A 57,671-nucleotide genomic window follows, 5' to 3' on the forward strand; every position below is an offset into this window, starting at 1 on the left:
TCCTCGTCCAGCTCTACTCCCTGCTCTCCCGCCGCTCCTGGGGCATGGGCGACCTCGCCGACCTCGGCGCACTCGCCGGCTGGGCCGGACGCACCCTCGGCGCCGGGTTCATCCAGGTCAACCCCCTGCACGCGGCCGTCCCCGGCCCGCCGACCGACCCCTCCCCCTACCGCCCCTCCTCCCGCCGCTTCCCCGACCCCGTCCACCTGCGCGTCGAGGACGTCCCCGAGTTCGCCCACGTCGAGGACAGCGACCGCGTCCGCGACCTGCTGGAGCGCGCCGGCCGGCTGCGCGGGGCGGTGCTCGACGAGGGCGCGCTGATCGACCGGGACGCCGTCTGGGAGGCCAAGCGGGAGGCGCTGGAACTGGCGCACCGCGTCCCGCTCGGCCCCGGCCGCGGCGCCGCCTACCGCGACTTCCTCACCGCACAGGGCCGGGCCCTGGAGGACCACGCCACCTGGTACGCGCTCGCCGAGGTCCACGGACCCGACTGGCACCGGTGGCCCGCCGCGCTGCGCGATCCGCGCTCACCCGAGACCGCCCGCGCCCGGCGTGAACTGGCGGACCGCGTCGACTTCCACTCCCGGCTCGTCTGGCTCACCGACGCCCAGCTCACCGACGCCCAGCGCGCCGCGCGCGACGCCGGGATGCCGGTCGGGATCGTGCACGACCTCGCCGTCGGCGTCCACCCCGGCGGCGCCGACGCCTGGGCGCAGCAGGAGTACTTCGCGGCCGGCATGTCCGCCGGCGCGCCCCCGGACGCCTTCAACGCGCGCGGCCAGGACTGGGGCCTGCCGCCCTGGCGCCCCGACCGCCTCGCCGACAGCGGATACGCCCCCTTCCGCGCCCTGCTCCGGGCCCTGTTCCGGTACGCCGGAGCCCTGCGCATCGACCACGTCATGGGCCTGTTCCGGCTCTGGTGGGTCCCCGAGGGCCACCCGCCCACCGAGGGCACCTACGTCCACTACGACGCCGAGGCCATGCTCGCCGTGCTCGTCCTGGAGGCCTCCCGCGCCGGGGCGGTCGTGATCGGCGAGGACCTGGGGACCGTCGAGCCCGGTGTGCGCGAGGCACTGCGCGAACGCGGCGTGTACGGCACCTCGGTGCTCTGGTTCGAACGGGACTGGGAGGGCGACCGCCGCCCGCTGCCGCCGGACCGCTGGCGCGCCGACTGCCTGGCCACCGCCACCACCCACGACCTGCCCCCCACCGCCGCCCGCCTCAGCGGCGAACACGTCGACCTGCGCGACCGCCTCGGCCTGCTCACCCGCCCCCTGGCCGAGGAGCGCGCGGAGGCCGCCGCCGACACCGCGGAGTGGCTGGACCTGCTGACCCAGCTCGGGCTGCTGGAGCGCCCCGGTGGCGGCACCTCGGGCGTCGACACTTCCGGTGACGGCACCTCGGGCGATGGCACTTCCGGTGACGGAACCTCCGGCGATGGCACTTCCGGTGACGGAACCTCCGGCGACGGCACTTCCGCGACCTTCGGCGACGGCACTGCCGAGGAGGAGGCCGCGATCCGGGCCGTGCACCGCTGTCTGCTGCGCACCCCCGCCCGCATGATCGGCGTCTGGCTCCCCGACGGCGTCGGCGACCGCCGCCCGCAGAACCTCCCCGGCACCTGGGACCAGTACCCGAACTGGCGCCTGCCGATCGCCGACGCGCGGGGCCGTCCGGTGACGCTGGAGGAACTGACGGCGTCACCGAGACTGCGGGCCCTGATGGACGTGTTCCGGGAGGACGCGTGACCGGGGCCGGGCTGCCGTGCCGCCGGGGGCGGTGGCGGCCCCTTGCGCACCCCGGGCGCGCGCGGCCCGACCGCGTTCGATAGTTTGGGGCACGTGGACAAGAAGAACGCCCTGCGCGCCGGCGCCCTGGCAGCCGGTACGACGCTGATGATGCTGCTCATGTCGTCCCCCGCGCTCGCGCTCACCCGCGACGACGGCGACGACCCCGGCACGGGCCTGAGCGTCGTCGAGACGCTGGGCCTCTACGTCGTGGCCCCGATCGCGCTGTTCGCGGTCATCGCCGCCCTGGTGATGGTCGGCGACAAGTCGCACAAGAAGAAGGACACGACCAGCTCCAACATCAGCACCCAGGCCGAAGCCAAGGCCTGATCCGGGGCGGGCCGCCCGCGAGCGGCCCCGCACACCTTCCCGAGGGCGCCGACCCCATCCGTCCGTACGCGCGAGCGCCGTACGTCACGGGGGCGGCGCCCTCGGTGTGTTCACCGGGCGGGCGTACGGCCGGTGTGTTCACCGGGCGGGCGCGCGGCCGTCCCGGGCGGCGCTCACCCCGGGTACGGCGCCGTCAGATAGCGCTGGACGGTCGGCGCCAGCCACGCCACGGCCTCCTCGGTGTCCAGCTCCACGGCCGGCGGGAACCGCAGGACGTAGCGCGTGAGCGCCAGCCCGAGCAACTGCGACGAGACCAGCGCGGCGCGCGCGGGGACCTGCTCGGGGTCGGGGCAGAAGCGACGGGCGAGCGGGAGGACCTGCTCCCGGAAGACGCCCTGCATCCGTTCGGCCCCGGCCTCGTTGGTCGCGCCGACCCGCAGCAGGGCCGTGAGCACGTCGTTCTCCTCCCACTGGGCGAGGAAGTGGGTCACGAGCGCCCGGCCGACGTCTTCCCGGGCCAGTGACGCCGGGTCCGGCAGCATCAGGTCGATGGCGACGGCCGCCGCGAACAGCCCCTCCTTGTTGCCGTAATAGCGCATGACCATCGACGGATCGATGCCGGCGTCCTTGGCGATGGCGCGGATGGTGGCGCGCTCGTAGCCGTCGGCGGCGAAGCGTTCGCGGGCGGCCTCGAGGATCGCCGCGCGGGTGGCCTCGGAGCGGCGCCGGGGGGCGGGGGGCTTGCTCGATGTCATGCCAACAACCGTAGGCCAACGTCCGTGGGCCAACAAGTGTTGAGTGCTTGGGCCAACAAGTGTTGACGTCGCGGACCGGGCGGTCCTACGGTGGTCCACAGGTGTTGGCAAACAGGTGTTGGCAAACAATCGTTGGCATCCAGGAGGCTCCCGATGAGCGGCACCGGCACCGACCCCACCCGCCCCACCTCCGGCTCCCCCCGCCCCACCCTCCCCGTGATCGTCGTCGGCTCCGGCCCCACCGGCCTGCTCCTCGCCGGTGACGTCGCCGCCGCCGGCGTCCCCGTCACCGTCGTCGAGAAGCGCCCCCACACGATCAGCAACCTCTCCCGCGCCTTCGGCGTGCACGCCCGCACCCTGGAACAGCTCGACGCCCGCGGCCTCGCCGACCGGCTGCTCGCCACCGGCAGCACCCTCACCGAACTGCGCCTCTTCCGCCGCCTCACCCTCGACCTGGGCACGCTCCCCTCCCGCTTCCCGTTCCTCCTCGTCACCCCGCAGTACGAGGTCGAGCGGATCCTGGAGGAGAGGGCGCGGGCGCTCGGCGTCGAGTTCCTCTTCGAGCACGAGCTCGTGGGACTGCGGCAGGACGACGGCGGCGTCGACCTCGACCTGCGCGGCCCCGACGGGACGGCCGTCACCCGCCGCGCGGCCTACGCCGTCGGCGCGGACGGCCACCGCAGCGCCGTACGCCGGGCCGTCGGCCTGCCCTTCCCCGGCGTCTCCGTCATCAAGTCCCTGTTCCTGGCGGACGTCCGGCTCGCCGAGCGGCCCGGGAGCGTGCTCACCGTCGACGGCACGGGGGACACCTTCGCGATGATCGCGTCCTTCGGCGACGGCTGGTACCGGGTCATGGGCTGGAACCGCCGCCACGAGGTCCCCGACGACGTCCCGCTCGACCTCGACGAGGTCAGGGAGGTCACCCGTGGCGCCCTCGGCACCGACTACGGCATGCACGACGCCCGCTGGCTCTCCCGCTTCCACAGCGACGAACGGCAGGCGCCGGCGTACCGGGCGGGCCGGGTCTTCCTCGCCGGCGACGCCGCCCACGTCCACTCACCGGCCGGCGGCCAGGGCATGAACACCGGTCTGCAGGACGCGGCCAACCTCGGCTGGAAGCTCGCGGCGGTCGTCGAGGGCCGGCTGCCCGAGGGCCTCCTGGACACCTACCAGACCGAGCGCCACCCGGTCGGCCGGGCCGTGGTGCGCAGCAGCGGCGGACTGGTCCGGCTGGCGCGGGCACGGCACCCGGCACTGCGCGCCGTGCGCGCCCTGGTCGCCGCCTTCCTCAACGCCTCCCGGCCCGCCCGCACCAAGGCCCTGGCCCAGATCTCCGGCATCGGTCACGCGTACCCGGCCCCGCGCGGCGCCCACCCCCTGACCGGCACCCGCGCCCCCGACGTGGCCCTGGCGGGCGGTCGCCTCCACGAGGCGCTGCGCGGCGGCCGTTTCGTCCTGATCACCCCGGAGCCGTACGACGCCGGCGGCATCCCCGGGGGCCGGCTCGGCGTGGAGCGCTGGGCGGCCGGGAACCGGCGTACGACCGTGCTGGTGCGCCCCGACGGATACGTGGCCTGGGCGGCGGACTCCGCCGGGCCCGCCGAGACCGCGAGCGCGCTCGCCACCCACGTCGGCTGAAGGGGCGCGTACCGACCGGCCCGCTACCTCTCGGTCGCGGAGAGCAATTCCCGCAGCAGGCCGGCCAGTCGCTCCGCCCGTTCCCCGTCCAGGGCGGACAGTGCCTCCGTCTGGACGGCGAGGCCCGCGCCGACCGCCTCGTCGGTCAGCCGCAGCCCCTCCTCGGTGAGCGTGACCTGGAGTCCGCGCCGGTCGTGCGGGTCGGGGGAGCGGCGCAGCAGCCCCGCCCGCTCCAGTTTGTCGAGGCGGCCCGTCATCCCGCCGGTGGTCAGCATCAGCGTGGCGGAGAGCTGGCGGGGGGAGAGCGTGTAGGGCTCACCGGACCGGCGGAGCGTCGCCAGGACGTCGAACTCCCCGCGCGAGACCCCGTACTTGGCGTACGCCTTCTCGATCCGGTCGCCCATCGCGCGCGCGAGCCGGTACACGCGCCCGAAGACCTCCATGGCGGTGGTGTCGAGGTCGGGCCGCACCCGGGCCCACTGCTCGATGATCGCGTCGACGGGGTCCTGACGCGGCTCCGGGGATGCACTCATGGGCAGGAGTATCCGCCTCCGTCCGGTCGGCCGCAAGAAAGTAGCTTGATGGAAAGTAGGCGACTGCTAAGCTACTTTCCATTGACCTACTGGAAAGGGGTGCGCATGGCCGCCCACCGCACCACCCTCGTCGCGGTCACCGCCCTCGCCCCCGTCTCCTGGGGCACCACCTACGCCGTCACCACCGAACTCCTCCCGCCCGACCGCCCCCTGTTCACCGGCCTGATGCGCGCCCTGCCCGCAGGACTCCTGCTCCTCGCGCTCGCCCGGGTGCTGCCGCGGGGCGCCTGGTGGTGGAAGGCGACGGCGCTCGGCGCCCTCAACATCGGCGCCTTCTTCCCCCTGCTGTTCCTCTCCGCCTACCGCCTGCCCGGCGGCCTGGCAGCGGTCGTCGGCTCCGTCGGCCCCCTGTTCGTCGTGGCCCTCTCGGCGCTCCTGCTGGGGCAGCGCCCGACGACCCGGACCGTGCTCACCGGGGCCGCGGCGGCCCTCGGCGTCAGCCTGGTGGTGCTGAAGGCGGCCGGCGCACTGGACCCGCTCGGCGTCCTCGCGGCCGTCGCCGCCACCGCCTCGATGTCCACCGGCACCGTGCTCACCAAGCGCTGGGGGCGCCCCGAGGGCATCGGCCCCCTCGCCCTCACCGCCTGGCAGCTCACGGCGGGCGGACTCCTCATCGCCCCCCTCGCCCTCCTTGTCGAGGGCGCCCCGCCCGCCCTCGACGCCCCCGCGGCCGGCGGCTACCTCTACCTCGCCCTGGCGAACACGGCGCTCGCGTACTGGCTCTGGTTCCGGGGCATCGGCCGCCTCACCGCCACCCAGGTCACCTTCCTCGGCCCCCTCTCCCCGCTCACGGCGGCGGTGGTCGGCTGGGCCGCCCTCGGCGAGACACTGACGCCACTGCAACTGGCCGGCATGACCCTGGCGTTCGGCGCGACGGTGGCGGGCCAGCTCACCGCCCGCCCCACCCCCACACGCACCGCCACCCCCACACCCGCCCCCACCCCTGTCCCGACACCCGCCCCGGCGCGCGGCCGTCCCGCCGCACCGTCCGCCCGGCGACCGCGCCCGTCCGACGCGCACGCAGGACACCGGCGCCCCTAGGGGCGCACGGTGCCGAGGGGACGCCACCGACCGCGCGCAGCGTTCGCGCCACCCGGGGCGAAAGTGGCGCGTTCGAACATTGCCGCCGCGTTCCACGGCGAGCAGCCTGGAGACCGCGTACGGGAGCGCTCCCATCGCGAGCCGCACGATGAGCACCGGATCAGCACCAGCCACCCCCCACCGTGCAAGCGCCCTCGTTCCTGGAGCCGACATGCCACGACCACGACGCCGCTGGACCGGACCCCTTCTGCTGGCCCTCCTGCTGACCGCCCTCGCCCCCTGGCCCGCGACGGCGGACACCGCGCCGGCCCGGGCGGAAACGAAGGCACACGCCGCGACCGTACCCCTGCCGTCCCTCAGCGCCACCACCACGCAGGTCGCCTCCGGCCTCAGACGGCCCACGGCCATCGTGGCCCCCGACGACGGCACCGACCGGCTGTTCATCACCGAGAAGCGCGGCACCGTACGCGTCTACCACCCGGACACCGGCCTGGCCTCCACCCCGCTGCTCGACATCACCGCGGCCGTGGACGAGTCCGGAAACGAACGCGGCCTCCTCGGCATCGCCCTCCCGCCCGACTTCGCCGCCACCCGAAACCTCTACCTGGCGTACACGGCCCTGCCCGACGGCGCGGTCACCCTCGCCCGCTACCGGCTCGACGACTCCCGCCTGGAAGTCCTCCTCTCCCAGGAGCACGCCCAGTACAGCAACCACAACGGCGGCCAGCTCGCGTTCGGCCCCGACGGCAACCTGTACTGGAGCATCGGCGATGGCGGCGGCTCCGGCGACCCCTTCAAGTCCGGCCAGCGGCTGGACACCCTGCTGGGCAAGATCGTGCGCATCGACGTACGCCGGACCTGCGGCACGCTGCCCTACTGCGTCCCCGCCGACAACCCCTTCGTGGACAGGGCCGGCGCCCGCGGGGAGATCTGGCTGTACGGGCTGCGCAACCCGTGGCGGTTCTCCTTCGACCGGGCCGACGGATCCCTGTGGATCGGAGACGTCGGCCAGGGCCGCTGGGAGGAGATCGACCACCTCGCCCCCGGCCGGGGCGGACTGAACCTCGGCTGGTCCTGCTACGAGGGCCTGGAGAAGTTCACGGGCGCCGACTGCCCGCCCGGCGAGACCTACACCAAGCCGGTCTTCACCTACTCCCCCTACACCGGCGGCTGTTCGGTCATCGGCGGCCACGTCTACCGGGGCCGGGCGCACGCCGACCTGGTCGGCGGGACGTACATCGCCACCGACTACTGCTCCTCGACCGTCTGGGCGCTGCGCCCCGACGGCGCGGGCGGCTACGAACAGGCCGAGATCGGCGAGATGCCCACTCAGGTGTCCTCGATCGGCACGACCGCCGACGGAGAGTTCTACGCCGTCAACGACCTGCCCGGCGGCCTGCACAAGATGTCCTTCGCCCAGAGGCAGCCCACCTGCCGGGTCGACCGCACGGTGACGGCCTGGGGCACCGGCATGACGGTCGACCTCACCGTCACCAACACCGGCAGCACCCCGGTGAACGGCTGGACCCTGCGGTTCCCGCTGGCCCTCGGCCAGACCGTCGTCTCCGACTGGAACACGGACCTGATCCAGTTGAGCAACGTGATCACGGCGACCAACGCCTCCCACAACGCCACCATCGCCCCCGGCGCCGCCATCACCCTCGGCTACCTCACCGACCACACCGGCGACACGTCCCCACCACCCCGCTTCACCCTCAACGGCGCCGCCTGCGCGATCGGCCGCTGACCCCCGCCCCACCCCACCGATGAGTTTCCCGGCGCCCCACAGTCCATCCTTGCGCAGGGCACACCGAAGCCACGAACGTGACCGAAGTACGCCCACGCCCACCAGGACCCGGACCCGACACACCGAGGAACTCCACGATGCGCACCCTGATCAGCACCGCTTTCATCTCCCTCGACGGCGTAGTGGAGGCCCCGGGCGGCGAGCCCGGCTACCGGAACGCCGGCTGGACCTTCGAGGACATCGAGTTCCTTCCCGAGGCCTTCGACATCAAGGGCCAGGAACAGAAGGAAGCCACCGCGATGCTGCTGGGCCGCGCCAGCTACCAGGCGTTCAGCCCCGTCTGGCCCGACATGGAGGACTTCGCGGACTACAGGGCGATGCCGAAGTACGTCGTCTCCACCACCCTCACCGAGGACGACCTGGTGTCGAACTGGGGCGAGACGACGATCCTGCGCTCCACCGACGACGTCGCCGCGCTGAAGGAGACCGAGGGCGGCCCGATCATCATCCACGGCAGCGCCTCGCTCAACCGGTCCCTGTCGGACGCCGGCCTGATCGACCGCTACCACCTCCTCGTCTTCCCGCTCCTCCTCGGCGCGGGCAAGCGGCTCTTCAGCACCACCGACAAGGACACCCAGAAACTGAAGCTCGTCGCCCACGAGGCCTACGCCAACGGCCTCCAGAAGAACATCTTCGACGTCGTGCGCTGACAGCACGGCGGCGCGAGAAACGGAGTCGGCGCGAATGACCGACCTCTCCCCCCACCGGTCCCCCTACTGGGAGATAACGACACTGGTGGTCGGAGAAGAAGTCCCGGACATCACCTACTCCGTCTTCGTCGGTGATGGAGACGACGCGGTGGCTAACGGGTACTACTTCGACCTTCAGCGTTTCCTTGAGGAGCAGCCGGACGAGCAGAACATGAGAAACGGCACGGACAGCTACTGCGTGGTGAACGAGAGCGGGGGCGTTCACTACGGTGGCCTGGAAGAGGTGTCCTTGTCGCCCGGTCTCCTGACCCTGCGTTTCGACGACGAGGCCATTGAGGCGCTGGGCCTGCCCTCCCGCGTCATTCCGTTGGGGGTCGCCGCAGAAGTCGACCTCGACGCGTTGCGGGCGGGCCTCCACCGCGTCCTCACCTACGGGAATCCTCGAAGACATCCGAGGCTGAATCTGGGATGAGCCGAGCCACTCCGTGACCGACTCGAACAGCTCGCACGGCCCATCGACACAACGCCCCGGGCCTTCCGAGAAACGCCAAGGGCGCCCGGTGTAACGACACCGGGCGCCCTTGGCGTATCGGACGTTACCGGGCGGCCCCCGCCGCCGCGTCCGCCGCCTGTGCGCGCAGGGCGCGTTCCACGCCCGCGCGGGACTCCGACACCAGGCGGCGCAGGGCCGCGTTCGGCTGGGCGGAGGTCAGCCAGGCGTCCGTCTTGTCCAGGGTCTCGCCGGAGACCTGGACCGTCGGGTAGAGGCCGACCGCGATCTGCTGGGCCATCTCGTGCGAACGGGACTCCCAGACGTCCGCCAGCACCTCGAAGTACCGGTCCGTGTACGGCGCCAGCAGCTCGCGCTGATCGGTCTGGACGAAGCCGGCGATGACCGCCTCCTGCACCGCGTTGGGCAGCTTGTCGGAGTCCACGACCGAGGACCACGCCTCCGCCTTGGCCTCCTCGGTCGGGCGGGCCGCCCGGGCCGTCGCGGCGTGGCGCTCACCGGCCGCCGTCTTGTCCCGCTCGTACTCGGCGGTGATCTCCGCCTCGTCGAACCGGCCCACCGCGGCCAGCCGCTGCACGAACGACCAGCGCAGCTCCGTGTCCACGGCCAGCCCCTCGACGGTTTGGGTACCGGCCAGCAGGGCCTCCAGCAGGTCCAGCTGCTCCGGCGTACGGGCCGTCGCCGCGAACGCCCGCGCCCAGGCCAGCTGGTGGTCACTGGCCGGCGCGGCGGACCGCAGGTGGGCCAGCGTGGCGTCGGTCCAGCGGGCCAGCAGGGTCTCGCGGGCGGCGGGGTCGGCGTACAGGTCGATCGCCAGCTTCACCTGCCGGTGCAGCGACTGCACGACACCGATGTCGGACTCCTTGCCGATGCCGGACAGGACCAGGGAGAGGTAGTCGCGGGCGGCGAGTTCCGCGTCCCGGGTCATGTCCCAGGCGGACGCCCAGCACAGGGCGCGCGGGAGGGACTCCGCGAAGTCGCCCAGGTGCTCGGTGACGACGGCGAGCGACTGCTCGTCCAGGCGGACCTTGGCGTACGACAGGTCGTCGTCGTTCAGCAGCACCACCGCCGGACGGCGCTTGCCGACCAGCTGCGGTACGGGCGTCAGCTCGCCGTCGACGTCCAGCTCGACGCGCTCACCGCGCACCAGCTTGCCGTCCGCGCCGAGGTCGTAGGCGCCGACCGCGATGCGGTGCGGGCGCAGCGTCGGCTCGCCCTTCGCGCCGGCCGGGAGCGCCGGGGCCTCCTGGCGGATGGCGAAGGAGGTGATCACACCGTCCGCGTCCGTCTCGATCTCCGGGCGCAGCACATTGATGCCGGCCGTCTCCAGCCACTGCTTCGACCAGGTCTTCAGATCGCGCCCGGAGGTCTCCTCCAGCGCGCCCAGCAGGTCCGACAGCCGCGTGTTGCCGTACGCGTGGCGCTTGAAGTACGCCTGCACGCCCCGGAAGAACTCGTCCTCACCGACGTACGCGACGAGCTGCTTCAGCACGGAGGCGCCCTTGGCGTACGTGATGCCGTCGAAGTTGACCAGCACGTCGTCCAGGTCGCGGATGTCCGCCATGATCGGGTGCGTGGAGGGCAGCTGGTCCTGGCGGTAGGCCCAGGTCTTCATGGAGTTCGCGAACGTCGTCCACGAGTGCGGCCAGCGCGAGCCGGGCGCGGCGGCCTGGCAGGCGATGGAGGTGTAGGTGGCGAACGACTCGTTCAGCCACAGGTCGTTCCACCACTCCATGGTGACCAGGTCGCCGAACCACATGTGGGCCAGCTCGTGCAGGATGGTCTCCGCGCGCACCTCGTACGCCGCGTCCGTCACCTTGGACCGGAAGACGTACTGGTCGCGGATGGTCACCGCGCCCGCGTTCTCCATCGCGCCCGCGTTGAACTCCGGCACGAACAGCTGGTCGTACTTCTCGAACGGGTACGCGTAGTCGAACTTCTCCTGGAACCACTCGAAGCCCTGCCGGGTCACGGCGAAGATCGCGTCCGCGTCGAGGTACTCGGCGAGCGAGGGGCGGCAGTAGATGCCGAGCGGGACGGACTGGCCGTCCTTCTCGTACACGCTGTGCACGGAGTGGTACGGGCCGACGATCAGCGCCGTGATGTACGACGAGATGCGCGGGGTCGGCTCGAAGACCCAGACGTTGTCCCGCGGCTCGGGCGTGGGCGAGTTGGAGATGACGGTCCAGCCCTCGGGCGCCTTCACGGTGAACTGGAAGGTCGCCTTCAGGTCGGGCTGCTCGAAGGACGCGAACACCCGGCGGGCGTCCGGCACCTCGAACTGGGTGTAGAGGTACGCCTGGTCGTCGACCGGGTCGACGAAACGGTGCAGGCCCTCACCCGTGTTGGTGTAGGCGCAGTCGGCCACCACCCGGAGGATGTTGCGGCCCTTCAGCAGGCCGGCGAGGGCGATGCGGGAGTCCGCGAAGACCTCGGCGGGGTCGAGGGTGTCCCCGTTGAGCGTCACCTCGTGCACGGCCGGGGCCACCAGGTCGATGAAGGACTCCGCGCCGTCACCGTCCTCCGCGACGTCGAAGCGCACCGTGGTCACGGACCGGTAGGTGCCGCCCTCCTGTGCTCCGGAGAGATCGAGTTCGATCTCGTACGAGTCAACGGTCAGCAGCTGTGCCCGCTGCTGCGCCTCTTCGCGAGTCAGGTTTGTGCCAGGCACGCGGTCATCTCCTCGTTATGTGTGGGTTGCGCCATCCTTCCACGGGAGGTCGGGATCGGGCGACGATGACGGCGAGCCATGGGGATACCCCTGTATCGGCACGTCCGGGGCAGGGTGGCCGAGGGAGGGGAGCCCGGACGCGACGTCCGGAACCCGCCGGTGGCCGGGGCCCGCGGGAGTGAGCCTGGGAGGCATGACGCACCACACCGCACGCCCCGTCCCCCCGACGGTGCTGAAGGAACTGCTGGACACCGACGACGCGGGCCGCCCCGCCGTCCCCCGTACGGACGACGAGGGCGGCGCCCCGCTCCGCTGCTGCCTGCGCCGCAGCGAGCCCGGCGAGCGGATCGCCCTCGTCTCCTACGCCCCGCTGCGCCGCTGGGCGGCGGAGACCGGCGCGGATCCGGGCGCGTACGACGAGCAGGGACCGGTCTTCGTCCACGCGGGGGAGTGCGCGGGGCCGCGGGACGACCGCCTGCCGTTCACGAACACGCACCGGGTGCTGCGCCGCTACTCGGCGGACGGCCGCATCCTGGGTGGCCGGCGGGTCGGGACGGCGGAGGGCTTCCGCCCCGCACTCGACGAGGCCTTCGCCGACCCGGCGGTGGCGCTGGTGCACGTACGGGCCGTGGAGTACGGCTGCTTCCTGTACGAGGTGCGCCGCCGGGAGGACACCCCCTAGCCGTCCGTGCCGCCACCGACGAAGAAGGCGGGCACCCCCGCAAGGGAGTGCCCGCCTCTCGTGCGGCGGGTGTCAGCCGCGCAGCTCCTCGGCCACCAGCTCCGCGATCTGCACGGCGTTCAGCGCCGCGCCCTTGCGGAGGTTGTCGCTGGAGACGAACAGGGCCAGGCCGTTGTCCACCGTCTCGTCGGGGCGGATGCGGCCGACGTACGACGGGTCCTGGCCGGCGGCCTGGAGCGGGGTGGGGATGTCGGTGAGGACCACGCCGGGGGCGTCCGCCAGCAGCTCGGTGGCGCGCTCGGCGCTGATCGGGCGGGCGAAACGGGCGTTGATCTGGAGGGAGTGACCCGAGAACACCGGGACGCGCACACAGGTACCGGAGACCTTGAGCCCGGGGATCTCCAGGATCTTGCGGGACTCGTTGCGCAGCTTCTGCTCCTCGTCGGTCTCGTATCGACCGTCCTCGACGAGGTTGCCGGCGAAGGGCAGCACGTTGAAGGCGATGGGGCGCTTGTAGACACCGGGCTCGGGGAAGTCGACCGCCGCGCCGTCGTGGGTCAGCCTGTCGGCCTCGTCGACGACCTTCCGGGTCTGGCCGTGCAGCTCCGCGACGCCCGCGAGGCCGGAGCCGGACACCGCCTGGTAGGTGGCGACGACCAGCGCCTCCAGGCCCGCCTCCGCGTGCAGCGGACGCAGCACCGGCATCGCGGCCATCGTGGTGCAGTTCGGGTTGGCGATGATGCCCTTGGGGCGCCGCGCGATGGCGTGCGGGTTCACCTCGGAGACGACGAGGGGGACCTCGGGGTCCTTGCGCCAGGCGGAGGAGTTGTCGATCACGACCGCGCCCTGCGAGGCGACCTTCTCGGCCAGCGCCTTCGAGGTCGCGCCGCCCGCGGAGAACAGCACGATGTCCAGGCCGGTGTAGTCGGCGGTGGAGGCGTCCTCCACCGTCACGCCGTCCAGCTCGGAACCGGCCGAACGGGCCGAGGCGAACAGGCGCAGCTCCGTGACCGGGAAGTTCCGCTCCTTGAGGATCCTGCGCATGACCGTGCCCACCTGACCGGTGGCTCCGACGATTCCGACCCTCACGGCGACTCCCTACTGTGTCCTGGTTTGTTCCTGAATGCCTGGCCGAGGCTCTTCCATGATGCGGCCGACCACGGCCCGCCTGTCCAATTCTTTGCGGGTGCTGCCCGACCAGTGGGACACAGCGGCGGCGGCCACCGGTTGCGGACCTGCGGCCGTCACCCCTCTGAACTGCAGAAATTCAGCTTCCGGGGGTCGTGGACCGCAAGGTCCCCTGCCCGGTCCGGCCCTGTCCACACGGCGATGTGACGTACGCCTCCACCGGATCCGGAGAACCCGGCCGAACGTTCCGGGCGGGACCGGCGTCGTAGGGGAAACAGGGTGAGGGGGTGGGGCCGGTGCTGCGTGGAAGGACCCGGCGCGGCAGGGGGGCGTACGTCGCCGACGACGACCCGCTGGACGCGGCACAGGAACGCCGGGTGCGGGCGGTGCTCGCACTGGGCGGGGTACCGCAGGCGGACCTGCCGGACGGGGTGCAGCAGGTCCGCCTGCGGCTGCTGGAACGCGCCGCGAGCGGGCAGGAGGCACCGCGGGACGTCTCGGCGTGGGCGGCGGTGGTCGCCTCCAACCTGGCCATGGACTGGCACCGGGCCAAGCGCCGCCAGGAGCGGCTGGGGGAGCGGCTGGCCGCGCTGCGCCCGGCGGAACCGCCCTCCGGCGAGGAGACCAGCGTGCTCTCCCTCGCCGTCGCCAGTGGCCTGGAGGAACTGCCCGACGCGCAGCGCCAGGTCGTCGTACTGCGCTTCTACGCCGACCTGCCGGTGCGCTCGATCGCCGAACAGCTCGGCGTTCCGGAGGGCACGGTCAAGAGCAGGCTGCACACGGCGGTACGGGCCCTGCGCGCCCGCCTGCACGAGGACGAGGTGGTGTGACATGACCGCCCACGACAAGGCCCGGGACCCCCGGGACCCCCGGGACCCGGAACCCGCCCGCAACGGCACTCCCTACACAGATCCCGAGTACACAGATCCCGAGTACACAGATCCCGAGTACACAGGCCCCGAGTACACAGACCGCGAGTACGCGGATCCCGAGTTCGAGGGGTCCGAGTTCGACGGGCCCGAGTACGGCGGCATGGATGCCCTGATGGCCGCCCTCCTCGACGGACCGCTGCCCGCGCCGGCCCGGCAGGACACGGCGTTCATGGCCGCGCGGAGCGCCGCCGTCGCCGACCTGGCGGTGCTGCGGGAGCAGCTGACGCTGATCGGCGACGCCCTCGCGGCCCCGGCCGCCGGCCCCGTTGCCGCCGGGACGGAGGACGACGCCCCGGCGGGGCGAGAAGAGGCCGCTCCCCCCGGACAGCGGCCGCCCGGACAGCGGCCGCCCGGACAGCGGCCGGAGCCCGACGCCGGGCCGGGGCAGACCGAGGGGCCGCGACCCTCGGCCGCCGCGCTCCCCGAGGCCGGGACCGGGGCCCCGCCGGCCCCCCGGGCCCCGCTGAGGGCCGTGCCGTCCGCTTCCGGCGGCGGCTCCCGTACCCCACGCCGTCCCCGCCGCCGCCCGTTGACGGTCGCCCTCGGTGCCCTGGCCGCCGCTGCCGCCGTCACCGTGGTCGTCGGCATGGGGTGGCTGGTGACGCAGCCCGGGGGCGCGTCCGAGGCGTCGGCGGACAAGGGCGTCGCGGCGGACTCACCGGCTGAGGGCGGGGTCGCCTTCGGCAGCCCGCGCTACCTCGCCTGCGCCCGTCTCGTCGCCGAGGGCACGGTGCTGGCGGTGGACCCGGTGCCGGGGACCACGGAGCTGGAACGGGTCACGCTCGACGCGAGCCGTGTCTACAAGGGGGAGGGCGACAGCGAGATCGTGTTCCGCCGGTACACCGTCGGGGTCACCCCGCTGCACCGCGGCGACCGTGTGCTGATCGGCTTCCCCGCGAGGGGCGGCCACCCGGACACGGTGATCACCGGTGCGGCGGACATCGCCGCCGAGCGGGCCCGGATCATCGCCTCGCTCCCCGAGTCGCGCACCCTCACCTGCGGCTGAGGACGACGAATCTGCGGCCGAGGACGACGAAGGGGCGGCCGAGGACGACGAAGGGGCGGGCGCCCGTAACGGACGCCCGCCCCGCCTCGTGCACAGCCGTCCGTTACGGGACGACCTTCTCGATCGCCACGTTGCCGACGCCCGCGACCGTGCCGCGCGCGTTGACCAGCTGGACGCGGCCGAAGAACGCACGGCCCTCGGGAGCCGCCGCCGCGACGGTGACGTCGCCGGAGACGGTGGCCGAGTCGCCCGTGCCGAGCTTCACCGCGGTGGCGCCGTCGACGGTGACGGAGCCGAGCGAGGCGGCGAAGAACACGTCCCGGTAGTCGTACTCCGTGGTGCCGGCCGGGACGGCGTAGCCGACGACCTCGATGGTGTACGTGCCGGCGGCCGGGGAGGCGATGGAGACGGACTCCTCGGAGTCGCCGTCGGCGGAGGAGCCGACCGCGTTGCCGTCCTGGTCGTAGACCGCGAGGTCCAGGTCGGCGGCGGCGTCCGAGACGTTGCCGATGGCCACGTCGAGCGACGCGGCGCCCGCGGGCACCTCGACGGTCGTGGTGTGCGTGTCACCCGTCGCGATGGACGGCCGGGTGGTCTTGGACGAGCCGAGCGGGCCGCCGACCAGCTTGCCGTCCAGGGCGGCCGCCTCGTTCGTCACCTTCCACGAGGCGGCGGCCGGCGTGCCGACCTTCGCCTCGGGCACGGTCACGGTCTCCGGGGCGAAGGCCGCCCCGAGGACGGCGACGTCCAGCTTGTACGGGTTGTCGAGCAGCGGGGAGGTGCGGCGCGACTCGACCTCGATCTCCCAGACGCCCGGCTGCGGGTTCGCGTAACTCCGCACGTCGGGGCGGCAGGTGTTGGCCGGGTTGGTGTAGTTCGGGTAGCAGTTGACCGTCGACGTCGGGTCGGCCGGGACGCCGTACGGGTGGATGGCGATGAACCGGGTCTGGCTCTTGTCCTTCAGCCCGCTCATCGCGACCTCCAGCGTCTTCGCGCCCTCGGGCACGGTGACGAAGTAGGAGGTGGAGTCGTTGCGCTGGGCGGTGCCGGAGGCCGAGAAGGTGTACTTCAGCGGCGCGGAGACGACCACGGTGGTCAGGATCTGCTGGTCGACGCCCTCGGTGCGCGGGTCGTCGACCTCGAGGATCGCGCTCTTGAGGCCGGCCGAGCCGGGCGCGGCCTGGACCTTCACGGTGACCGGCTTGTTCAGCGGCAGCGCGATGTCGTCGTCGCCGAGGACGCGGAAGGTGCGGCCCGCGTTGTTCTCGAAGTCCAGCTCGTGGCGGACCGCGCGGTCCGGACCGGACGTACGGGTGATGGTGACGTCGTACGTCTTCTTCTGACCGGCCTTCAGGCCGCCCTCGCGGTCGTAGAGACCGGTGCCGGAGCCGGGCGTCTTCAGGAACTGGTCGATCGCGGTGTCGACCGGCGCCTTCACCGTGTAGGTGTGCGCGGTGGCGCCGTCGCGGATCGCGTCCCAGGCATCCTCGATGTCGATGAGGCCGGCGCCCTCCTCGTAGGCCTGCACACCGCTGATGTGCTCGGCGGTGGAGGTGAGGGCGGTGCGCAGCTTCGCGGGCGTGAGGGCGATGCCCTTCTGCTTCGCGGCGGACAGCAGCAGCGCGGAGGCGCCCGCGGCCTGCGGGGAGGCCATCGAGGTGCCCTGGAGCATGCCGTACCCGGCCGGCAGCGAGTAGCCCGCCTCGGCGACCGGGGCGCCCGGCAGCCAGGTCTGGATGGTGTTGATCGCCGCGCCGGGCGCGACCAGGGTCGGCGTGAAGCCGCCGTCCTCACGCGGACCGCGCGAGGAGAACGGCATCATGGCGTAGTCCTTCTCCACCACGGAGCCGTAGTTGGCGGCCCAGGTCTCCTTGGAGGCGGAGGCGCCGACGGAGATGACCTTGTCGGCCAGCGACGGGTCGCCGATGGTGTTGGCGCCGGGGCCGGAGTTGCCCGCGGAGATCACCAGCTGGACGCCGTAGGTGTCGATGAGGCGCGTGTAGAGCTCGGCGCGGGCGTTGTTGCCGTCGTTCAGCGCCGGCAGGCCGCCGATCGACATGTTGACGATGTCGACGCCACGGGTGGTGACGAGGTCGATCATGCCCTCGGTGAGCGCGACGTTGGTGCAGCCGCCGGACCAGGTGCAGGCGCGCGAGGAGACGATCTTCGCGCCGGGGGCCGCGCCGTTCATCCGCCCGCCGAACAGGCCGTTGGCGGCGGTGATGCCGGCGACGTGCGAGCCGTGCGAGCCCTCGATGACACCGATGTTGACGAAGTCGGCGGTCTTGCCGACCCAGTCGCCGCCGTACGGGTCCATCGGGACGTCCTTGCGGATCTCCACGACGAACGGCTGGCGCTCGGCGACGTCGGTGGCCGGGTCGTCGGTGCCGAAGTACCCGATCTGGAAACCGTCCTTGTACGGCTTCATCGGGGTGTCGTCGGCGAAGTCCTGGTTGTTGTTCAGGTCGACGCGGACCGTGCCGGCCGCGGCGTCGTAGAGGACGCCCCAGGAGTCGGTGGTGTCGCCGTCGCGGTTGGCGTCGCCGCCCGCGTCGCCGCCGGTGGTGTAGGACTCCAGGAAGGTGCTGATCTGGTACGAGCCCGCGGGGGCCGTCCAGGTCCTGCCGTTGAAGGTGAAGGACGGCCCGGAGACGGCGGAGACCATCGGACGCCAGGTCCGGTCGCCGTCGACGATCGGGTCGGTGGCCGTCACCCAGTCGACGATCTTGCGCTCGCCGGTGGTGGTCTTCTGCAGCGCAGGGTGGCCGAGGTCCACGCCCGAGTCGAGGATGCCGATGGTGATGCCGCGGCCGTCCGCCTTCGGGTGGTCCTCGACGAACTCGACGGCACCGGTCTCGAAGGACGGGTTGTACGGGTTCTCGGCGGGGGTCCGCTTCCCGGGCGCCGGGTAGGAGGTGCTGCCCTGGGCGCCCGCCTGCCGGGTGGTGTCGGCGGCCGGCGTCGGGTCGTCCAGCGGGATCTCCTCGCGCAGGTCGACGCCGTGCACGGAGGAGAGCTTGGTGGCGGCGGCGATCGCCGCGTCGGCCTTGCCGGTGGGGACGGTGGCGCGGACGTAACCGAGCCCGTCGTGGGTCCGGCCGACCGAACCGCCCTTGACCGCGTCCAGCTGTTCGGCGACCTGCTCGGTCTTGCCGGGAGCGGTGGCGATCATCATCGTGACGTTCTTGGCGCCGTCGGCCTTGGCCTCGGCGAGCAGCTCCGCGTCGTCCGAACCGAGCTTGTCGGGGGCGGACTTGACGTCGGCGTCGGCGGGCGGCGCGTCGGCCGCGAAGGCCGCGGGTATCGGCCCGGCCGCGGAGAGCGCGGCGACGAGACCGGCGGCCACGGCTATGCGGGCCACGCGTCTCGCGCCCGATATCGGGTCGCGCTGGGGGAGGTGGGTCATCGGCATCCCTTGTACGTAAGGAACGATCGTGGAGCGACCGGAGCCGATAGGCCCTGACCGCTACGGTCCGGAACATGAGTTCGGACGGTCGTTGAGCCTTCCGCAAGGGGCTGATGTTTGGCGAGCGTTGGCCGAATCGAAATGGATGTATGGGGAAAACCCCCGATGTACTTATGGGGAGATGTGCCCCGAAGGTGACAAGTCGGCCATGGTGCGGTGCGTCGGGCGTTCCTCGCGTGGCGCGTGAGGGCGTCCCCGGCGCGGTACGCCGGGTGCCGCGGGCGCGGGCGCCTCAGGCGTCCTTCGTGCGCGCGTAGTGCCGGGACGCCTTGGCGCGGTTGCCGCAGGCGGCCATGGAGCACCAGCGGCGGGTGCCGTTGCGCGAGGTGTCGAAGAAGTGCAGGACGCACGCCTCGTGGGCGCAGCCCCGGATCCGGTCCGGCGCGACGGTCAGCAGCCGCAGGTAGTCGCGGGCGGCGAGCCAGGCCGGCCCCCAGGAGGCGTCGTCGAACTCGGGCCGCTCGCCCGGCCCGTCCGCGGTGAGCGTGGCCCGGATCCGCCCGTGCGCGAGCACGGAGTCCACCGCCCCCGTGCCCTCGCCGGGTGCCCCGTCGACCGCGTCCTTCAGGGCGTCCCGTGCCCGCAGTACGTGGCGCAGCGTCGCCGCGTCGGCGGCGAACTCCCCGTCCAGCCCGTTGGCGGCCAGCCACACCGCGAGCCCGTCGGTGCCGGTGAGCAGGTCCCGCGGGGCTCCCTCGCTCACCCAGCGGGTGTTGAGCAGGTCGAGCGCGAGCGGCTCGCCGGTGAGCGGCCGCGGGTCCACGCGGTCCCGGTCGGACATGGAGGGCTCCTTCCGTGCTAACCACTCAAGCGTACGTGACCGGTTGACGCGCGAGAGATCTAACCCCTATCGTCGCTTTCACTGGTTAGCCTCGCATGCTGTCCGCGAGGCCCGACGAAGGGACTCCCATGACCCCGCGCCCCGGCCACACCGGCCTGAACGTCACCGACCTCGACCGCTCGCTCGCCTTCTACCGCGACGTCCTCGGCTTCGCCCCGATCGGTGAGGGCAAGGAGGAGGGCAGGCGGTACGCGTTCCTGGGGGACGGCGAGCGGCTCGTGCTCACCCTCTGGCAGCAGGCGGACGAGCCGTACGACGGCACCCGCTCCGGGCTGCACCACCTCGCCTTCGAGGTGGACTCGATCGAGCGGGTCAGGGAGTACGAGAGCGCCCTGCGCGCCCACGGCACCGCGTTCGCGTACGACGGCGTGGTCGCCCACGGCGAGGGCGCCGCCTCCGGCGGCATCTTCTTCCGCGACCCGGACGGCACCCGGCTGGAGATCTCGGCACCGAGCGGCGCCCAGGACGCCCCCGCGCCGCACGGCTCCGCCCCGACCTGCGGCTTCTTCTAACCGTGGAGACGACCCCGGCCCCGGAGACGACCCCGGCCCCGGAGACGACAGCGGCCGTGGAGACGACCCCGGCCGTGTACCACGCGGGCTCGCGCGCCGTTCAGGAGCGCGTGGGCGTGCGGGAGAGCGCCGACCACGTCGGCCGGTCCGTCGGGCGGCACATCAAACCGGTGGCCGCCGCCTTCCTCGGACTCCAGCCGCTGCTGGTGCTCGGCGCCGCAGCCCCGGACACCGGCAGGGTGTGGGCCTCCCCGCTCACCGGCACCCCCGGCTTCGTCCGCGCCACCGGGCCGCGGCAGCTGTCGGTCACCGGCGGGCTCCGCCCGGCCGACCCGCTCACCTCCGCCCTCGCCACCGACGGCACCCGCGTCGGCACCCTCGCCCTGGACCCGCGCACCCGCCGCCGCATGCGCCTGAACGGCCGGCTCCGCCCCACCCCCCGGGGCTTCGCCGTCGAGGCCGACCAGGTGTTCGCCAACTGCCCCAAGTACCTGCAGAGACGGGAGACCTACGAGACGGTCGCCGGCCGCCGCCCGGGCACCACCCGGCGCGGCCACCGCCTCACGGACGAACAGCGGGCGTTCGTGGAGGCGGCCGACACCCTGTTCATCGCCACCGTGCACCCGGGCGGCGCCGACGCCGGCCACCGCGGCGGCCACCCCGGCTTCGTCCGCACCACCTCCGCCACCGGGCTGAGCTGGCGCGACTACCCGGGCAACGCCATGTTCCTCACCCTCGGCAACCTGGTCACCGACCCCCGGGCGGGCCTGCTCCTGCTCGACTGGACGACGGGACGGTCCCTCCAGCTCACCGGCGAGGCCCGCACCGAGTTCACCGCCGACGGGGAGCGCCGGGTCCACTTCACCGTGACGGAGGCGGAGGACACCCCGGACGCCGTACCGCTGCGCTGGTCCGCCCCCGCCTACTCACCCGCCAATCCACACCCCCCGGGATGACGCCCGGGCGGCTCCCGCCCCGGCTCCGGACCCGGGCGCCTGCCCCGCGAGATGAACGCGAAGCGACTGCCCCGGGGCCGGAGCGGGGCCGGTGCGGGAGCGGCCGGCGACACCTCGGGCGCACCTAGATCCACGTACGGCGATCGGCGTTGCGCGTTGCCGTCTCGTTCACGCGCAGGCCATTCCCGGTGCCAAGCATCCAGTACGAGCGGGAAGCTCGCCCGGCGGGCGTTCCGCGACCACTGCCGACGCGTTCGCACCCGGGGAGACAAGCGCCATGTCGCGCACACGCTCAGTCGCCGGCTCCACTGGACTCCACCGCCGTTCCCTCCTCGCCGCCACCGGAGCGGTCGCCCTGTCCGCCGGCGCCGGCTACGCCCTGCGGCCCGGCGACGCCGGCACCGCGGCCGCCGCCTCCGGTGCCGGCGCCGAGGAGGCCGTGCTCGCCTCCTCCCGGAAGGCACCGCCCGTCCCGCTCGCCCCGTACACGCGCGGCACCACCGTCGCCGGTGCGGCGGCCCCGCGCGGCGGCACGGGCTACCGGCGCCTCGCCGACGGTCCCGGCTGGGGCCGGGTGGTGCGCGGCGAACTGGCCGCCGCCCGCTCCGGCCGGGCCGGCCGCCGCACCGCGCTCGCCGCGTTCGTGCAGCTCACCGACCTGCACCTCATCGACACCCAGCACCCGCTGCGCCTGGAGTACCTGCGCTCGGCCGACGTGCACGCCTGGCGTCCGCAGGAAACCCTGACCGTGCAGGGCGCCGTCGCCCTCGTGGAGCGGGTCAACGCGCTGCGCGGCGCCCCCGTCACCGGCTCCCCGCTGCACTTCGCGATGACCACCGGCGACAACACCGACAACAACGCCCGCTCCGAACTGGAGTGGTTCCTGACGGTGATGAGCGGCGGCCGCGTCACACCCAACACCGGGGACCCGCGCCACTACGAGGGCGTCCAGAACAGCGGCCTGCGCCAGTACTGGCACCCGGACGCCGCCGTCCGCGACGCCGACAAGCGGCTCGGCTTCCCGCACCTCGACGGCTTCCTCGCGGCCGCCGTCCGCGAGGTGAACAGCCCCGGCCTCAACCTGCCCTGGTACTCCACCGTCGGCAACCACGACTCCATGCCGCTCGGCTGCTACGCCTCCCACGGCGACACGCGCCTGACCGAACTCGCGGTCGGCGGGCGGAAACTGATGGACGTCCCGGCGGCCGAGGCGCACAGGCTCCAGCAGGCCATCAAGAAGGCCAAGGACCCCCGGGGCGTGCGGTACGGCGACTTCCTGCGGACCCACGCCCGCGCCATGCGCTCCGTCACCCCGGACGAGCGGCGCGCCCCCTTCACCCCCGCCGAGTACCTGCGGGCCCACCTGGACCCGGCCCACCGCGGTGTCGGCCCGGTCGGCCACGGCTACTCCGCCGCCAACCTCGACGCGGGCACCCAGTACTACGCCTTCCGCATCGCCGACGACGTCATCGGCGTCAGCCTCGACACCACCGACCCGGGCGGCCACTACAACGGCTCCCTCGGCACGGCCCAACTGCGCTGGCTGGAGCGGACCCTGCGGGACAACCGGGACTCCTGGGCCGTCGTCTTCAGCCATCACACCAGCACGTCGATGAACAACACGCACCGCGACCCGGCGCGGCCCGACGAACGCCGCCACACCGGTGCGGAGGTCGTCGACCTCCTCGGCCGGCACGGCAACGTGGTCGCCTGGGTCAACGGCCACATCCACCGCAACTCCGTCACCCCGCACACCGGATCCGGCGGCTCCTTCTGGGAGATATCCACCGCCTCCCACGTCGACTTCCCCCAACTCGCCCGGGTCATCGAGCTGGCGGACAACGGGGACGGCACCCTCTCGCTCTTCACCACCCTCATCGAGTCCGCCGCCCCGGCCCGCACGGACTTCACCGACCTCTCCCAGACCGGCCTCGCCGCCCTGTACCGCGAACTGTCCCTCAACGCCCCGGGAGCCCGCACCGACCGGGCCGGCGCCCCGGAGGACCGCAACACCGAACTGCTGCTCAGGAAGCGCTGACGGCGGCCCGTCCCCGCGCACGGGAGGAGGGACCGCCGCACGGTCCTCCTCCCCTCCCGGTGCCGCGCCCGGCCCCCCACTACCGCGGCAGGACCACGACGTACGCCGCCGGGTCACGGTCGGCCGCGGCCATCAGGGCGGTACGGACCACCGCCGCCGCCTGCTCCCTCGCGTCCCGCAGCCGGCGCGGGGCGATCCGGACGACCGTGACACCGAGCCGTTCCAGGTGCTCGCGCCTGCGGGCGTACTCCGACCACACGGCGTCGTCCTCGGGCCGCCGTCCCGGGCGGGGCGCGCGGGTGTCCAGCTCCAGCGCCACCGCCTGCTCCGGCCAGTACGCGTCCACCACACCCAGACGGGGGCCGCCCGGCAGCCGCAGGTCGACGTTCCAGCACGGCTCCGGCAGACCGTGCTCGCGCACCAGCCGGTACAGCCGCGACTCCGCCAGCGCCCGGCCCTCGGCCAGCAGCGAGTCCACCGCGTCCACCACGTGCGGCCGGTTCAGCAGCTTGGCACCCGTCAGCTCCCGCACCACCGCCGCCGGATCGCAGTGACCGCCCCGCACCGCCTCCGTCAGCAGCCGGCGCACCGTGCCCGCGTCCTGAAGACCCGCCACGGCGTCGGCCAGCGCGCGCGGGACCGGCGCCACCGGCACGCCCGCGACCTGCTCCGGCACGGGCAGGGCGGCGGCGCGGACGACGCGCGCGCAGCCCGCCGACCGCAGCCGGCGCAACCGGGGGACCAGGACGTCGAACACGTCGAGGGAGGGCAGCGCGGGGGCGGAGGAGAAGCCGTGCAGGGCCAGCGCGGCCAGCCCCGTGATCATCGCCTCCCCGGAGGGGGACGCGGACGGCTCGTCGGCACCGGGCTGCGCGGGGACGCCCGCGGTGCGTTCCCGCGCCGCGTACAGCAGCACCGCGTGCAGCCGCTCCTCGCTGGTCGGCGGGCCGGGGTGGAGCAGGACGACGCCCGGCAGGAGCTGCTGCCAGGGGCCGCCGGGACGGCACTGTTCGCCGGCCTGCGCGGCCGGGACGCCGCGGGCGCGGAGCTGGGCGTGCGTGAGCACCCGGTGCGTGCCGTCGGAGAGCGGGTGCGGGGGGCGGGGAGAGAGCGGGGTGTTGTGGTTCATGCCCGGCAATTTCCCGTCTCCGGCCCGCCCCCGAACCCCTGTTACAGGGCCGTCGACAAACAAGGACAAGCCCGTACTCGAGGACAGCCGTTCGGATACCGGAAACCCCTGGTCCGTTCGGATGAAGGCCAGGGGTTACGGCGCGCAGTGCCCGCGTTCGGTAACGGCTCCCCCGTACGTCCCGTCACGGGGGAGCCGACGGGCTCGGGGCACGGTTCAGCCGGCCGCCGCGTCGCAGCGCTGGCCGCGCAGCGCCCGGGCCAGGTCGTCACGGGCCTCCAGGACCAGCCGGCGCAGCGCCGGGGCCGCGGCCGCGTGGTCCGCGAGCCAGGCGTCCGTCGCGTCCAGCGTCGCCTGCGAGTCCTGGAACGCGGGGAACAGCCCGCGCACCACGTCCATGCCGATCTGGATGGACCGCTCGGTCCACACCCGGTCGATCGCCGCGAAGTACTTCTCCGTGTACGGCGCCAGCAGCTCCCGCTGGGACGACTGCGCGAAGCCCGCGATCGTCGCCTCCACCAGCGCGTTGGACAGCGCGTCCGACTCCACGACCTGCGCCCAGCACTGCGCCTTCACCGCCGCCGACGGGCGGGAGGCCAGACAGCGCACGTGGTGCCGCTTGCCGGACGCGGTGTCGTCCCGGGCCAGCTCCTCGTCCAGCCTCTTCTCGTCCGCCACCCCGTGCGCGGCCAGCGGGCTCAGGAACGCCCAGCGCAGCTCCTGGTCCACCTCCAGCCCCGGCAGCGTCACCGTGCCGTCCAGCAGCGCGGTCAGCAGCTCGAAGTCGGCCGGCAGGCCGGCCGTGCGGGCGAAGAAGCGCGCCCAGGCCAGCTGGTGCTCGCTGCCCGCCTCGGCGCCGTACAGCTGGAGCGCGGCGCCCTCGGTGAGCCGGCGGCCGGTCTCCTCACGCCGCTCGGGCGCGGTGTAGTGCACCGCGGCCGACTCCGCCCACGCGTGCAGCATCTGCAGCACGCCGATGTCGGACTCCCGGCCGGCGAACTTCAGCACCAGGCCGATGAACTCCCGCGCCGGCAGCAGCGCGTCCCGGGTCATGTTCCACAGCGCCGACCAGCACAGGGCGCGCGCCAGCGGGTCGGTGATGTCGCCCAGCCCGTTCCTCAGCGCCGCCAGCGAGGTCTCGTCGAAGCGGGTCTTGCAGTAGGTGAGGTCGTCGTCGTTGACCAGCACCAGCTCCGGCGCGTCCGCGCCCGCCAGCTCCGCCACGACCGTCCGCGCCCCGTCGACGTCCGTCTCCGCCTGCGCGTACCGCTCCAGGGTGAGGTCGCCGGTGCGCCGGTACAGGCCCACCGCGACTCGGTGCGGGCGCAGTTCGGGGTGCGACTCGGCGGCGTCCTGCACGACCGCCAGCTCGTCGATCCTGCCCTCGGCGTCCAGCAGCACCTGCGGAGTGAGGGAGTTGACGCCGGCCGTCTGCAACCACGCCCGGGACCAGGCGGCCATGTCCCGGCCGCTGGTCTCCTCCAGTACCGACAGCAGGTCGCCCAGTCGCGTGTTGCCGTACGCGTGCCGCTTGAAGTAGCGGCGGGCGCCCTCCAGGAACGCGTCCTGGCCGGCGTACGCCACCAGCTGCTTGAGCACCGAGGCGCCCTTGGCGTAGGTGATGCCGTCGAAGTTGAGCTTGGCGTCCTGGAGGTCGCGGATGTCGGCGGTGATCGGGTGGGTGGACGGCAGCTGGTCCGCGCGGTAGGCCCACGCCTTGCGGCGGTTGGCGAAGGTGATCCAGCCGTCGGTGAAGCGGGTCGCGCCGACCAGCGAGAACGCGCCCATGAAGTCCGCGAAGGACTCCTTCAGCCACAGGTCGTCCCACCACTCCATGGTGACCAGGTCGCCGAACCACATGTGCGCCATCTCGTGCAGGATGACGTTGGCCCGGCCCTCGTAGGACGCGCGCGTGACCTTGCCGCGGAAGATGAACTCCTCCCGGAAGGTGACCATCCCCGGGTTCTCCATCGCGCCGAGGTTGTACTCGGGCACGAAGGCCTGGTCGTACTTGCCGAACGGGTACGGGTAGTCGAAGTGGTCGTGGAAGAAGTCCAGGCCCTGCTTGGTCACCAGGAAGACGTCGTCGGCGTCGAAGTGCGGGGCGAGGCCCTTGCGGCACATCGCGCCGAGCGGGATCTCCAGCCGGGTGCCGTCCTCGAAGGTCCGCTCGTAGGAGTCGGTCACGTAGTGGTACGGGCCCGCGACCACACAGGTGATGTACGTCGAGATCGGCTTGGTCTCCGCGAACCGCCACACGCCGTCGGCGAGTTCACCGGCCCCGTTGCTCCACACCGTCCAGCCCTCGGGCGCGCGCACCTCGAAGCGGTAGGGCGCCTTGAGGTCGGGCTGCTCGAAGTTCGCGAAGACCCGCCGGGCGTCGGCCGGCTCGTACTGCGTGTAGAGGTAGACCTCGCCGTCCTCGGGGTCGACGAAGCGGTGCATGCCCTCGCCGGTGCGGGAGTAGGCGCACTGCGCGTCGACGACCAGCTCGTTGTCGGCGGCCAGGTCCTCCAGCAGGATCCGCGAGCCGTCGAAGACCTGGCCGGGGTCGAGGTCCCGCCCGTTGAGCGCCACACTGGTCACGCCCGGCGCGATCAGGTCCGCGAAACTGCTCGCCCCCGGCTCGGCGCAGCGGAACCGTACGGTGGTGACGGAACGGAAGGTGCGCGGCCCCCCGCCGTCGTGCTCGCCGACCGCCGAACGCAGGTCGAGGGACACCTCGTACCCGTCGACGGACAGCAGGGCTGCCCGCTCCCGGGCCTCGTCGCGGGTCAGATTCTCACCGGGCACGGGCGGCACTCCTCAGGCGTCGTCGACAGGGATGAACAGGACCGATCCTGCCATGTGCCCCTGACGGCGGGCAGCCGGGAATGGCCGGGAGCGCACGCCGCGTTGTCACGGGGAAACACCGTCTTCACGAGGAGCGACATGTCGGACACGTCCCCCGCCACGCCCGTCGACTTCTGGTTCGACCCGCTCTGTCCCTGGGCCTGGATGACCTCCCGCTGGATGCTGGAGGTGGAGAAGGTGCGGGACGTCAAGGTCCGCTGGCATCTGATGAGCCTCGCCGTCCTCAACGAGGACAAGCTCGACGAGCTCCCCGCGGAGTACCGCGAGATGCTCGAGGTCCAGGCGTGGGGTCCGGTCCGGGTGGTCATCGCGGCGCAGCAGGAGCACGGCGCCGAGGTGCTCGGCGACCTCTACACCGCGCTCGGCACCCGCATCCACAACCAGGGCCGGGGTCCGGGCAAGGAGACGGTCGCCGCCGCGCTGAAGGACGTCGGCCTGCCCGAGTCCCTCATGGAGCACTGGGACTCCACTCCGTACGAGGCCGAGCTGCGCGCCTCCCACAAGGAGGGCATCGACAAGGTCGGCCAGGACGTCGGCACCCCGGTCATCGCGGTCCCCGGCTCCGACGGCGAGCAGCTCGCCTTCTTCGGCCCGGTCGTCACCCCGGCCCCCAAGGGCGAGGAGGCCGCCCGCCTGTGGGACGGCACCCTCGCCGTGGCCTCCGTCCCCGGCTTCTACGAGATCAAGCGCACCCGGACGAAGGGGCCGGACTTCGGCAACCTGTGAGGGTCAGTCCAGCACGGGTACCTTGATCGGCTCGGCGAACGGCTTCTTGTTGAAGCCCGTGCGCAGGTTGCGGCACTGCTTGCCGGTGTCGGTGTCGAGCACGTTCACGCAGATCCAGAACTCGCCGACGCCGGACCGGCCCAGCCGTTCCTTGAGCCAGTCCTCCTCCTTCTTGTCCAGCCGGCGGTGCTGCTGGTCGGAGCCGCAGGTCCAGCAGTAGTCCTTCATCGTCCTCTGTGTCGCCATTGCGCCACCATGGACCGGATTGCCGCATACCGGAAGCCCCCGCGGGCCGGGTTCCCGCGGGGGCTCCGTCGTTTTCCGCCTGCCGGGTGAACGGTGCGGAGACGATCACGGGGCAGGGCTCCTGCCGGGGAGGGCGGTCAGCTCCGGGCGCGCGCCCGCTGCCAGGCGTAGCCCACCGCCGCGAGCGCCAGCGTCATCCCGCCCGTCGAGTACAGCTGCACGCGCGTGCCCGGCTCCCGGGCCATCAGGACGAAGACCGCCGCCATGCCGGCCAGCGCCACCCACGTCAGCCACGGGAACGCCCACATCCGCACCACCAGCCGCTCCGGTGCCTCCCGCTCCAGCCGGCGGCGCAGCCGCAGCTGGGAGACGGCGATGAAGATCCAGACGACCAGGATCACCGCGCCGATCATGTTCAGCAGCCAGGCGAACACGTCGTCGGGGCGCCAGTAGCTCAGCAGCACGCAGAGGAAGCCGAAGACCGAGGAGGCCAGGACGGCGATCCGCGGCACCCCGCCCGAGACCCGGCCGAGCGCCTTCGGGCCCTGCCCGCGCCGCACCAGGGAGTACCCGATGCGCGAGGCGCCGTAGATGTTGGCGTTCATCGCGGACAGCAGGGCGACCAGGATGACGATGTTCATCAGCTGGTCGGCGCCCGGGATGTCGAGGCGGTCGAGGGCGGCGACGTACGGGCCGTCCTCGACGACCGCCGGGGAGTCCCAGGGGACCAGCGTGACGATGACCGCCATCGAGCCGATGTAGAACAGCGCGATCCGCCACATCGCCGTACGGACCGCGCTCGCCACGCCCTTGACCGGGTCCTCCGACTCGGCCGCCGCGATCGTCACCGTCTCCAGACCGCCGTACGCGAAGACGGAGGCGAGCAGTCCGATCACCAGGCCCTCGCCGCCGTGGGGCATGAAGTCGGTGAGGTGGGAGGTGCCGGGGGAGTCCGTGCCGGGCAGCACCCCCGCGACGGCCAGCACGCCGAGCGCCAGGAACAGCGTGATCGCGCCGACCTTCAGGGCCGCGAACCAGAACTCGAACTCGCCGAAGTTCTTCACCGCCGCGAGGTTGGTCCCGCAGAACACGACCATGAACAGCGCCACCCACGCCCACTCGGGCGTGCCCGGCAGCCAGCCGGTGACGATCTTCGCGGCGCCGATGCCCTCCAGGCCGACCGCCGTGCACAGCAGCACCCAGAACGACCAGCCCGCGGTGAAGCCGGCCCAGGGCCCGATCGCCCGCTCCGCGTGGGCGGAGAAGGAGCCCGACGAGGGGTACGCGGCGGACATCTCGCCCAGCATCCGCATCACCAGCATCACCAGGAGGCCGGAGAGGGTGTAGGCGAGGACGATCGAGGGTCCGGCGGCGGCGATCCCCGCGCCGGAGCCGACGAACAGCCCGGCGCCGATCACCCCGCCGAGGGCGATCATCGACAGATGGCGTTGCTTCAGACCGTGCGAGAGGGAGACGTCGTCCGCCGTCGGGCGCGTCTCGACAGGTGTGCTGGGCATGGGCGCGGCTCGTCCAATGCGGGAGATGACAAAACGTCACCCAGTCTGGGCGGCACCCGGCGGTTCACGGGGAGGATGCCCAGCATATGGACGGCGGTCATGCGGAGGGTGATATTCCGGTTACCCGGTGGCGCCACCGCCCGTCCGTTTGGCGGTTCCCTACAGCCGCCCTTCCACGCCCGTCTGTCGGTGAAACCACCTCACCTCAGTGACCGGCATCACCTCGTGCCGCTTGCCACCCCCGTCCTTTGTCCGGAGCCCACCAAGTCCGCGTTCGCCCCTTTGTCGGGCGTTGATGGTGATCGGCCCGCGGGCGCCGTTGTAGCGTCACCGTGTCCCCAACCGCCCTCACCCCGCGGAGACCTCCATGAGCACCGCTGCCGTCACGTCCGCCCGATCCGGACAGGTCCTCGCGGACCTCATCCCGGCCTCCCGTGTCCGGGACGCCGCGCTCGTGCTCGGCGGTGCCGCGCTCACCGGCCTCGCCGCCCAGATCGCGGTGCCCGTCCCCGGCTCGCCGGTGCCGGTGACCGGCCAGACCTTCGCCGCGCTGCTCGTCGGCACCGCCCTCGGCGCCCGCCGCGGGTTCGCCTCGCTGGCGGTGTACGCACTGGTCGGCATGGCCGGGGTGCCGTGGTTCGCGGAGGGCGGGTCCGGCATGGCGATGCCGTCCTTCGGCTACATCCTCGGCATGCTGCTGGCGTCCGTCGTCGTGGGCGCCCTGGCCCGGCGCGGCGCCGACCGCTCCGCCTGGCGCACCGCGGGCACCATGGTGCTCGGCTCGGCGATCATCTACGCCGTCGGCGTCCCCTACCTGGCCCTCGCCACCGGGATGTCCGCCTCCGCCGCGATCGCGGCCGGCCTCACCCCGTTCCTCATCGGCGACGCCCTGAAGGCCGCCCTGGCGATGGGCGTGCTGCCCACCGCCTGGAAGCTCGCCGACAAGCGCTGACGGGCGCCGGCACCTCACGGGGCCGGGGGCCCGCGGCACACACGCCGCGGGCCCCCGGCCCCGTGTCATGACAGGGAGCGGTGTCAGCCGGCCCGGACCTCGTCCCGCGCCTCGGCGTCCGCGCCCCGGCGGCCCGCCATGCGCTGCCGGACGACGGCGATCGCGAGCACGACCCCCGCGACCAGCAGCGACAGCAGCACCGTCGTACGCCCGTTGTGCTCGGTGTCGGTCAGCATGTAGCCCAGCACGAACACGATCAGCCCCGCGCTGGCCCACGTCAGATACGGGTACAGCCACATCCGCACGACCAGCTTCTCCGGCGCCTCCGCCTCGATGATCTTCCGCATGCGCAGCTGCGAGAAGCAGATCACCAGCCAGACGAACAGCGCGACCGCGCCGGAGGAGTTGACCAGGAAGAGGAAGACGGAGTCGGGGAACCTGTAGTTGAAGAAGACGGCGACGAAGCCGAACACCACCGACGCGATGATCGCGGTCCGCGGCACGCCCCGGGCGGTGGTCCGGGCGAACGCCTTCGGCGCGTCCCCGCGCCGGCCGAGCGAGAAGGCCATCCGGGAGGCCGTGTAGAGCCCGGAGTTGAGGCAGGACAGCACGGACGTCAGCACGATGAAGTTCATGATCTGACCGGCGTGCGCGATCCCGAGCGAGTCCAGGGCGGCGACGTAGGAGCCGTCCTCGGAGATGGCCTCGCTGTCCCAGGGCAGCAGACAGACCACGACGAAGATCGAGCCGAGGTAGAAGACGCCGATCCGCCAGATGATGCTGTTGGTCGCCTTGGTGACGGCCCGCTGCGGGTCCTCCGACTCACCGGCGGCCAGGGTGGCGATCTCGCTGCCCATGAAGGAGAAGACGACGAGCAGGATGCCGGTGAGCACGGCGCCGGCGCCGTTGGGCAGGAAGCCGCCGTGGTCGGTCAGATTGCCCAGCCCCGCGGAGTCGCTGTCGACACCGGGCAGCACACCGAACACGGCCAGCCCGCCGATGACGATGAACGCGCCGATGGCGACGACCTTGATCCCGGCGAACCAGAACTCGAACTCGCCGTAGGAGCCGACGGAGGCCAGGTTCGTGGCGGTCAGCACCACCATCACGATGAGCGCCCAGCCCCACTGGGGAACGGCCGGAATCCACCCTTCGAGGATCGCGGCCCCGGCGGTCGCCTCGACCGCCAGCACCACGACCCAGAAGAACCAGTAGAGCCAGCCGATGGAGAACCCGGCCCACGGGCCGAGCGCGCGGTCGGCGTGGGCGGAGAAGGAGCCCGACGTCGGATTGGCCGCCGACATCTCACCGAGCATCCGCATCACCAGCACCACGAGCGTGCCGACGAGCGCGTACGACAGGAGGATGCCGGGGCCGGCGGTCGCGATGCCGGTGCTGGAACCGACGAACAGGCCGGCGCCGATGACGCCGCCGATGGCGATCATCGACAGATGGCGGTTCTTGAGCCCGGCCTGGAGCCCGGAGCCTTCCGGGTTCCCCGGGGCGGCGGGCCCTCCGGGGTCGTTGCCTGCCCCGGTCACGGTCGGCTGAGAAGTCATGGGGTGGTCTTCCTTTGCGCCGGTTGAGCGGTACCCGTACGAGTGGTGTACGAGCCGGACCAGTGAAACGGAGGCGAACGAATTGGGGAACCTTTGATTTCGGATTGTTATTTGAGGTTTTCCTGAGGTTCTGTGGAATTGCTCACGTGTTTCCGGTGCGGCACCCCGCGCCGCCGCCCGCACACGCACATGTCACACTCGACGCATGCGCGTGTATCTCGGCTCCGACCATGCGGGCTACGAACTCAAGAACCACCTCGTCGAGTGGCTCGAGGCGGCGGGCCATGAGCCCGTCGACTGCGGCCCGCACCTCTACGACGCCCAGGACGACTACCCGCCCTTCTGTCTGCGCGCCGCCGAGCGGACCGCCGCGGACCCGGGCGCCCTCGGCATCGTGATCGGCGGCTCCGGCAACGGCGAGCAGATCGCCGCGAACAAGGTCAAGGGCGTACGGGCGGCCCTGGCGTGGAGCGAGGAGACGGCCGCCCTGGGCCGCCAGCACAACGACGCCAACGTGGTCGCCGTGGGCGCGCGCATGCACACCCGGGACGAGGCGACGAAGTTCGTCGAGACCTTCCTGAGCACCCCGTTCTCGGGCGACGAGCGGCACATCCGCCGCATCGACATGCTCGCCGGCTACGAGACCACCGGCGACCTCCCCCCGATCCCGGCCCACCACCCCCAGCAGTAGCACGCGGGACGCGGTACAACAGCGGACGAGGGGGGGCGACCCGTGCCCGAGGGCCACACGATCCACCGGCTGGCGAAGGACTACGCCGCGGCCTTCGGGGCCGGCGGCCCCCTCCGCGTCACCAGCCCCCAGGGCAAGTTCGCCGACGCCGCCGCCCTCCTCGACCGCACCCCGCTGCACACCACCGACGCCCACGGCAAGCACCTCTTCCTCGGCTTCGGCGACCCCGAGCCCGAGCACACCGAGTGGGTCCACATCCACCTCGGCCTCTTCGGCAAGGTCACCTTCGGCCCGGCGCCGGTGCCCCCGCCCACGGACACCGTGCGCCTGCGCCTCGCCGATGCCACCGCGTACGTCGACCTGCGCGGCCCCACCACCTGCGCCCTGATCACGGACGGCGAGAAGCGGGCGGTCCACGACCGCCTCGGACCCGACCCGCTGCGCCCGGACGCCGATCCGGCCCTGGCCCACCGCCGGATCAGCCGCAGCCGTACGTCGATCGCCGCGCTCCTCATGGACCAGAAGGTCGTCGCGGGCGTCGGCAACGTCTACCGCGCCGAGGTCCTCTTCCGGCACCGGATCGACCCCTACCGCGCGGGCCGGGACATCACCCCGGCCGAGTGGGACGCCCTGTGGGCCGACCTGGTCGCGCTGATGCGCGAGGGCGTGCGCGACAACCGCATCGACACCGTCCGCCCCGAGCACACCCCCGAGGCGATGGGCCGCCCGCCGCGCGTCGACGACCATGGCGGCGAGGTCTACGTCTACCGCAGGGCCCACCTGCCCTGCCACATCTGTGGCGGCGAGATCCGCACCGCCGACCTCGCCGCCCGCAACCTCTTCTGGTGCCCCGGCTGCCAGCGCCGCTGAGCCGTCAGAACCCGTGCGGCAGCCACGGCGCCGCGTCGCTCCCGAACGCCAGGGACGCCTCCGCCAGCGCGCCGCGCCGCAGTTCGCGCACCCGTCCGGCCGCCGCGAGCGCCGTGAGACCCGTCCCGCCCAGATACGCGGCGCCCAACTCCCGTACCGACAGGGCGAGGTCGGCCGGGTCCTCCGTACGCTCGCAGGACGCGCCCTTGGTGTCCCCACTCAGCCGCCAACGCCCCGCGTTCCAGGGGCAGAAGGCGTCCTCCACGTCCAGCACCACGTCCACCGGCGCCCGGTAGGTCCGCGCCTGGAGCGCCGCCCCCACCTCCACCAGCCGTACGTACAGCGCGTCCCGTACCTGCGGCCGGCACCGGCGGATGTCCGACACCATGTACTGCCACGCCTCGTCGACCGGGCGGCCCCGCGCCACCAGCGTCGACGTCAGGTCGATGCCGAACAGGAACCGCCACAGCGCCGCGTCCGCCGCCGGATCCAGCGCGGCGAGGTCGCTCAGCAGTACCGAGCCGTCGTGCCCCGCCGCCCCGTACTCGGGCCTCACCCGGAACCGCGCGTACCCGACCGTCCCACCGTCCCGCTCGGCGACGACGCACTGCAGCGGCGACGCCCCGCCGCGGCGGTCCGCCGGGTCCAGCGTCCCCAGCCGCTCCCAGCCCGGCCGGCGCGCCAGCATCCCCGGCCGCCCCGGCACCAGCCGGGCGTACACCGCCTCGCACGCCTCCAGCACCTCGCCGGGCACCGCGTACCGCAGCCGTACGTCGTCGGTGCCGGGCGGGACGGACAGTACGGTGCGACGCGTGTCGATCTCGGCGCTCAACTCCGAGGTGGCCGCCCCGTAACCGAACCGGCCGTAGATCGCCGGCTCGGACGCGGTGAGCACCGCCAGCGGCTCGCCCCAGGACCGCACGTCGTCCAGCTGGCGCCGCATCATCGACCTCAGCACCCCGCGCCGCCGGTGCGTGGCGGCCACGCTGACGCCCGTGATGCCCGCGGCCGGCACGGCGTCACCGCCGGGCACGGTCAGCCGGAACGAGAACGCGCCCGCCGTCCCCACGCACTCGTCCCCGTCCCAGACAGCCAGGGAACGGCCGAACTCGGTGAGCGAGTTCCACAGTTCCCGCTCCTCCTCCGCCTCCGGGAGCCCACTGAAGGCACGGATGAGATTCGCGTACCACTTGTCCCATTCGTCCTCTCGCAACACGCGAAGACCGGGTGCGGGGATCGTCTGCTCGTTCGCCATGAGCCATGCGTACCAGGGTCCCGCGCGACCGGCGAGACAATTTCGTCCGGTCGGCCACACGACGGCGTCAGGTGCAGTTCACTGTGAGTTCGGTCCCCGTCAGGGGGGACAACCAGGACCTCCCGTGCCAAGCGGCCGGTCCGATGGATAGGGTCCCGAACTAATGGCAGCAGGACGACAGCGGCGCGCGGAAGCCGACACGTTCACGGCCCGGTTGAAGAAGCAGTGGCACCGGGCCCGCGTCGGCATGCGCCGGGCCGCCGTCGACTACTTCCGCGGCGACGGCTCGGACTGGGTCGCGCTCGCCGGACTCCTCCTCACCGTCCCGCTCATCGCGGCCGGCACCCTCGCCAACTCGGTGTGGTGCGCCCCGGCCGCACTGGTCCTCCCCATCGTCGCGGGCGGCCTGCTGCTGCGCCCGGCGAGCCTGCTCGGCCTCTACGCGGCGGCGGCGACCGCCCTGATCGTGGAGTCGGTACAGCTCGGCCCCTACACCGAGGGCGCGGCCCGCGTCACCCCGGGCGTGGTCCTCGTCGTCGCGGCCTGCGGCTTCTTCGGACTACTCGTCGCCCAGTTCCGCAGCCGGGTGGGCGTGCCCTGGCGGCGCGGCGGCACCATGCTCTTCGACCTGCGCGAACGCATCCGTGTGCAGAGCAAGCTGCCGAAGCTGCCGGAGGGCTGGCACCGGGAGATGGCGCTGCGCCCGGCGGGCGGGCAGTCGTTCTCGGGCGACTTCGTCGTCGCGGCCCGCACCAACGGCGGGCGCACCCTGGAGGTCGTGCTCACCGACGTCTCCGGCAAGGGCATGGACGCCGGCTCGCGCGCCCTGCTGCTGTCCGGCGCCTTCGGCGGCCTCCTCGGCAGCCTCCCGCCGCACGCCTTCCTCCCCGCCGCCAACGGCTACCTGCTCCGCCAGGACTGGGACGAGGGCTTCGCCACCTCCATCCACCTGGTGCTCGACCTCGACTCCGGCGACTACGAGCTCTACTCCGCCGGGCACCCGCCGGGCCTCCAGCTCAGCGCGGGCAGCGGCCGCTGGGAGGAGAAGGTGGCCGACGGCCCGCTGCTGGGCGTGTACGACGGCGCCCAGTTCGACCCGGTGAAGGGCTCCCTGCGACCCGGGGACGTGCTGATGCTGTTCACCGACGGTCTGGTGGAGACCTCCGACCGGGACATCGTCGAGGGCATCGACCGCCTCACCGGTGAGGCCGACCGGTATGTCGCCGGCGGTTTCCACGGCGCCGCCTGGCACCTGATCGAGGCGGTCGCCAAGGACGTCAACGACGACCGGGCGCTGCTGCTCATCTGCCGGGAGGGCCCGACGGCGGCGGCCGCCCGCTGACCCGGGAGCCGGGGCACACTGGAGCGGTGACCGAGACACCGCGCACCCCGCTGACCCCGTCCGAGGCCGAGGCCGTCGCCCGCGCCGCGCACGCAGGCCAGACCGACAAGGCGGGCCGGCCCTACGCCGAACACCTGCGGGCCGTCGCCGAGGGCGTACGGGCCCGCGGCGGCGACGACGAGCAGATCGCGGCGGCCTGGCTGCACGACGCCGTGGAGGACGAGCGGCTGACCGAGCGGTGGCTGGACGGGGCGCCGCTGACCCGGCGGACCAAGGACATCGTCCGCGCGGTCACCAAACGGCCCGGTGAGCCGCCCGAGGCGTACGCGGCCCGCATCCTCGCCACCCCCGGCGCGCTGCTGGTGAAGGAGGCGGACCTGGCGCACAACGCCGACCCGGCCCGGCTCGCCGTACTGGACGGGGCGACCCGCACACGACTGACCGAGAAGTACACGCGGATGCGCGCACTCCTCGGTCTCGTGGTGGCGGGGGAGGAGAAGTCCTAGACGGAGACCTTCTCGCGGGTCTCCTCCCCCTTCTTCTCCGTCTCCCGCCGCTCGCGTTCGCGGGCGAGTTCGGCGGCGTCGCGCTTGAACGCCCACTCCATCCTCGGCTCCATCGCGAACCGGAAGACCCGCTGCACCGGCTTGGTGCACAGCAGCGTCACCAGGACCGCCGCGAGGACGCTCACGGCGATCTCCCCGAGCGGCTGGTGCAGCACGGAGTGGTCGAACCAGCCCCGGTAGTCGCCGGCCTTCACCACGAAGCCGTGCAGCAGGTAGCCGTACAGCGTGCCCGCGCCGAGCGCGGTGAACCACATGTGGCGGCGCGGCACCCAGGCGAAGAAGCACGCGGTCAGCAGCAGCGAGCAGCCGAACATCGCGAGCACCATGACCGGACCGGCCCACCACGGCGCGCCCAGCTCCTGCGCGGCGTCACGGTGGTAGAACCACGCGGTGTTCATCCGCGGCACCGCCCACCAGCCGACGGCCAGCGCCGCCGCGAAGACCGGCACCGACGCGATCCGCACCGACCGCCGGCGCACCATGTGGAAGTGCTGGGGCTTCATGCACAGACCGAGCACGAAGTACGGCAGGAACTGCAGCACGCGCTGGAGGTCGAGGTCGTCGCCGATTCCCGGGCTGGCGCTGGCCAGCATGGCGATGCCGAGGGCGAGCGGCAGCGGGTGCCGCACCGCGTTCCAGATCGGGGTGGTGAGCCGCCAGACGAACAGCGCGACCAGGAACCAGGTCAGGTACCAGGGGTCGAGAAGGCTGATCTCCTGCTGCGGATCGTTGTCGACGACCCGCTTGAACAGGGGATAGGCGGTCTCGAAGACGATGTACGGCACGGCGACACCGGTGATCAGCCGCCGCAGCCGGTCGGGGCGCATGTCGAAACTGCGCGAGAAGAAGCCGGAGATGATGATGAAGGCCGGCATGTGGAAGGTGTACACGACCGTGTACGCCGCCTCCAGGATCCGGCTGTCGCCCTTGATGGGCTCCCAGGCGTGACCGATGGCCACCAGCACGATCGCCAGGTACTTGGCGTTGTCGAAGAACGCGTCGCGCTGCTTGCCGGAGGGCGCCGGCCGGTCGTGCTGCCCGTTGGTGCGCGGGCTCGGCACTCCGGGCGCCGGTGACGGTGCCGGAGGCGGCGGCGTTCTGCGGTTGCCGTACGGTCGCTGCGAGTTCGTCACTGACCCTCCCGGCGGGAACTGGGGGAGACGATCGGTGAGCTCGCTGCGCTTGCGGGGGACGAGGCAGCGTGGAACATCTGAGGCACCCTAGCGTTGTCCGCGGGATTTCGTAAAACGTCCGACGTCATTCACCGGCTATTCGGTCCGGGTACCCCGTACCGGGGAAAGCGTGCGCGGCTGTGGACGTGATGGTCAACACAGTGTGCGGGTAAGGCCCTTATCCCGTACGCCGGGTGGCCTTGTCGTGATTCTTCCGGACTAAATCATGCATAAGACCGGCAGGCGACTCCGGTGAAATGTCCGTCTTCGTACGCGTTTTACGCCCGCTCGGGCGCTCGCCGAGGAGCGTGCGGCGACGATTCGAATTAGCTGCGAACGCGTTGTGTGGATACGGAAACGATCCGGCTGAATTCCCTGTGCGGGTGCCCCTTCGAATTGCCGTGCGGGACGCTGCCGTCGGCCCGCGGGGCGAGGGCGCCCGGGCCCGGTGTGACGGACGATGCGTCAGCCGCCGCATAAGGGGGCCATGTTGGTGGCACGATGGTCCTGGCGGGGTGCGCGGGGTCGCGTCGCCCGGGCCGGGGAAGCCGAACCGACCAAGGGTGTGATCAGTTGTGGCCATTTCACTGTCTGTGGTGCTGCTGTTGGCGATCATCCTGGTGGTGCTGATCAGAGGCGGCTCCCTCAAGGCCGGGCCGGCGGTCGTCGCCGTCCTCTTCGGCTTCTTCCTGGCCTCCACCGGCATGGCCGACGACATCCAGCGGTTCCTGGACTCGGTGGCCGGGATGATCAACTCGATCAGCTTCTGATCCCGCCCCGCCCCGCGCGGAGATCCACGCAAACGACCGGGGCCGGGTCGAGGAGTCCTCGACCCGGCCCTGAGCCGTACAGAGCGGGCGACGGGAATCGAACCCGCGTAGCTAGTTTGGAAGACTAGGGCTCTACCATTGAGCTACGCCCGCACAGTGCGCGCCGCGAGCCCGTGGCCGCGGCACTGACAGGCATCGTAGCGGGTAGTGCCCCCTCGTCGCACACCGCGTTTCCGGACCGCCGCCGGCGCCCCCGCCGCGCCCGGCGAATGCGGCGGCCCGCGCGCCCGGGTGCATGTACCCTACGTCTCGCACCAGACGGGGTGTGGCGCAGCTTGGTAGCGCGTCCGCTTTGGGAGCGGAAGGCCGTGGGTTCAAATCCCGCCACCCCGACCACCCGGCCGATCATGCATCCGGTGATCGCCTTTTGGGCGCCGTAGCCGCTGCCGTTACTATGCAAGCTGCACGCCCGTGTGTCTCAGCGTCTGAAGTCCTCCGGGCGGCGAATCGGCCGGACCGCTCTGGTCCCGGCAGAACCCGAGAAGTCAGCCACAAGGAGACCGAACCGTGAAGAGCGCCGTGGAGACCCTGAACCCGACCCGGGTTCGGCTCACTGTCGAGGTGCCCTTCGAGGAGCTCAAGGACAGCCTCGACGCGGCGTACAAGAAGATCAACCAGCAGGTCACGGTGAAGGGCTTCCGCAAGGGCAAGGTCCCGGCCCGGGTCATCGACCAGCGGTTCGGCCGCGGTGCGGTGCTGGAGGAGGCCGTCAACGACGCCCTCCCGAAGTTCTACACCGACGCGGTCAACGAGGCCGAGCTGAACCCGCTGGGCCAGCCCGAGGTCGACATCACGGAGCTGAAGGACGGCGAGACGCTGAACTTCACCGCCGAGGTCGACATCCGCCCGGCCATCGAGATCCCGGACTACTCCGGCATCGAGGTCGAGGTCGACGCCGTCGAGGTCAGCGACGAGGACGTCGAGAAGTCCGTCGAGCAGCTCCGCGAGCGCTTCGCCTCCACCTCCCCGGTGGAGCGCGCCGCCGAGGACGGCGACGTCGTCACCATCGACCTGGAGGCCAAGGTCGACGGCGAGGTCCTGGAGGACGGCGTCGCCAGCGGCGTGTCCTACACCATCGGCTCCGGTGAGCTGCTGGACGGCATCGACGACGCCGTGAAGGGCCTGGAGGCCGGTGGCGAGGCCACCTTCACCTCCGAGCTCAAGGGCGGCTCCGCGGCCGGCAAGGAGGCCGAGGTCACCGTCAAGGTCTCCCAGGTCGCCGCGCGCGAGCTGCCCGAGCTGGACGACGAGTTCGCTCAGCTCGCCTCCGAGTTCGACACCCTCGAGGAGCTGAAGGCGGACAGCCGCAAGCGCCTGGAGAACATGAAGCAGTACGACCAGGCCACGCAGGCCCAGGAGCGCGTCCTGGAGAAGCTGCTCGAGCTGGTCGAGGTCCCGGTCCCCGAGAAGCTGCTCGAGGACGAGATCAACACCCGCAAGCACAACCTCGAGCACCACCAGCTCGGTCAGATGGGCCTCGACCTCGCGAAGTACCTGGAGATCCAGGGCAAGACCGAGGAGGAGTTCGAGACCGAGACCCGCGAGGCCGCGGTCAAGGGCATCAAGACCCAGTTCGTGCTCGACGAGCTCGTCAAGCAGGAGAAGCTCAACGTCAACCAGGAGGAGCTCACCGAGCACCTCATGCGCCGCGCCGCCTCCTCCGGCATGTCCCCCGACCAGTTCGCGCAGGCCGTCGTCGAGCAGGGCCAGGTCCCGCTGCTCGTCGGCGAGGTCGCCCGCGGCAAGGCCCTGGCCGTCGTGGTCGAGAAGGCCACGGTCAAGGACACCAACGGCGAGATCGTCGACCTCGACGACGAGGACGAGGACGAGGCCACCGAGCCGGCCGAGGGCGAGGCCGCCGAGGCCCCGGCCGAGGAGAAGACCGAGGGCTGACCCTCGCGTCGCCCGACGACGTGATCACCAGGGCCCCGGGGTGCGCACCACTCCGGGGCTCCGGTGTCTGGCGCGCGGGGCGGCCGGCCCGGGGGCGCGGGGGACCGCGCGGGCGGCCACGGACGGCCCGCGGCCGCCCGCAAACCGAACAGGCGCCCCTCTACGCCCCCGGCGAACACCCCGGTTACCGGGATTCCCCGGCGCAGCCCCCGCGTTAGGGTCCATGAATACGGGGCCGGATAACCACGGCGAAATCGCCTTCAGGCCCCCGCAGGGAAACGTGAGACGGCCCGGCGCCGTCGTAAGACGAGCAGGTGGATACGTGACGAATCTGATGCCCTCCGCCGCCGGCGAGCCCTCCATCGGTGGTGGCCTCGGCGACCAGGTCTACAACCGGCTGCTCAACGAGCGGATCATCTTCCTCGGCCAGCCGGTCGACGACGACATCGCCAACAAGATCACCGCACAGCTGCTGCTCCTTGCCTCCGACCCGGACAAGGACATCTACCTGTACATCAACAGCCCCGGCGGCTCCATCACGGCCGGCATGGCGATCTACGACACCATGCAGTACATCAAGAACGACGTGGTGACGATCGCCATGGGCCTGGCGGCCTCCATGGGCCAGTTCCTGCTGAGCGCCGGCACCCCCGGCAAGCGCTTCGCACTGCCCAACGCCGAGATCCTGATCCACCAGCCGTCCGCCGGTCTCGCCGGCTCGGCCTCGGACATCAAGATCCACGCCGAGCGGCTGCTGCACACCAAGAAGCGCATGGCCGAGCTGACCTCCCAGCACACCGGCCAGTCGGTCGAGCAGATCACCCGCGACTCCGACCGTGACCGCTGGTTCGACGCCTTCGAGGCCAAGGAGTACGGCCTCATCGACGACGTGATCGCCACGGCCGCCGGCATGCCGGGCGGCGGCGGCACCGGGGCCTGAGCGGCCCTCGGGGGCCTCACAGCCCCCAGGGACCCACCGGGCCCCGCCCGGGCCCGGTGACAGCCCCAGCAGCCCCAGCCGACCGCCTCAGCCCCTTTCCAGGAGACACCGTGAACGACTTCCCCGGCAGCGGCCTGTACGACCTCCCCCACCGCCTCAACGGCGTGGGAGGTACCCCCCGCGCCGAGTACACCGGCCCCGCGGCCGAGTCCCGCTACGTCATCCCGCGCTTCGTCGAGCGCACCTCCCAGGGCATCCGCGAGTACGACCCGTACGCGAAGCTCTTCGAGGAGCGCGTGATCTTCCTCGGCGTGCAGATCGACGACGCGTCGGCCAACGACGTCATGGCGCAGTTGCTGTGCCTGGAGTCGATGGACCCCGACCGGGACATCTCGGTCTACATCAACAGCCCCGGCGGCTCCTTCACCGCGCTCACCGCGATCTACGACACCATGCAGTACGTGAAGCCGGACATCCAGACGGTCTGCATGGGCCAGGCGGCCTCCGCCGCCGCCGTCCTGCTGGCCGCCGGTACGCCCGGCAAGCGCATGGCGCTGCCGAACGCGCGCGTGCTGATCCACCAGCCGTACAGCGAGACGGGCCGCGGTCAGGTCTCCGACCTGGAGATCGCCGCCAACGAGATCCTCCGCATGCGGAGCCAGCTGGAGGAGATGCTGGCCAAGCACTCCACCCGGCCGATCGACAAGATCCGCGAGGACATCGAGCGCGACAAGATCCTCACGGCCGAGGACGCGCTGCAGTACGGCCTGATCGACCAGATCATCACCACCCGGAAGATGGACAACTCCAGCCTGCGCTGACGCGAGGTGGGGGTGTAACGTCTGCCGCCCCTTGGCACGGTTTGGCACGGTCCACGTCAAAGTGAACCGTGCCAAGGGGGGCCCGAACGGGGGGCTCGGCAAGGTACCGTCGGACATAAGGCAGCACCAGGAGCCGCCGGACACGGACGTCCGGTCGTCTCCCAGGCGAAGGGGAAGCACACCGTGGCACGCATCGGTGACGGCGGCGATCTGCTCAAGTGCTCGTTCTGCGGCAAGAGCCAGAAGCAGGTCAAGAAGCTCATCGCAGGGCCCGGTGTGTACATCTGCGACGAGTGCATCGATCTCTGCAACGAGATCATCGAGGAAGAACTGGCGGAGACCAGCGAGGTGCGCTGGGAGGAACTGCCCAAGCCCCGCGAGATCTACGAGTTCCTCGAGGGGTACGTGGTGGGGCAGGAGGCGGCCAAGAAGGCGCTCTCCGTCGCCGTCTACAACCACTACAAGCGCGTCCAGGCCGGCGAGAACGGCGGCGCGCAGGGCCGTGACGACGCCATCGAGCTGGCGAAGTCCAACATCCTCCTGCTGGGCCCCACGGGCTCCGGCAAGACCCTGCTGGCGCAGACCCTGGCCCGCATGCTGAACGTCCCGTTCGCGATCGCCGACGCCACGGCGCTCACGGAGGCCGGGTACGTCGGCGAGGACGTCGAGAACATCCTGCTGAAGCTGATCCAGGCGGCCGACTACGACGTCAAGAAGGCCGAGACCGGGATCATCTACATCGACGAGATCGACAAGGTCGCCCGAAAGAGTGAAAACCCGTCGATCACCCGCGACGTCAGCGGCGAGGGCGTACAGCAGGCCCTGCTGAAGATCCTGGAAGGCACCACGGCCTCGGTCCCGCCGCAGGGCGGCCGCAAGCATCCGCACCAGGAGTTCATCCAGATCGACACGACGAACGTGCTGTTCATCGTGGGCGGCGCCTTCGCCGGACTGGAGAAGATCATCGAGGGCCGGGCGGGTGCCAAGGGCATCGGCTTCGGCGCGACGATCATCTCCAAGCAGGAGCGGGAGTCCAAGGACCAGTTCGAGGAGGTCATGCCGGAGGACCTGGTCAAGTTCGGCATGATCCCCGAGTTCATCGGCCGCCTCCCGGTCATCACCAGCGTCCACAACCTGGACCGCGAGGCCCTGCTCCAGATCCTGGTCGAGCCGCGCAACGCGCTGGTGAAGCAGTACCAGCGCCTCTTCGAACTCGACGGTGTGGAGCTGGACTTCGAGCGCGAGGCGCTGGAGGCCATCGCCGACCAGGCCATCCTCCGCCAGACCGGCGCGCGCGGCCTGCGCGCCATCATGGAGGAGGTCCTCCAGGGCGTGATGTACGAGGTCCCGTCCCGCAAGGACGTCGCCCGCGTCGTCATCACGGCCGACGTGGTCCTGTCCAACGTCAACCCGACCCTCATCCCGCGCGACGCCCGCGGCCGGGGCTCCGGGGAGCAGAAGACGGCGTGACCGCCGCAGCGGCGGACAGCAAGGGGCCCCGGTCGACTCGACCGGGGCCCTTCGCGTTGCTGCGACTCAGGCCTTGACGCGGATCTGTTCGCGGAGCTTGGTGGTGAGGTCCACCGCGGTGTCCTTGCCGACGCCCGTGCCGGCGTTGTCGCCGGGCGAAACCATGGCGACCGTGCTGTAGTCGGCCCAGGCGCAGAACCAGTCGGTCGACTCCTTCTTGGTCAGCGCGTTGGTGCTCTTGGTCGACTGGCACTTGGCGACCGCGCCGTCGATCTCGACCTTCTCGGGCTCACCGATCAGCTCGGCGTTCTGCATGCCGCTCGAGGAACTCGAGGAGTTCTTCTCGACCCCCTCCTGGATGTTGGTGAAGAACCTGTCCAGCGTCGCCTCGGGCTCGGCGATCTCGCCGTAACCGCCCACCATGGTGACGCCCTTGGCGGTCAGCAGCTCGGCCTGGTCCGGGAAGTCGCCCGCGGTGCTGGGGTCCGACGGGTCGTAGTTGCCGAAGTCGGCGGTCGACCACTGCCCGATGATCGCGGTGCCGTTCTTGACCCCGCTCTTCTCCATGTCCTCGGCGGTGTCGGAGCCGCTTTCCTCGGTTCCGTCACCGAAGCGCGTGTAGTCGCTCAGCACCGTCTCGGGTGTCGTGAGCTTGTGCGGGCCGTCGTCCTCCAGGCCGCCCCCCGCGCCGCCGCCCCCGCCGATCACGAAGTACGCGCCCACGCCGATCGCCGCCACGACCGCCACCGCGCCGAGGATGATGCCGGCCTTCTTGCCGCCGCCGCCCGACGCCGGGGGCTGGGGCGCCATGCCGTACGGGGGCTGGCCGTAGGGCGGCTGCTGGCCGTACGGGGGCTGCTGGCCGTAGGGGGCCTGCTGGGGCGGGACGCCGGGCTGGCCGGGCTGCTGCGGGTAGCCGTAGCCGGGCTGGCCGGGCGGGGGAGCCTGCTGGGGGTAGCCGTAGCCGGGCTGCGGAGCCTGCGGCTGCTGGCCGTACGGACCCGGCTGGCCGTACGGTCCGGGCTGCTGGGGCTGCCCGCCGTACGGGCCCGGCTGGTTGTAGCTCATGACTGGGTTCCCCTCCGGATACTTATGTACTGCTGACATCCTGGCTCAGGGGTGACGCGTTCAAGTCAGCGGGGGCCGCACCGTTACAAAGGAATCGCGTTTCGGGACAGCGCCGTGACGCCTCTAAACTGACCCCCGTGACCGAGAACTCTCAGCAGCCGCACACAGCGCCCACGACCGAACTGCCGACCCAGTACGCGCCGGCCGATGTAGAGGGGCCGCTGTACGAGCGCTGGGTGGAGCGCGGTTACTTCGAGGCCGACGCCAAGAGCGACAAGCCTCCCTACACCGTCGTCATCCCGCCGCCGAACGTCACGGGCAGCCTGCACCTCGGGCACGCCTTCGAGCACACCCTCATCGACGCCCTGACCCGCCGCAAGCGGATGCAGGGCTTCGAGACGCTGTGGCAGCCCGGCATGGACCACGCCGGCATCGCCACGCAGAACGTCGTCGAGCGGGAGCTCGGCAAGGAGGGCAAGTCCCGCCACGACCTCGGCCGCGAGGCGTTCGTCGAGCGGGTCTGGCAGTGGAAGGGCGAGTCCGGCGGCCAGATCAGCGGCCAGATGCGCCGCCTCGGCGACGGCGTCGCCTGGTCGCGTGAGCGCTTCACGATGGACGAGGGCCTGTCCCAGGCCGTCCAGACCATCTTCAAGCGGCTCTACGACGACGAGCTGATCTACCGCGCCGAGCGCATCATCAACTGGTGCCCGCGCTGTCTGACCGCGATCTCCGACATCGAGGTCAACTACGAGGAGGCGGACGGCGAGCTCGTCTCCATGAAGTACGGCGACGGGGACGACACCATCGTCGTCGCCACCACCCGCGCCGAGACGATGCTCGGTGACACGGCCGTCGCCGTCCACCCCGACGACGAGCGCTACAAGCACCTCGTCGGCAAGCTCGTCAAGCTGCCGCTGACCGACCGGTCCATCCCGGTCGTCGCCGACGAGCACGTCGACCCCGAGTTCGGGACGGGAGCCGTCAAGGTCACCCCGGCGCACGACCCGAACGACTTCGAGATCGGCCAGCGGCACGACCTGCCGTCCCTCACGGTGATGGACGAGCACGCCGTCATCACCACCCACGGCCCCTTCCAGGGCCTGGACCGCCTCGAGGCCCGCTCCGCCATCGTCGCCGCGCTGCGCGCCGAGGGCCGGATCGTCGCCGAGAAGCGGCCCTACGTCCACTCCGTCGGCCACTGCTCGCGCTGCAAGACCACCATCGAGCCGCGCCTGTCCATGCAGTGGTGGGTCAAGGTCGGCCCGCTGGCGAAGGCGGCCGGCGACGCGGTCCGCGACGGCCGCGTCGCGATCCACCCGCAGGAGATGGAGAAGCGGTACTTCGACTGGGTCGACAACCTGCACGACTGGTGCATCTCGCGGCAGTTGTGGTGGGGCCACCGCATCCCGGTCTGGTACGGGCCGAACGGCGAGGTCGTCTGCGTCGGACCGGACGAGGAGGCCCCGACCGGCGAGGGCTGGCACCAGGACACCGACGTCCTCGACACCTGGTTCTCCTCCGGCCTGTGGCCGTTCTCCACGCTGGGCTGGCCGGAGCGGACCGAGAGCCTCGCGAAGTTCTACCCGAACTCCGTCCTGGTCACCGGCTACGACATCCTCTTCTTCTGGGTCGCCCGGATGATGATGTTCGGCCTGTACGCGATGGACGGCACCCCGCCGTTCCACACCATCGCCCTGCACGGCATGGTCCGCGACCAGTTCGGCAAGAAGATGTCGAAGTCCTTCGGCAACGCGGTCAACCCGCTGGACTGGATGGACAAGTACGGCTCCGACGCCCTGCGCTTCACCCTCGCGCGCGGCGCCAACCCGGGCGTGGACGTGCCGATCGGCGAGGACTGGGTCCAGGGCTCGCGCAACTTCGCCAACAAGATCTGGAACGCGACCCGCTTCGCGCTGATGAACGGCGCCACGGTCGAGGGCCCGCTGCCGGACGCGTCGAGGATGTCGCCGACCGACCGCTGGATCCTGTCCCGGCTGAACACGGTGGTCGCCGAGGTCGACGCGTACTACGACGACTTCCAGTTCGCCAAGCTGTCGGACGCCCTGTTCCACTTCGCCTGGGACGAGGTCTTCGACTGGTACGTCGAGCTGTCCAAGACGACGTTCCAGGCGGGCGGCGAGCCGGCCGAGGTCAGCAAGCGCGTCCTCGGTGAGGTCCTCGACGTCACCCTGAAGCTGCTCCACCCGGTCGTCCCCTTCGTCACCGAGACACTGTGGACGACGCTGACGGGCGGCGAGTCGGTGGTCGTCGCCGACTGGCCGAAGGACAGCGGCTTCCGTGACACCGGCGCCGAGCGGGAGATCGCCACGCTCCAGTCGGTCATCACCGAGGTCCGCCGCTTCCGCGCCGACCAGGGCCTCCAGCCCGGCCAGCGGGTCCCGGCCCGGCTGGCGCTCGACGGCTCGGCGCTCGCCCCGCACGAGCCGGCCATCCGGCAACTGCTCCGCCTCCAGCCGGAGGGCGACTCCTTCACCGCCACGGCGACCCTGCCGGTCGCGGGCGTCGAGGTCGCGCTGGACCTGTCCGGCGTGATCGACGTCGCCGCCGAGCGCAAGCGGCTGGCGAAGGACCTCGCCGCTGCCGAGAAGGAGAAGGCGCAGGCCACGGCGAAGCTCGGCAACGAGGCGTTCCTGGCGAAGGCCCCCGACCACGTCGTGGACAAGATCCGCACGCGGCTGGCGAAGGCGGACGAGGACATCGCCCGCATCCAGGCCCAGCTGGAGCGGCTGCCCGCCGCCTGACGGCCCGCCCGGACAACCCGCGGCCCCCGACCGGAGTCCTTCCGGTCGGGGGCCGTTCACGTGGTGGTGGGCCGCGCGTAACCCGACCGGGAGAACCTGCGTCTTCGCCCCACGCCAGGACCACGCCGTCAGGAGCAGCCCCACGATGCCCCGCACCGCGCCCCCGACCGCCGCACCGCCCGCCGGACAGGCCGAGCAGGGCAGAACCGGCCGGGAGAGGCGCCACGACATCGACCTGCTGCGCGTCCTGTGCACCGCGGCCGTCGTGCTGGTGCACGCCTCCGCCGAGTTCCTCGACGCGGGCCACCGCACCACCGGCGTCCTCGGCGACTCGGCCAGCCGGTTCGCCGTGCCCGCGTTCTACGCGATGGCCGGCTGGGCGATCCTCGCCGGCTCACCGGTGCGCGGCGACACCCAGCTCCTCACCCGGCTCGGACGCATCCTGCGCCCCATGGCCGTGTGGACGGCGCTCTACCTGCTCTGGCAGTACCTGTTCGGGCCGCCCCTGGACGGCGGGGCCAAGGAGGCGGTACGGGCCCTCTTCGGCTCGGTGGAGGCCGCCTTCCACCTCTGGTACCTCTACGCCTACGTCCCGCTGCTGCTGCTCCTCGGCGTCGCCGTGCTCGTCCTCGGACAGCGCGCCACGCCCCGCTGGTCGGCGCTGCTGCTCGGCGCCCTCGCCGTCGCGCCGGTGCTGAGCGAGGACGTGCGGACCCTCACCGGGCTGCCGCTGCCCCCGTGGGGATGGAGCGTGCCGCTGTACGCGCTCGGCTACGCGGTGGCGGGCGCCGCCCTGCTCGCCGCCCGGCGGCGCGGACCGCGCCCGCTGTGGCTGGCGGGCGTGGCGGTCGCGTTCGTCGCCCTCGCCGTGTACCAGTTCACCGTGCGGCTCCCGGCCGGGTACGGGAGCGCCGCGGTGGCCGCGCTGACCTTCGCCGTGCTCGGCGCGGTGGCCGGGGTGCGGGTGCCGGAGCGGGCGCGGGCGGTGCTGGTGCGGCTGTCGGACGCGTCGTTCGGGACCTACCTGGTGCATCTGCTGTTCGTGATGGTGCTGGTCAGGCCCGTCGCCGAGAGGGTGCCGCACGGGTTCGCGGCGCCCGTGGCGCTCGCCGTGACGGCGGTGGCCGCCGCCGCGCTGTCCTTCGCCGTGAGCGTCCTGTGGGGCCGGCTGGGGATGCGGCGGTGGCTCGGCTGAGGCGGGACCCCGGGGCAGCCGGGCGCCGCCCCGGCGGCTCCGTAGACTGGGTGCGTGAGCGAGCGCCCAGAATCAGCAGGTCCCGACCCGGACGACACCTTTGACGAGTTCACCGAGCTCGTCGAGGAGGAGACCCGCCGCGACCCCGACCTCGCGGTGATCGAGGCCGGCAGCCGCACCCTGCGCACGCAGGGCGGCCCGCCGCAGTCCGAGGTCCCGGCCCGGCCGGCCGACCCCGAGGTCGACAAGGCGCTGCGGGAGGTGGAGGGGGAGCTGGCCGGCCGCTGGGGCGAGACCAAGCTGGAGCCGTCGGTCAGCCGCATCTCCGCGCTGATGGACGTGCTGGGCGAGCCGCAGCGGACGTACCCCTCGATCCACATCACGGGGACGAACGGCAAGACCTCCACGGCCCGCATGATCGAGGCCCTGCTCGGCGCCTTCGAGCTGCGCACCGGCCGCTACACCTCCCCGCACGTCCAGTCGATCACCGAGCGGATCAGCCTCGACGGGGCGCCGATCACCGCCGAGCGGTTCATCGAGACGTACCAGGACGTCAAGCCGTACGTCGAGATGGTCGACGCGCGGCAGGAGTACCGGCTGTCCTTCTTCGAGGTGCTCACCGGCATGGCGTACGCCGCCTTCGCCGACGCGCCCGTGGACGTGGCCGTCGTCGAGGTCGGCATGGGCGGCAGCTGGGACGCGACCAACGTGATCGACGGGAGCGTCGCCGTGGTGACGCCCATCGACCTGGACCACACCGACCGGCTCGGCTCCACACCCGGCGAGATCGCCTCCGAGAAGGCCGGCATCATCAAGCGCGACGCCACCGTGATCATGGCGCAGCAGCCGGTGGACGCGGCGCAGGTGCTGCTGAAGAAGGCCGTCGAGGCGGACGCGACGGTGGCCCGGGAGGGCCTGGAGTTCGGTGTCGTCGCCCGGCAGGTCGCGGTCGGCGGCCAGCTGGTGACGCTGCGCGGGCTCGGCGGCGAGTACGAGGAGGTGTTCCTCCCGCTGCACGGCGCCCACCAGGCGCACAACGCGGCCGTGGCGCTCGCCGCGGTGGAGGCGTTCTTCGGCGTCGGCGCGCAGCGCGAGGGGCAGCTCGAGATCGACACCGTCCGCAAGGCCTTCGCCGCCGTCGCCTCCCCGGGCCGGCTGGAGGTCGTACGGCGCTCGCCGACCGTCGTCCTGGACGCCGCCCACAACCCGGCGGGCGCGCGGGCGGCCGCCGAGGCGATCGGGGAGGCGTTCCAGTTCAGCCGGCTCATCGGCGTCGTCGGCGCGAGCGGCGACAAGAACGTGCGCGGGCTGCTGGAGGCGTTCGAGCCGGTCTTCGCCGAGGTCGTCGTCACCCAGAACTCCAGTCACCGCGCGATGGACGCCGACGAGCTGGCGGGCATCGCCGTCGAGGTGTTCGGCGAGGACCGCGTGCAGGTCGAGCCGCGGCTGCCGGACGCGCTGGAGGCCGCGATCACGCTGGCCGAGGAGGAGGGCGAGTTCGCGGGCGGCGGTGTGCTCGTCACCGGTTCCGTCATCACCGTCGGCGAGGCCCGGCTGCTCCTGGGAAAGGGCTGAGGAAACCGTGCGTACGCTCTGCGCTTCGACGCTGATCGGCGAGTTCTTCATCATCGGGTTCGCCGGTCTGGTCGCGATGAAGGACCCGGACCTGTCCACCGGCACGGTGTGGACGGTCTGCGGTGTCGCGATGTTCCTGTCGGTGGTCCTGTGCGGGGTGATCACCCGGCCCGGCGGTGTGGCCCTCGGCTGGGCGTTCCAGATCGCCCTCGTCGCCTCCGGGGTCTTCGTCCCGATGATGTTCTTCATGGGCGCGGTCTTCGCGGTGCTGTGGTGGGCGTCGGTGCACTTCGGGCGGAAGGTGGACGAAGCGAAGGCCCGTTTCGCCGCCGGGGCCGACCAACCTGACGCTGCGTGACAGATGCCACGACACGCCCGGTAACCTCATCTCCCCGCACAACTTCACGCACAAGGAGCTCCGTCGTGACCCAGCGCACCCTCGTCCTGCTCAAGCCCGACGCGGTCCGTCGTGGCCTGACCGGCGAGATCATCAGCCGTATCGAGCGCAAGGCCGGCTGGCAGATCACCGCGCTGGAGCTGCGCACCCTGGACCAGGACACGCTGGAGCAGCACTACGGCGAGCACAAGGGCAAGCCGTTCTACGAGCCGCTGGTCGAGTTCATGGCCTCCGGCCCGGTCGTGGCGATGATCGTCGAGGGTGAGCGGGTCATCGAGGGAGTGCGCCAACTGGCCGGTCCCACCGACCCGATCGCCGCCGCGCCGGGTTCGATCCGCGGCGACTTCGGCGTCATCGTCCGGGAGAACCTGATCCACGCGTCCGACTCCGAGGAGTCCGCCGAGCGCGAGGTGAAGATCTTCTTCCCGGGTCGCGCGTAACCTCGCGCATAACGATCACGTCGCGGCCGCGTTCAGCGTCTTTGCCGCCTGTCGGATGGTCTGGGGGCTTTGCCCCCGGACCATTTTTGGCATATGCGAGGCGTTCGGGGGAACGGATGCCCCCGATGGCCCGTCTCCACAAGCAGGGGGACACGCCGTCTGATGACAATGGCGAAGACCCTCGCACGGTGTTCGCGAAGGCGCGTCTACGATGGAACCCTTCACGTCACCGCACCCACCTCGCCGACCTGAAAAGCCCTCAAAAGCTCGTGGGAAGGCCAGACGAATCCTGATGGGGAACTCAATGTCGTTCATCGGCCGTGACATGGCTGTCGACCTCGGGACCGCCAACACGCTGGTGTACGTCAGGGGTCGTGGGATCGTACTCAACGAGCCGTCCGTCGTCGCGATCAACACCAACACCGGTGGCATCCTCGCGGTCGGTGCCGAAGCGAAGAAGATGATCGGGCGCACACCCGGCAACATCGTCGCCGTGCGTCCGCTGAAGGACGGCGTCATCGCCGACTTCGAAATCACCGAGCGGATGCTCCGCTACTTCATCCTGAAGATCCACAAGCGGCGGTATCTGGCTCGTCCGCGGGTCGTCGTCTGCGTGCCCTCGGGCATCACCGGCGTCGAGCGCCGCGCCGTCATCGAGGCGTCGTCGCAGGCCGGCGCCCGTCAGGTGCACATCATCGAGGAGCCCATGGCCGCCGCCATCGGCTCCGGGCTGCCGGTCCACGAGGCCACCGGCAACATGGTCGTGGACATCGGCGGCGGCACCACGGAGGTCGCGGTCATCTCCCTCGGCGGCATCGTCACCGCCCAGTCCATCCGCGTCGCGGGCGACGAACTGGACAACGCGATCATCCAGCACATCAAGAAGGAGTACTCCCTCCTGCTGGGTGAGCGGACGGCCGAACAGATCAAGATCACGATCGGTTCGGCGTACGAACTCGACTCCGACGAGCACACCGAAATCCGTGGCCGGGACCTCGTCTCCGGGCTGCCGAAGACCGTGGTGATCTCCGCCGCCGAAGTGCGCAAGGCGATCGAGGAGCCGGTCAACGCCATCGTCGACGCCGTCAAGACGACCCTCGACAAGTGCCCGCCGGAGCTGTCCGGCGACATCATGGACCGAGGAATCGTTCTGACCGGCGGCGGAGCGCTGCTGCGCGGGCTCGACGAGCGGCTGCGCCGGGAGACGGGCATGCCGATCCACATCGCCGAGGACCCGCTGGACAGCGTCGCGCTCGGTTCCGGCAAGTGCGTCGAGGAGTTCGAGGCGCTCCAGCAGGTGCTGGACGCCCAGCCGCGCAGATGACGCGATTCTTCGATTCCGCCGTACGGGACGTTCTTCTCTCGTACGGCGGATCGCTGATATCGCGGCATAAGCTCTCCCGCAACGCCTCGAAAGCCCGGCTCCCAACGCCGGAGAACTGAACAACCCGACACCTCAAATCCGTTCTCGACGAGGAAGGCACGGCCGCCGCACGTGAGGGACACACGAGAGAGCCGGCTGCTCCTGGTGCTGCTGATCGCCATCGCGTTCGCACTGATCACGGTGGACATCCGCGGCGGGGAGGATTCACCGGTCGACGGTGCCCGGCAGGCCGCGGTCACCGTCTTCGGCCCGATCGAGAACGGCGTGTCCAGCGCGGTCGACCCCATCGGCAACGCCGTCACCGCCGTCCGCGAATCAGGCGAGCGGCACGACCGGCTCGCCGAACTGGAGCGGGAGAACGCCGCGCTCAAGGCCGAACTCGGCAGCGACGACCGCAGCCGCAGCCGCCTCGCCCAGCTCGACGAACTGCTGAAGGTCTCCGGCCGCGGCCAGTACGGCATCAAGGGCGCCCAGGTCATCGCCATAGGAGCGGCCCAGGGCTTCTCCTGGACCATCACCATCGACGCCGGCGCGAACGACGGCATCAAGCGCGACATGACCGTCCTCAACGGCGACGGACTCGTCGGCCGCGTCACCACCGTCGGCCCGGACACCGCCACCGTGCTGCTCGCCACCGACCCCGACTTCACCGTCGGCACCCGCATGGAGGCCGGTGACGAACTCGGCTTCGCCTCCGGCCAGGGCGACCGCCCGCTGCGCGTCGAACTGCTCAACGGCAAGGCCGAGGTCAAGAAGGGCGACCGCCTGGTCACCTTCGGCTCGCAGGCCGACAAGCCGTTCGTGCCCGGCGTCCCCGTCGGCGTCGTCTCCCGCGTCGACCCCTCCGGCGGCGACCTCACCCGCACCCTGTACGTCACCCCGTACGTCAGCTTCAGCAAGCTCGACGTCGTCGGCGTCGTCGTCCAGGCCCCCGAGAAGGACCCGCGCGACACGGTGCTCCCCGAGAAGTCCGAGCCGAAGCCCACGCCCACCGTGACGGTGACCGTCACGCCCTCCGCCCCTGCCGACGGCCAGTACCAGCAAGAGCAGTAGGAGCTGTCACCCCATGCGCGTCAACCGGATCCTGCTCTCCAGCTCACTGGTCGTCGTCGCCCTGGTGATCCAGGTGAGCGTCCTCGCCCGCCTCCACCTCCCGGGCGCCGTCCCCGACCTGCTGCTGCTCACCGTCCTCGGCCTCGCCCTGGTCTACGGCCACGTCGGCGGCGCCCTCGTCGGCTTCGCCGCCGGACTCCTCGCCGACCTCGCCCCGCCCGCCGACCACGCCGCCGGGCGCTACGCCCTCGTGCTGTGCGTCATCGGCTACCTCGCCGGACTCGTCAAACCCGAGACCGGGCAGGTCAAGTCCGCCACCGGCCCCATGGCCGTGGTGGTCGCCGCGGCCGTCGGCTCCACCCTGCTCTACGCCGGTGTCGGCGCCCTCGTCGGCGACACCGCCGCCCGCCATGTCGGCCTCGGCTCCCTGCTGTTCACCGCCGCGCTGTACGACCTGCTGCTCGCCCCGTTCGTCGTCCCCGGCGTCATGGCCCTGGCCCGCCGCGCCGAGAACGACCCGCTCGCCGAGACCGGATCCGCCAAGTCCGGCGACATCTCCTCCGGCTGGCTCTCCGGCGGCACCGGGCTGCGCATCGGCGGCCGGCGCAACGGACTGCGGGTCAAGGCGGCCCGCGCCCGGGTGGCGCGCGCCGGACGCATCAAGGGGGTCAAGCGCCTGTGACCTCCCGGAACTTCACTCGAACGGGTGATCGAGAACGGAACCGCGGGGCGCGCACCGGCCGTTCATCACTCGTACCCACACACTCGTACGCACTCCGAGAGGGGGAGGCAACCGCGTGACCAACATCCCCGAGACCGGCCGCAGCCCGCGGGTCCAGATCCGGCTCGTCGTCATCCAGGTCCTCGTCATCTCCCTCCTCGGCACCCTCGGCGGGCGCCTGTGGTACCTCCAGATCCGCGAGGGCGACCAGTACGCCAAGGAGGCCTCCGGCAACCACGTCCAGCAGGTCGTCCAGCCCGCCGTCCGCGGCTCCATCCTGGACGCCCGCGGAGTGGCCCTCGCGGACAACGAGACCCGGCTGGTCGTCTCCGCCTCCCGCACCGACCTGCTGAAGATGAAGGACGACGGCAAGGCGGTCCTCACCAAGCTCGCCGGCGTCCTCGGCATGACCCCCGAGGAGGTCATGCGGAAGGTGCGGCTCTGCGACGCCGAAACCCCCCAGCCCTGCTGGAACGGCTCGCCGTACCAGCCCATCCCCATCACCGACGAGGCCACCGCCAAGCAGGCCCTGCAGATCCGCGAGCGCGCCGAGGACTTCCCCGGCATCACCGCCGAACCGCAGGCCCTGCGCCGCTACCCGAGCCCCGGCAAGGCCAACACCGCCCAGGTCCTCGGCTACCTCTCGCCCGTCACCGACGAGGAGATCCAGCAGGCCCAGGACACCAGCTCCCCCTACCTGCGCTCCGACATGGTGGGCCGCTCCGGACTGGAGCGCCAGTACGACAAGCAGCTGCGCGGCAAGGCCGGCGTCACCCGCTACGAGGTCGACAACCTCGGCCGCGTCATCGGCAAGGCCGAGGACGACCCCGCCCAGCCCGGCGCCAACCTCGTCACCAGCATCGACTCCCGCGTCCAGCGCATCGCCGAGTACGAGCTGAACGAGGCGATGAAGGCCGCCCGCAAGGAACACGACCGCAACACCAACCGCAACTACGAGGCCGACTCCGGCGCCGTCGTCGTCATGGAGGCCAAGACCGGCCGCGTCGTCGCCATGGCCTCCAACCCGACCTACGACCCCAACGCCTGGGTGGGCGGCATCTCCGCCAAGGACTACGCGAACCTCACCGGCAAGAAGTCCAACTACCCGCTGCTCAACCGCGCCATCCAGGGCCAGTCCGCACCCGGCTCCATCTTCAAGGTGATCCCGACAGCCGCCGCGATCAACGCGGGGTACAGCTTCGAGGGCCCCTACAACTGCTCCAGCTCGTACTCCATCGGCGGACAGGTCTTCAAGAACTTCGAGTCCCAGAACCACGGCCCCATCAGCCTCGGCCGCGCCCTCGAGGTCTCCTGCGACACCGTCTTCTACAGCCTCTCCCACCAGGAGTGGAAGCGGGACGGCGGCAACAAGCCGAAGAAGGACGCCAACGACTGGTTCTACAAGACCGCCCACCAGTTCGGCCTCGGCGAGGAGACCGGCATCGACCTGCCCAACGAGGTCACCGGCCGCGTCCCCGACCGCCAGTGGAAGCTCGACTACTGGAAGGCCAACAAGGACGCCTGGTGCAAGTACGGGAAGAAGGACGGCAGCTACGCCGAGAAGATCGCCTACGAGAACTGCCTCGAAGGCAACCGGCTGCGCGCGGGTGACTCCGTCAACTACTCCATCGGGCAGGGCGACACCCTCGTCACCCCCATCCAGATGGCCACCATCTACGCGGCCATCTCCAACGGCGGCACCCTCTACGACCCCTCCGTCGGCAAGGCCGTCATCAGCCCCGACGGCAGGACCGTCACGGAGATCGAGCCCCGCTCGCACGGCAAGCTGCCCATGACCAAGAAGACCCTCGGCCAGATAGACGCAGCCCTCGAAGGAGTCGCCACCCGCGGTACGGCCGCGTGGCGGTTCGGGGGCTGGCCACAGGACGAGATCCCGATGCACGCCAAGACCGGTACCGCCGAGGTCTACGGCAAGCAGACCACCTCCTGGTTCGCGACCTACACCAAGGACTACTCGATCGTCATGACGATCTCCCAGGGTGGTACCGGCTCCGGCGCCTCGGGCCCCGCCGTGCGCAACATCTACAACGCCCTGTACGGCGTCTCCCCGGAAGGCGAGATCGACAAGAAGAAGGCGCTGCTGTCCACACCGCAGAAGGACCTCCCCACGGTCCGCACGGACGGCACCATCAAGTCCCCGAAGGTCTCCAAGGACCCCGCCAAGGACCGGGCGACCCCCTCGCCCGACGCCCAGGCCACCACCCCGCAGGACGGCCAGGACGACCCCGCCGACCAGCAGGCGGCCACGGTCCCCTCACCGGAGACCGGCAACCGCGACACCCGCCGCCGCGAGCGACGACGGGGCGGCGGACCACGCCCCGGTGACGGCCGCGCCCGCGGCCGCGCCTCCCACCGGCGCGCCCGCACCGCGACGCGGAGGACGGCGGCATGACCGGCGGCGTCAACAGCTTCCAGGTCTCCGGGTACGGGCCCGAGCGGGCCGGCTGGACACGGATCTTCGCCCGTGACTCCCTGGCCCGCCGCCTCGACTGGCCCATACTGCTCGCGGCGACCGCCCTGTCCCTGCTGGGCTCGCTCCTGGTCTACTCGGCCACCCGCAACCGCACCGAGCTGAACCAGGGCGACCCCTACTACTTCCTGGTCCGCCACTGGCTGAACACCGGCATCGGACTCGCCCTGATGATCGGCGCCATCTGGCTGGGCCACCGCGCCCTGCGCACGGCGGTCCCCCTCCTCTACGGCGTCTCCGTCCTGCTGATCCTCCTGGTGCTCACCCCTCTGGGCTCCACCATCAACGGCGCCCACTCCTGGATCAAGCTCCCCGGCGGCTTCTCCCTCCAGCCCTCCGAGTTCGTGAAGATCACGATCATCCTGGGCATGGCGATGCTGCTCGCCGCCCGCGTCGACGCCGGCGACAA

48 protein-coding genes and 2 tRNA genes (2 of these 50 running past the window's edge) are annotated in these 57,671 nt (G+C 71.8%); 35 read left to right on the forward strand and 15 right to left on the reverse strand.

The annotated features are described in order from the left end of the window. Window positions 1–1,748, forward strand: the 3' portion of a protein-coding gene (malQ, locus tag FHX78_RS22465) for a 4-alpha-glucanotransferase (RefSeq protein ID WP_145869218.1). Its footprint begins 463 nt before the window's first position; the window shows 1,748 of its 2,211 coding nt (coding positions 464–2,211); its start codon lies beyond the left edge, outside the window; it ends in the stop codon at window positions 1,746–1,748. A 93-nt stretch (window positions 1,749–1,841) separates the two neighbouring features. After that, complete coding sequence (locus tag FHX78_RS22470; protein ID WP_145869219.1) at window positions 1,842–2,117, forward strand: hypothetical protein; 276 nt, start codon at window positions 1,842–1,844, stop codon at window positions 2,115–2,117. 173 nt (window positions 2,118–2,290) lie between these two features. On the opposite strand, the gene FHX78_RS22475 is transcribed toward FHX78_RS22470, so the two are convergent. Continuing rightward, window positions 2,291–2,872 (reverse strand): TetR/AcrR family transcriptional regulator, encoded by a 582-nt coding sequence (locus FHX78_RS22475; protein WP_145869220.1) that lies wholly within the window; start codon window positions 2,870–2,872, stop codon window positions 2,291–2,293. A gap of 153 nt (window positions 2,873–3,025) precedes the next feature. On the opposite strand from FHX78_RS22475, the gene FHX78_RS22480 reads away from it, so the two are divergent. Next, the gene (locus FHX78_RS22480) at window positions 3,026–4,510 is read left to right on the forward strand and encodes an FAD-dependent monooxygenase (RefSeq protein WP_145869221.1); all 1,485 of its coding nucleotides are present in this window, start codon (window positions 3,026–3,028) and stop codon (window positions 4,508–4,510) included. Window positions 4,511–4,533: 23 nt separating this feature from the next. Here the strand turns inward: FHX78_RS22480 and FHX78_RS22485 are convergent, their stop codons facing one another. Continuing rightward, window positions 4,534–5,043: a MarR family winged helix-turn-helix transcriptional regulator gene (locus tag FHX78_RS22485; protein WP_145869222.1), complete on the reverse strand. Its 510-nt coding sequence runs from the start codon at window positions 5,041–5,043 to the stop codon at window positions 4,534–4,536. Window positions 5,044–5,148: 105 nt separating this feature from the next. Between FHX78_RS22485 and FHX78_RS22490 the strand changes: the two genes are divergently transcribed. The 4 genes from FHX78_RS22490 to FHX78_RS22505 all read left to right on the forward strand — a co-directional run bounded on the left by FHX78_RS22490 (window position 5,149) and on the right by FHX78_RS22505 (window position 9,073). After that, complete coding sequence (locus FHX78_RS22490; protein WP_145869223.1) at window positions 5,149–6,144, forward strand: EamA family transporter; 996 nt, start codon at window positions 5,149–5,151, stop codon at window positions 6,142–6,144. 211 nt (window positions 6,145–6,355) lie between these two features. Continuing rightward, complete coding sequence (locus FHX78_RS22495) at window positions 6,356–7,891, forward strand: PQQ-dependent sugar dehydrogenase (protein WP_145869224.1); 1,536 nt, start codon at window positions 6,356–6,358, stop codon at window positions 7,889–7,891. 137 nt (window positions 7,892–8,028) lie between these two features. After that, window positions 8,029–8,601, forward strand: a complete 573-nt coding sequence (locus tag FHX78_RS22500; RefSeq protein WP_145869225.1) for a dihydrofolate reductase family protein — start codon at window positions 8,029–8,031, stop codon at window positions 8,599–8,601. A 34-nt stretch (window positions 8,602–8,635) separates the two neighbouring features. Further along, window positions 8,636–9,073 carry an Imm10 family immunity protein gene (locus FHX78_RS22505; RefSeq protein ID WP_145869226.1) on the forward strand — a complete coding sequence of 146 codons (438 nt, stop codon included), beginning with the start codon at window positions 8,636–8,638 and terminating at the stop codon, window positions 9,071–9,073. A 124-nt stretch (window positions 9,074–9,197) separates the two neighbouring features. Here FHX78_RS22505 and pepN (FHX78_RS22510) read toward each other — a convergent pair whose 3' ends face one another. After that, window positions 9,198–11,783 (reverse strand): aminopeptidase N, encoded by a 2,586-nt coding sequence (gene pepN, locus FHX78_RS22510; protein WP_145869227.1) that lies wholly within the window; start codon window positions 11,781–11,783, stop codon window positions 9,198–9,200. Between the two features lie 193 nt (window positions 11,784–11,976). Here pepN (FHX78_RS22510) and FHX78_RS22515 point away from each other — a divergent pair, with 193 nt between their 5' ends. Next, a complete protein-coding gene (locus FHX78_RS22515; RefSeq protein ID WP_145869228.1) occupies window positions 11,977–12,465 on the forward strand; it encodes a DUF1203 domain-containing protein in 489 nt (162 codons plus the stop codon). Window positions 12,466–12,537: 72 nt separating this feature from the next. On the opposite strand, the gene FHX78_RS22520 is transcribed toward FHX78_RS22515, so the two are convergent. Next, on the reverse strand, window positions 12,538–13,554 hold the full coding sequence (locus FHX78_RS22520; RefSeq protein WP_145869229.1) for an aspartate-semialdehyde dehydrogenase: 1,017 nt from the start codon (window positions 13,552–13,554) through the stop codon (window positions 12,538–12,540). Window positions 13,555–13,889: 335 nt separating this feature from the next. Here FHX78_RS22520 and FHX78_RS22525 point away from each other — a divergent pair, with 335 nt between their 5' ends. Together FHX78_RS22525 and FHX78_RS22530 are read left to right on the forward strand one after the other, a co-directional pair. Further along, complete coding sequence (locus FHX78_RS22525) at window positions 13,890–14,423, forward strand: RNA polymerase sigma factor (RefSeq protein WP_145869230.1); 534 nt, start codon at window positions 13,890–13,892, stop codon at window positions 14,421–14,423. Window position 14,424: 1 nt separating this feature from the next. Beyond that, window positions 14,425–15,531: a phosphoheptose isomerase family protein gene (locus tag FHX78_RS22530; RefSeq protein WP_145869231.1), complete on the forward strand. Its 1,107-nt coding sequence runs from the start codon at window positions 14,425–14,427 to the stop codon at window positions 15,529–15,531. Window positions 15,532–15,634: 103 nt separating this feature from the next. On the opposite strand, the gene FHX78_RS22535 is transcribed toward FHX78_RS22530, so the two are convergent. Together FHX78_RS22535 and FHX78_RS22540 are read right to left on the reverse strand one after the other, a co-directional pair. Beyond that, the gene (locus FHX78_RS22535) at window positions 15,635–18,937 is read right to left on the reverse strand and encodes a S8 family serine peptidase (RefSeq protein ID WP_145869232.1); all 3,303 of its coding nucleotides are present in this window, start codon (window positions 18,935–18,937) and stop codon (window positions 15,635–15,637) included. Window positions 18,938–19,229: 292 nt separating this feature from the next. Next, the gene (locus tag FHX78_RS22540; protein WP_145869233.1) at window positions 19,230–19,778 is read right to left on the reverse strand and encodes a CGNR zinc finger domain-containing protein; all 549 of its coding nucleotides are present in this window, start codon (window positions 19,776–19,778) and stop codon (window positions 19,230–19,232) included. Between the two features lie 128 nt (window positions 19,779–19,906). Here FHX78_RS22540 and FHX78_RS22545 point away from each other — a divergent pair, with 128 nt between their 5' ends. The 3 genes from FHX78_RS22545 (at window position 19,907) to FHX78_RS22555 (ending at window position 23,344) form a co-directional block, all read left to right on the forward strand. After that, window positions 19,907–20,350 carry a VOC family protein gene (locus tag FHX78_RS22545; RefSeq protein ID WP_145869234.1) on the forward strand — a complete coding sequence of 148 codons (444 nt, stop codon included), beginning with the start codon at window positions 19,907–19,909 and terminating at the stop codon, window positions 20,348–20,350. A 56-nt stretch (window positions 20,351–20,406) separates the two neighbouring features. Next, on the forward strand, window positions 20,407–21,306 hold the full coding sequence (locus FHX78_RS22550; protein WP_145872110.1) for a pyridoxamine 5'-phosphate oxidase family protein: 900 nt from the start codon (window positions 20,407–20,409) through the stop codon (window positions 21,304–21,306). Window positions 21,307–21,583: 277 nt separating this feature from the next. Then, on the forward strand, window positions 21,584–23,344 hold the full coding sequence (locus FHX78_RS22555) for a TIGR03767 family metallophosphoesterase (RefSeq protein WP_145869235.1): 1,761 nt from the start codon (window positions 21,584–21,586) through the stop codon (window positions 23,342–23,344). 79 nt (window positions 23,345–23,423) lie between these two features. On the opposite strand, the gene FHX78_RS22560 is transcribed toward FHX78_RS22555, so the two are convergent. Together FHX78_RS22560 and pepN (FHX78_RS22565) are read right to left on the reverse strand one after the other, a co-directional pair. Then, the gene (locus FHX78_RS22560) at window positions 23,424–24,473 is read right to left on the reverse strand and encodes a hypothetical protein (protein ID WP_145869236.1); all 1,050 of its coding nucleotides are present in this window, start codon (window positions 24,471–24,473) and stop codon (window positions 23,424–23,426) included. A 216-nt stretch (window positions 24,474–24,689) separates the two neighbouring features. Continuing rightward, window positions 24,690–27,266 (reverse strand): aminopeptidase N, encoded by a 2,577-nt coding sequence (gene pepN / locus FHX78_RS22565; RefSeq protein ID WP_145869237.1) that lies wholly within the window; start codon window positions 27,264–27,266, stop codon window positions 24,690–24,692. Between the two features lie 138 nt (window positions 27,267–27,404). On the opposite strand from pepN (FHX78_RS22565), the gene FHX78_RS22570 reads away from it, so the two are divergent. Continuing rightward, on the forward strand, window positions 27,405–28,052 hold the full coding sequence (locus FHX78_RS22570; RefSeq protein ID WP_145869238.1) for a mycothiol-dependent nitroreductase Rv2466c family protein: 648 nt from the start codon (window positions 27,405–27,407) through the stop codon (window positions 28,050–28,052). Window positions 28,053–28,055: 3 nt separating this feature from the next. On the opposite strand, the gene FHX78_RS22575 is transcribed toward FHX78_RS22570, so the two are convergent. Together FHX78_RS22575 and FHX78_RS22580 are read right to left on the reverse strand one after the other, a co-directional pair. Beyond that, window positions 28,056–28,298, reverse strand: a complete 243-nt coding sequence (locus FHX78_RS22575) for a hypothetical protein (RefSeq protein WP_145869239.1) — start codon at window positions 28,296–28,298, stop codon at window positions 28,056–28,058. A gap of 137 nt (window positions 28,299–28,435) precedes the next feature. Further along, complete coding sequence (locus tag FHX78_RS22580; RefSeq protein ID WP_145869240.1) at window positions 28,436–29,815, reverse strand: amino acid permease; 1,380 nt, start codon at window positions 29,813–29,815, stop codon at window positions 28,436–28,438. A gap of 367 nt (window positions 29,816–30,182) precedes the next feature. Here FHX78_RS22580 and FHX78_RS22585 point away from each other — a divergent pair, with 367 nt between their 5' ends. Beyond that, window positions 30,183–30,767: a biotin transporter BioY gene (locus FHX78_RS22585; RefSeq protein WP_145869241.1), complete on the forward strand. Its 585-nt coding sequence runs from the start codon at window positions 30,183–30,185 to the stop codon at window positions 30,765–30,767. An 83-nt stretch (window positions 30,768–30,850) separates the two neighbouring features. On the opposite strand, the gene FHX78_RS22595 is transcribed toward FHX78_RS22585, so the two are convergent. Beyond that, complete coding sequence (locus tag FHX78_RS22595) at window positions 30,851–32,326, reverse strand: amino acid permease (protein ID WP_145869242.1); 1,476 nt, start codon at window positions 32,324–32,326, stop codon at window positions 30,851–30,853. A gap of 205 nt (window positions 32,327–32,531) precedes the next feature. Between FHX78_RS22595 and FHX78_RS22600 the strand changes: the two genes are divergently transcribed. Continuing rightward, window positions 32,532–33,017 (forward strand): ribose-5-phosphate isomerase, encoded by a 486-nt coding sequence (locus FHX78_RS22600; RefSeq protein WP_145869243.1) that lies wholly within the window; start codon window positions 32,532–32,534, stop codon window positions 33,015–33,017. A gap of 42 nt (window positions 33,018–33,059) precedes the next feature. Continuing rightward, window positions 33,060–33,887 (forward strand): Fpg/Nei family DNA glycosylase, encoded by an 828-nt coding sequence (locus FHX78_RS22605; protein ID WP_145869244.1) that lies wholly within the window; start codon window positions 33,060–33,062, stop codon window positions 33,885–33,887. A gap of 4 nt (window positions 33,888–33,891) precedes the next feature. Here the strand turns inward: FHX78_RS22605 and FHX78_RS22610 are convergent, their stop codons facing one another. Then, complete coding sequence (locus FHX78_RS22610) at window positions 33,892–35,142, reverse strand: GNAT family N-acetyltransferase (RefSeq protein WP_145869245.1); 1,251 nt, start codon at window positions 35,140–35,142, stop codon at window positions 33,892–33,894. Between the two features lie 163 nt (window positions 35,143–35,305). Here FHX78_RS22610 and FHX78_RS22615 point away from each other — a divergent pair, with 163 nt between their 5' ends. Continuing rightward, window positions 35,306–36,484: a PP2C family protein-serine/threonine phosphatase gene (locus FHX78_RS22615; protein WP_145869246.1), complete on the forward strand. Its 1,179-nt coding sequence runs from the start codon at window positions 35,306–35,308 to the stop codon at window positions 36,482–36,484. A 26-nt stretch (window positions 36,485–36,510) separates the two neighbouring features. Next, entirely contained in the window at window positions 36,511–36,990 is a 480-nt protein-coding gene (locus FHX78_RS22620; RefSeq protein WP_167531823.1) for an HD domain-containing protein, read from the forward strand. On the opposite strand, the gene FHX78_RS22625 is transcribed toward FHX78_RS22620, so the two are convergent. After that, window positions 36,987–38,183, reverse strand: a complete 1,197-nt coding sequence (locus tag FHX78_RS22625; RefSeq protein WP_145869248.1) for an acyltransferase family protein — start codon at window positions 38,181–38,183, stop codon at window positions 36,987–36,989. The two genes, FHX78_RS22620 and FHX78_RS22625, sit on opposite strands and share 4 nt — an antisense overlap. Before the next feature lie 614 nt (window positions 38,184–38,797). Here FHX78_RS22625 and FHX78_RS22630 point away from each other — a divergent pair. Continuing rightward, the gene (locus FHX78_RS22630; protein ID WP_145869249.1) at window positions 38,798–38,992 is read left to right on the forward strand and encodes a hypothetical protein; all 195 of its coding nucleotides are present in this window, start codon (window positions 38,798–38,800) and stop codon (window positions 38,990–38,992) included. A gap of 82 nt (window positions 38,993–39,074) precedes the next feature. On the opposite strand, the gene FHX78_RS22635 is transcribed toward FHX78_RS22630, so the two are convergent. Then, window positions 39,075–39,145: transfer RNA gene (locus FHX78_RS22635), tRNA-Gly, on the reverse strand. Window positions 39,146–39,311: 166 nt separating this feature from the next. On the opposite strand from FHX78_RS22635, the gene FHX78_RS22640 reads away from it, so the two are divergent. The 5 genes from FHX78_RS22640 to clpX all read left to right on the forward strand — a co-directional run bounded on the left by FHX78_RS22640 (window position 39,312) and on the right by clpX (window position 44,176). Beyond that, a tRNA-Pro gene (locus tag FHX78_RS22640) sits at window positions 39,312–39,388 on the forward strand. A gap of 171 nt (window positions 39,389–39,559) precedes the next feature. Beyond that, on the forward strand, window positions 39,560–40,945 hold the full coding sequence (gene tig, locus FHX78_RS22645; protein ID WP_145869250.1) for a trigger factor: 1,386 nt from the start codon (window positions 39,560–39,562) through the stop codon (window positions 40,943–40,945). A gap of 334 nt (window positions 40,946–41,279) precedes the next feature. Next, complete coding sequence (locus FHX78_RS22650; protein ID WP_164555846.1) at window positions 41,280–41,885, forward strand: ATP-dependent Clp protease proteolytic subunit; 606 nt, start codon at window positions 41,280–41,282, stop codon at window positions 41,883–41,885. A gap of 110 nt (window positions 41,886–41,995) precedes the next feature. Next, window positions 41,996–42,706: an ATP-dependent Clp protease proteolytic subunit gene (locus FHX78_RS22655; protein WP_145869251.1), complete on the forward strand. Its 711-nt coding sequence runs from the start codon at window positions 41,996–41,998 to the stop codon at window positions 42,704–42,706. Between the two features lie 183 nt (window positions 42,707–42,889). Then, complete coding sequence (gene clpX / locus FHX78_RS22660) at window positions 42,890–44,176, forward strand: ATP-dependent Clp protease ATP-binding subunit ClpX (RefSeq protein ID WP_030818444.1); 1,287 nt, start codon at window positions 42,890–42,892, stop codon at window positions 44,174–44,176. Window positions 44,177–44,242: 66 nt separating this feature from the next. On the opposite strand, the gene FHX78_RS22665 is transcribed toward clpX, so the two are convergent. Further along, window positions 44,243–45,244 (reverse strand): hypothetical protein, encoded by a 1,002-nt coding sequence (locus tag FHX78_RS22665; protein WP_145869252.1) that lies wholly within the window; start codon window positions 45,242–45,244, stop codon window positions 44,243–44,245. 137 nt (window positions 45,245–45,381) lie between these two features. Between FHX78_RS22665 and FHX78_RS22670 the strand changes: the two genes are divergently transcribed. From FHX78_RS22670 to rodA, 10 genes are all read left to right on the forward strand, one after another. Beyond that, window positions 45,382–48,006 (forward strand): valine--tRNA ligase, encoded by a 2,625-nt coding sequence (locus FHX78_RS22670; protein ID WP_145869253.1) that lies wholly within the window; start codon window positions 45,382–45,384, stop codon window positions 48,004–48,006. Between the two features lie 145 nt (window positions 48,007–48,151). Next, window positions 48,152–49,201 carry an acyltransferase family protein gene (locus FHX78_RS22675; protein ID WP_145869254.1) on the forward strand — a complete coding sequence of 350 codons (1,050 nt, stop codon included), beginning with the start codon at window positions 48,152–48,154 and terminating at the stop codon, window positions 49,199–49,201. Window positions 49,202–49,255: 54 nt separating this feature from the next. Next, on the forward strand, window positions 49,256–50,776 hold the full coding sequence (folC, locus tag FHX78_RS22680; protein ID WP_145869255.1) for a bifunctional tetrahydrofolate synthase/dihydrofolate synthase: 1,521 nt from the start codon (window positions 49,256–49,258) through the stop codon (window positions 50,774–50,776). A gap of 7 nt (window positions 50,777–50,783) precedes the next feature. Then, the gene (locus FHX78_RS22685) at window positions 50,784–51,134 is read left to right on the forward strand and encodes a DUF4233 domain-containing protein (protein ID WP_145869256.1); all 351 of its coding nucleotides are present in this window, start codon (window positions 50,784–50,786) and stop codon (window positions 51,132–51,134) included. 65 nt (window positions 51,135–51,199) lie between these two features. Then, complete coding sequence (gene ndk / locus FHX78_RS22690) at window positions 51,200–51,613, forward strand: nucleoside-diphosphate kinase (protein ID WP_145869257.1); 414 nt, start codon at window positions 51,200–51,202, stop codon at window positions 51,611–51,613. 304 nt (window positions 51,614–51,917) lie between these two features. After that, the gene (locus FHX78_RS22695; protein ID WP_046734341.1) at window positions 51,918–52,937 is read left to right on the forward strand and encodes a rod shape-determining protein; all 1,020 of its coding nucleotides are present in this window, start codon (window positions 51,918–51,920) and stop codon (window positions 52,935–52,937) included. Between the two features lie 171 nt (window positions 52,938–53,108). Beyond that, window positions 53,109–54,050: a rod shape-determining protein MreC gene (gene mreC / locus FHX78_RS22700; RefSeq protein ID WP_145869258.1), complete on the forward strand. Its 942-nt coding sequence runs from the start codon at window positions 53,109–53,111 to the stop codon at window positions 54,048–54,050. A gap of 13 nt (window positions 54,051–54,063) precedes the next feature. Next, the gene (mreD, locus tag FHX78_RS22705) at window positions 54,064–54,732 is read left to right on the forward strand and encodes a rod shape-determining protein MreD (protein WP_145869259.1); all 669 of its coding nucleotides are present in this window, start codon (window positions 54,064–54,066) and stop codon (window positions 54,730–54,732) included. Between the two features lie 115 nt (window positions 54,733–54,847). Further along, entirely contained in the window at window positions 54,848–57,184 is a 2,337-nt protein-coding gene (mrdA, locus tag FHX78_RS22710) for a penicillin-binding protein 2 (RefSeq protein ID WP_145869260.1), read from the forward strand. Further along, window positions 57,181–57,671: the start of a rod shape-determining protein RodA gene (gene rodA / locus FHX78_RS22715; RefSeq protein WP_145869261.1), read on the forward strand. Its footprint extends 712 nt past the window's final position; only the first 491 of its 1,203 coding nucleotides appear in the window; it begins with the start codon at window positions 57,181–57,183; its stop codon lies off the right edge, out of view. Before mrdA ends, rodA begins: the two co-directional genes overlap by 4 nt.

Origin of the sequence: Streptomyces capillispiralis, assembly GCF_007829875.1 — a bacterium.
Lineage (GTDB): Bacteria > Actinomycetota > Actinomycetes > Streptomycetales > Streptomycetaceae > Streptomyces > Streptomyces capillispiralis.

Excerpts from the sequence above, each read along its gene's own strand:
- FHX78_RS22585 (WP_145869241.1), top strand. The coding sequence starts at position 30,183 with ATGAGCACCGCTGCCGTCACGTCCGCCCGATCCGGACAGGTCCTCGCG.
- FHX78_RS22560 (WP_145869236.1), bottom strand. The coding sequence starts at position 24,473 with ATGAACCACAACACCCCGCTCTCTCCCCGCCCCCCGCACCCGCTCTCC.
- FHX78_RS22665 (WP_145869252.1), bottom strand. The coding sequence starts at position 45,244 with ATGAGCTACAACCAGCCGGGCCCGTACGGCGGGCAGCCCCAGCAGCCC.
- FHX78_RS22650 (WP_164555846.1), top strand. The coding sequence starts at position 41,280 with ATGCCCTCCGCCGCCGGCGAGCCCTCCATCGGTGGTGGCCTCGGCGAC.
- FHX78_RS22490 (WP_145869223.1), top strand. The coding sequence starts at position 5,149 with ATGGCCGCCCACCGCACCACCCTCGTCGCGGTCACCGCCCTCGCCCCC.
- FHX78_RS22530 (WP_145869231.1), top strand. The coding sequence starts at position 14,425 with ATGACCGCCCACGACAAGGCCCGGGACCCCCGGGACCCCCGGGACCCG.
- FHX78_RS22600 (WP_145869243.1), top strand. The coding sequence starts at position 32,532 with ATGCGCGTGTATCTCGGCTCCGACCATGCGGGCTACGAACTCAAGAAC.
- FHX78_RS22500 (WP_145869225.1), top strand. The coding sequence starts at position 8,029 with ATGCGCACCCTGATCAGCACCGCTTTCATCTCCCTCGACGGCGTAGTG.
- FHX78_RS22485 (WP_145869222.1), bottom strand. The coding sequence starts at position 5,043 with ATGAGTGCATCCCCGGAGCCGCGTCAGGACCCCGTCGACGCGATCATC.
- FHX78_RS22505 (WP_145869226.1), top strand. The coding sequence starts at position 8,636 with ATGACCGACCTCTCCCCCCACCGGTCCCCCTACTGGGAGATAACGACA.
- FHX78_RS22610 (WP_145869245.1), bottom strand. The coding sequence starts at position 35,142 with ATGGCGAACGAGCAGACGATCCCCGCACCCGGTCTTCGCGTGTTGCGA.
- FHX78_RS22545 (WP_145869234.1), top strand. The coding sequence starts at position 19,907 with ATGACCCCGCGCCCCGGCCACACCGGCCTGAACGTCACCGACCTCGAC.
- mreD (WP_145869259.1), top strand. The coding sequence starts at position 54,064 with ATGCGCGTCAACCGGATCCTGCTCTCCAGCTCACTGGTCGTCGTCGCC.
- FHX78_RS22480 (WP_145869221.1), top strand. The coding sequence starts at position 3,026 with ATGAGCGGCACCGGCACCGACCCCACCCGCCCCACCTCCGGCTCCCCC.
- FHX78_RS22515 (WP_145869228.1), top strand. The coding sequence starts at position 11,977 with ATGACGCACCACACCGCACGCCCCGTCCCCCCGACGGTGCTGAAGGAA.
- FHX78_RS22540 (WP_145869233.1), bottom strand. The coding sequence starts at position 19,778 with ATGTCCGACCGGGACCGCGTGGACCCGCGGCCGCTCACCGGCGAGCCG.
- FHX78_RS22495 (WP_145869224.1), top strand. The coding sequence starts at position 6,356 with ATGCCACGACCACGACGCCGCTGGACCGGACCCCTTCTGCTGGCCCTC.
- FHX78_RS22475 (WP_145869220.1), bottom strand. The coding sequence starts at position 2,872 with ATGACATCGAGCAAGCCCCCCGCCCCCCGGCGCCGCTCCGAGGCCACC.
- FHX78_RS22555 (WP_145869235.1), top strand. The coding sequence starts at position 21,584 with ATGTCGCGCACACGCTCAGTCGCCGGCTCCACTGGACTCCACCGCCGT.
- FHX78_RS22580 (WP_145869240.1), bottom strand. The coding sequence starts at position 29,815 with ATGCCCAGCACACCTGTCGAGACGCGCCCGACGGCGGACGACGTCTCC.
- FHX78_RS22675 (WP_145869254.1), top strand. The coding sequence starts at position 48,152 with ATGCCCCGCACCGCGCCCCCGACCGCCGCACCGCCCGCCGGACAGGCC.
- FHX78_RS22575 (WP_145869239.1), bottom strand. The coding sequence starts at position 28,298 with ATGGCGACACAGAGGACGATGAAGGACTACTGCTGGACCTGCGGCTCC.
- FHX78_RS22615 (WP_145869246.1), top strand. The coding sequence starts at position 35,306 with ATGGCAGCAGGACGACAGCGGCGCGCGGAAGCCGACACGTTCACGGCC.
- FHX78_RS22535 (WP_145869232.1), bottom strand. The coding sequence starts at position 18,937 with ATGACCCACCTCCCCCAGCGCGACCCGATATCGGGCGCGAGACGCGTG.
- FHX78_RS22570 (WP_145869238.1), top strand. The coding sequence starts at position 27,405 with ATGTCGGACACGTCCCCCGCCACGCCCGTCGACTTCTGGTTCGACCCG.
- FHX78_RS22695 (WP_046734341.1), top strand. The coding sequence starts at position 51,918 with ATGTCGTTCATCGGCCGTGACATGGCTGTCGACCTCGGGACCGCCAAC.
- FHX78_RS22595 (WP_145869242.1), bottom strand. The coding sequence starts at position 32,326 with ATGACTTCTCAGCCGACCGTGACCGGGGCAGGCAACGACCCCGGAGGG.